This is a genomic window from Bacillus sp. CECT 9360 (assembly GCF_918741275.1).
GTDB lineage: Bacteria > Bacillota > Bacilli > Bacillales > DSM-1321 > Peribacillus.
The window spans coordinates 1-57671 of sequence record NZ_CAKKNA010000016.1 but is presented as its reverse complement, the minus strand read 5'-3'; the positions used below and the strand labels follow the sequence as shown (position 1 = coordinate 57671).

General features: G+C 41.7%; 53 protein-coding genes, 11 tRNA genes, 2 pseudogenes and 1 riboswitch (1 of these 67 running past the window's edge). Of the genes and pseudogenes, 53 read left to right on the top strand and 13 right to left on the bottom strand.

The window, feature by feature from the left end:
- The 5 genes from LQ216_RS17430 to LQ216_RS17410 all read left to right on the top strand — a co-directional run.
- Positions 1-950, top strand: the 3' portion of a protein-coding gene (locus tag LQ216_RS17430; RefSeq protein WP_230130707.1) for an ABC transporter ATP-binding protein. It extends 160 nt beyond the left edge of the window; 950 of the gene's 1110 nt are visible here — the last part of the coding sequence; its start codon lies off the left edge, out of view; it ends in the stop codon at positions 948-950.
- Positions 940-1746 (top strand): ABC transporter permease, encoded by an 807-nt coding sequence (locus tag LQ216_RS17425; protein WP_230130706.1) that lies wholly within the window; start codon positions 940-942, stop codon positions 1744-1746. Before LQ216_RS17430 ends, LQ216_RS17425 begins: the two co-directional genes overlap by 11 nt.
- Before the next feature lies 1 nt (position 1747).
- Positions 1748-2554 (top strand): ABC transporter permease, encoded by an 807-nt coding sequence (locus tag LQ216_RS17420; RefSeq protein WP_230130705.1) that lies wholly within the window; start codon positions 1748-1750, stop codon positions 2552-2554.
- Entirely contained in the window at positions 2551-3624 is a 1074-nt protein-coding gene (locus LQ216_RS17415) for an ABC transporter substrate-binding protein (protein WP_230130704.1), read from the top strand. Before LQ216_RS17420 ends, LQ216_RS17415 begins: the two co-directional genes overlap by 4 nt.
- A gap of 68 nt (positions 3625-3692) precedes the next feature.
- A complete protein-coding gene (locus LQ216_RS17410; RefSeq protein ID WP_230130703.1) occupies positions 3693-4319 on the top strand; it encodes an NUDIX domain-containing protein in 627 nt (208 codons plus the stop codon).
- Between the two features lie 53 nt (positions 4320-4372).
- Here LQ216_RS17410 and LQ216_RS17405 read toward each other — a convergent pair whose 3' ends face one another.
- Positions 4373-4870, bottom strand: a complete 498-nt coding sequence (locus LQ216_RS17405) for a YtxH domain-containing protein (protein ID WP_230130702.1) — start codon at positions 4868-4870, stop codon at positions 4373-4375.
- 163 nt (positions 4871-5033) lie between these two features.
- Between LQ216_RS17405 and LQ216_RS17400 the strand changes: the two genes are divergently transcribed.
- The 3 genes from LQ216_RS17400 to LQ216_RS17390 all read left to right on the top strand — a co-directional run bounded on the left by LQ216_RS17400 (position 5034) and on the right by LQ216_RS17390 (position 9662).
- Positions 5034-5501, top strand: a complete 468-nt coding sequence (locus tag LQ216_RS17400; protein WP_230130701.1) for a MarR family transcriptional regulator — start codon at positions 5034-5036, stop codon at positions 5499-5501.
- Positions 5498-8605, top strand: a complete 3108-nt coding sequence (locus LQ216_RS17395; protein ID WP_230130700.1) for an MMPL family transporter — start codon at positions 5498-5500, stop codon at positions 8603-8605. Before LQ216_RS17400 ends, LQ216_RS17395 begins: the two co-directional genes overlap by 4 nt.
- 289 nt (positions 8606-8894) lie before the next feature.
- Positions 8895-9662 (top strand): GNAT family N-acetyltransferase, encoded by a 768-nt coding sequence (locus LQ216_RS17390; protein ID WP_230130699.1) that lies wholly within the window; start codon positions 8895-8897, stop codon positions 9660-9662.
- Positions 9663-10009: 347 nt separating this feature from the next.
- Here LQ216_RS17390 and LQ216_RS17385 read toward each other — a convergent pair whose 3' ends face one another.
- A complete protein-coding gene (locus LQ216_RS17385) occupies positions 10010-11749 on the bottom strand; it encodes an AAA family ATPase (protein WP_230130698.1) in 1740 nt (579 codons plus the stop codon).
- Positions 11750-12010: 261 nt separating this feature from the next.
- Here LQ216_RS17385 and def point away from each other — a divergent pair.
- Positions 12011-12556, top strand: a pseudogene (gene def, locus LQ216_RS17380) (peptide deformylase).
- A gap of 26 nt (positions 12557-12582) precedes the next feature.
- Here def and LQ216_RS17375 read toward each other — a convergent pair.
- On the bottom strand, positions 12583-13269 hold the full coding sequence (locus tag LQ216_RS17375) for a GDSL-type esterase/lipase family protein (protein WP_230130697.1): 687 nt from the start codon (positions 13267-13269) through the stop codon (positions 12583-12585).
- 22 nt (positions 13270-13291) lie between these two features.
- The gene (locus tag LQ216_RS17370) at positions 13292-13723 is read right to left on the bottom strand and encodes a DUF4395 domain-containing protein (RefSeq protein ID WP_230130696.1); all 432 of its coding nucleotides are present in this window, start codon (positions 13721-13723) and stop codon (positions 13292-13294) included.
- A 696-nt stretch (positions 13724-14419) separates the two neighbouring features.
- On the opposite strand from LQ216_RS17370, the gene LQ216_RS17365 reads away from it, so the two are divergent.
- Positions 14420-15727 (top strand): hemolysin family protein, encoded by a 1308-nt coding sequence (locus LQ216_RS17365; protein ID WP_230130695.1) that lies wholly within the window; start codon positions 14420-14422, stop codon positions 15725-15727.
- Between the two features lie 113 nt (positions 15728-15840).
- Here LQ216_RS17365 and LQ216_RS17360 read toward each other — a convergent pair whose 3' ends face one another.
- From LQ216_RS17360 to LQ216_RS17350, 3 genes are all read right to left on the bottom strand, one after another.
- Positions 15841-16005, bottom strand: a complete 165-nt coding sequence (locus LQ216_RS17360; protein WP_290369288.1) for a CsbD family protein — start codon at positions 16003-16005, stop codon at positions 15841-15843.
- 102 nt (positions 16006-16107) lie between these two features.
- Entirely contained in the window at positions 16108-16863 is a 756-nt protein-coding gene (locus LQ216_RS17355; protein ID WP_230130693.1) for an alpha/beta fold hydrolase, read from the bottom strand.
- A 272-nt stretch (positions 16864-17135) separates the two neighbouring features.
- On the bottom strand, positions 17136-17369 hold the full coding sequence (locus LQ216_RS17350) for a hypothetical protein (protein WP_230130733.1): 234 nt from the start codon (positions 17367-17369) through the stop codon (positions 17136-17138).
- Between the two features lie 204 nt (positions 17370-17573).
- Between LQ216_RS17350 and speD the strand changes: the two genes are divergently transcribed.
- Entirely contained in the window at positions 17574-18392 is an 819-nt protein-coding gene (speD, locus tag LQ216_RS17345) for an adenosylmethionine decarboxylase (protein ID WP_230130692.1), read from the top strand.
- A gap of 55 nt (positions 18393-18447) precedes the next feature.
- On the opposite strand, the gene LQ216_RS17340 is transcribed toward speD, so the two are convergent.
- Positions 18448-21624: an efflux RND transporter permease subunit gene (locus LQ216_RS17340; RefSeq protein ID WP_230130691.1), complete on the bottom strand. Its 3177-nt coding sequence runs from the start codon at positions 21622-21624 to the stop codon at positions 18448-18450.
- Between the two features lie 206 nt (positions 21625-21830).
- On the opposite strand from LQ216_RS17340, the gene LQ216_RS17335 reads away from it, so the two are divergent.
- Positions 21831-22709: a TetR/AcrR family transcriptional regulator gene (locus LQ216_RS17335; RefSeq protein WP_230130690.1), complete on the top strand. Its 879-nt coding sequence runs from the start codon at positions 21831-21833 to the stop codon at positions 22707-22709.
- A 149-nt stretch (positions 22710-22858) separates the two neighbouring features.
- Here the strand turns inward: LQ216_RS17335 and LQ216_RS17330 are convergent.
- A pseudogene (locus tag LQ216_RS17330) lies at positions 22859-23113 on the bottom strand (transposase); the annotation flags it as partial.
- 399 nt (positions 23114-23512) lie between these two features.
- Here LQ216_RS17330 and LQ216_RS17325 point away from each other — a divergent pair.
- The 7 genes from LQ216_RS17325 (at position 23513) to LQ216_RS17295 (ending at position 30258) form a co-directional block, all read left to right on the top strand.
- Entirely contained in the window at positions 23513-23887 is a 375-nt protein-coding gene (locus LQ216_RS17325) for a GntR family transcriptional regulator (RefSeq protein WP_230130689.1), read from the top strand.
- The gene (locus LQ216_RS17320; RefSeq protein ID WP_230130688.1) at positions 23877-24752 is read left to right on the top strand and encodes an ABC transporter ATP-binding protein; all 876 of its coding nucleotides are present in this window, start codon (positions 23877-23879) and stop codon (positions 24750-24752) included. The genes LQ216_RS17325 and LQ216_RS17320 overlap by 11 nt, the downstream gene beginning before the upstream one ends.
- The gene (locus LQ216_RS17315; RefSeq protein ID WP_230130687.1) at positions 24749-25456 is read left to right on the top strand and encodes a hypothetical protein; all 708 of its coding nucleotides are present in this window, start codon (positions 24749-24751) and stop codon (positions 25454-25456) included. The genes LQ216_RS17320 and LQ216_RS17315 overlap by 4 nt, the downstream gene beginning before the upstream one ends.
- 145 nt (positions 25457-25601) lie before the next feature.
- Positions 25602-26513 (top strand): YegS/Rv2252/BmrU family lipid kinase, encoded by a 912-nt coding sequence (locus tag LQ216_RS17310; protein ID WP_230130686.1) that lies wholly within the window; start codon positions 25602-25604, stop codon positions 26511-26513.
- 195 nt (positions 26514-26708) lie between these two features.
- Entirely contained in the window at positions 26709-27371 is a 663-nt protein-coding gene (locus LQ216_RS17305) for a hypothetical protein (protein WP_230130685.1), read from the top strand.
- Positions 27372-27383: 12 nt separating this feature from the next.
- Entirely contained in the window at positions 27384-28595 is a 1212-nt protein-coding gene (locus LQ216_RS17300) for an efflux RND transporter periplasmic adaptor subunit (RefSeq protein ID WP_230130684.1), read from the top strand.
- A 122-nt stretch (positions 28596-28717) separates the two neighbouring features.
- A riboswitch (cyclic di-AMP (ydaO/yuaA leader) is annotated at positions 28718-28867 on the top strand.
- A gap of 128 nt (positions 28868-28995) precedes the next feature.
- Complete coding sequence (locus LQ216_RS17295) at positions 28996-30258, top strand: cation:dicarboxylase symporter family transporter (RefSeq protein WP_230130683.1); 1263 nt, start codon at positions 28996-28998, stop codon at positions 30256-30258.
- Positions 30259-31413: 1155 nt separating this feature from the next.
- On the opposite strand, the gene LQ216_RS17290 is transcribed toward LQ216_RS17295, so the two are convergent.
- Positions 31414-32295, bottom strand: a complete 882-nt coding sequence (locus LQ216_RS17290; protein ID WP_230130682.1) for a LysR family transcriptional regulator — start codon at positions 32293-32295, stop codon at positions 31414-31416.
- Between the two features lie 107 nt (positions 32296-32402).
- On the opposite strand from LQ216_RS17290, the gene LQ216_RS17285 reads away from it, so the two are divergent.
- Complete coding sequence (locus tag LQ216_RS17285) at positions 32403-33494, top strand: citrate synthase/methylcitrate synthase (protein WP_230130681.1); 1092 nt, start codon at positions 32403-32405, stop codon at positions 33492-33494.
- Positions 33495-33665: 171 nt separating this feature from the next.
- Here the strand turns inward: LQ216_RS17285 and LQ216_RS17280 are convergent, their stop codons facing one another.
- Positions 33666-34280 carry a histidine phosphatase family protein gene (locus LQ216_RS17280; RefSeq protein ID WP_230130680.1) on the bottom strand — a complete coding sequence of 205 codons (615 nt, stop codon included), beginning with the start codon at positions 34278-34280 and terminating at the stop codon, positions 33666-33668.
- A 131-nt stretch (positions 34281-34411) separates the two neighbouring features.
- Between LQ216_RS17280 and LQ216_RS17275 the strand changes: the two genes are divergently transcribed.
- From LQ216_RS17275 to LQ216_RS17245, 7 genes are all read left to right on the top strand, one after another.
- The gene (locus LQ216_RS17275; protein ID WP_230130679.1) at positions 34412-34738 is read left to right on the top strand and encodes a four-helix bundle copper-binding protein; all 327 of its coding nucleotides are present in this window, start codon (positions 34412-34414) and stop codon (positions 34736-34738) included.
- 146 nt (positions 34739-34884) lie between these two features.
- A complete protein-coding gene (locus LQ216_RS17270; RefSeq protein ID WP_230130678.1) occupies positions 34885-35646 on the top strand; it encodes a hypothetical protein in 762 nt (253 codons plus the stop codon).
- Positions 35647-36231: 585 nt separating this feature from the next.
- Positions 36232-37314 (top strand): D-alanine--D-alanine ligase, encoded by a 1083-nt coding sequence (locus tag LQ216_RS17265; protein ID WP_230130677.1) that lies wholly within the window; start codon positions 36232-36234, stop codon positions 37312-37314.
- A gap of 99 nt (positions 37315-37413) precedes the next feature.
- The gene (murF, locus tag LQ216_RS17260; protein ID WP_230130676.1) at positions 37414-38796 is read left to right on the top strand and encodes a UDP-N-acetylmuramoyl-tripeptide--D-alanyl-D-alanine ligase; all 1383 of its coding nucleotides are present in this window, start codon (positions 37414-37416) and stop codon (positions 38794-38796) included.
- 668 nt (positions 38797-39464) lie between these two features.
- The gene (locus LQ216_RS17255) at positions 39465-40955 is read left to right on the top strand and encodes a DEAD/DEAH box helicase (protein WP_230130675.1); all 1491 of its coding nucleotides are present in this window, start codon (positions 39465-39467) and stop codon (positions 40953-40955) included.
- 149 nt (positions 40956-41104) lie between these two features.
- A complete protein-coding gene (locus LQ216_RS17250; protein ID WP_230130674.1) occupies positions 41105-41578 on the top strand; it encodes a PH domain-containing protein in 474 nt (157 codons plus the stop codon).
- On the top strand, positions 41571-43046 hold the full coding sequence (locus LQ216_RS17245; protein WP_230130673.1) for a PH domain-containing protein: 1476 nt from the start codon (positions 41571-41573) through the stop codon (positions 43044-43046). Before LQ216_RS17250 ends, LQ216_RS17245 begins: the two co-directional genes overlap by 8 nt.
- A 40-nt stretch (positions 43047-43086) precedes the next feature.
- Here LQ216_RS17245 and LQ216_RS17240 read toward each other — a convergent pair whose 3' ends face one another.
- Positions 43087-43689 carry a rhomboid family intramembrane serine protease gene (locus tag LQ216_RS17240; protein WP_230130672.1) on the bottom strand — a complete coding sequence of 201 codons (603 nt, stop codon included), beginning with the start codon at positions 43687-43689 and terminating at the stop codon, positions 43087-43089.
- Between the two features lie 109 nt (positions 43690-43798).
- Between LQ216_RS17240 and acpS the strand changes: the two genes are divergently transcribed.
- The 14 genes from acpS (at position 43799) to LQ216_RS17170 (ending at position 55406) form a co-directional block, all read left to right on the top strand.
- Positions 43799-44152, top strand: coding sequence for a holo-ACP synthase (gene acpS / locus LQ216_RS17235; RefSeq protein WP_230130671.1), 354 nt, complete (start codon positions 43799-43801; stop codon positions 44150-44152).
- Positions 44153-44504: 352 nt separating this feature from the next.
- A complete protein-coding gene (locus tag LQ216_RS17230; protein WP_230130670.1) occupies positions 44505-45515 on the top strand; it encodes an outer membrane lipoprotein carrier protein LolA in 1011 nt (336 codons plus the stop codon).
- A 223-nt stretch (positions 45516-45738) separates the two neighbouring features.
- Positions 45739-46890 (top strand): alanine racemase, encoded by a 1152-nt coding sequence (gene alr / locus LQ216_RS17225; RefSeq protein WP_230130732.1) that lies wholly within the window; start codon positions 45739-45741, stop codon positions 46888-46890.
- A 157-nt stretch (positions 46891-47047) separates the two neighbouring features.
- Positions 47048-47329: an antitoxin endoai gene (locus LQ216_RS17220; RefSeq protein WP_117306403.1), complete on the top strand. Its 282-nt coding sequence runs from the start codon at positions 47048-47050 to the stop codon at positions 47327-47329.
- A gap of 7 nt (positions 47330-47336) precedes the next feature.
- A complete protein-coding gene (locus tag LQ216_RS17215) occupies positions 47337-47687 on the top strand; it encodes a type II toxin-antitoxin system PemK/MazF family toxin (RefSeq protein ID WP_117306426.1) in 351 nt (116 codons plus the stop codon).
- Positions 47688-48013: 326 nt separating this feature from the next.
- On the top strand, positions 48014-48841 hold the full coding sequence (locus LQ216_RS17210) for an RsbT co-antagonist protein RsbRA (protein WP_230130669.1): 828 nt from the start codon (positions 48014-48016) through the stop codon (positions 48839-48841).
- Between the two features lie 2 nt (positions 48842-48843).
- Positions 48844-49200, top strand: coding sequence for an STAS domain-containing protein (locus LQ216_RS17205; protein WP_117306424.1), 357 nt, complete (start codon positions 48844-48846; stop codon positions 49198-49200).
- A gap of 3 nt (positions 49201-49203) precedes the next feature.
- Positions 49204-49605 (top strand): anti-sigma regulatory factor, encoded by a 402-nt coding sequence (locus LQ216_RS17200; protein ID WP_230130668.1) that lies wholly within the window; start codon positions 49204-49206, stop codon positions 49603-49605.
- A gap of 11 nt (positions 49606-49616) precedes the next feature.
- Positions 49617-50627, top strand: coding sequence for a PP2C family protein-serine/threonine phosphatase (locus LQ216_RS17195; protein WP_230130667.1), 1011 nt, complete (start codon positions 49617-49619; stop codon positions 50625-50627).
- A 57-nt stretch (positions 50628-50684) separates the two neighbouring features.
- A complete protein-coding gene (locus LQ216_RS17190; RefSeq protein WP_230130666.1) occupies positions 50685-51017 on the top strand; it encodes an anti-sigma factor antagonist in 333 nt (110 codons plus the stop codon).
- Positions 51014-51484: an anti-sigma B factor RsbW gene (gene rsbW / locus LQ216_RS17185; RefSeq protein WP_230130665.1), complete on the top strand. Its 471-nt coding sequence runs from the start codon at positions 51014-51016 to the stop codon at positions 51482-51484. Before LQ216_RS17190 ends, rsbW begins: the two co-directional genes overlap by 4 nt.
- On the top strand, positions 51462-52250 hold the full coding sequence (sigB, locus tag LQ216_RS17180) for an RNA polymerase sigma factor SigB (RefSeq protein WP_230130664.1): 789 nt from the start codon (positions 51462-51464) through the stop codon (positions 52248-52250). Before rsbW ends, sigB begins: the two co-directional genes overlap by 23 nt.
- Positions 52250-52858, top strand: coding sequence for a SpoIIE family protein phosphatase (locus tag LQ216_RS17175; RefSeq protein WP_230130663.1), 609 nt, complete (start codon positions 52250-52252; stop codon positions 52856-52858). The genes sigB and LQ216_RS17175 overlap by 1 nt, the downstream gene beginning before the upstream one ends.
- Positions 52859-53249: 391 nt before the next feature.
- Positions 53250-55406, top strand: a complete 2157-nt coding sequence (locus tag LQ216_RS17170) for a Tex family protein (protein WP_230130731.1) — start codon at positions 53250-53252, stop codon at positions 55404-55406.
- 60 nt (positions 55407-55466) lie between these two features.
- Here LQ216_RS17170 and cmpA read toward each other — a convergent pair whose 3' ends face one another.
- Positions 55467-55586 carry a cortex morphogenetic protein CmpA gene (cmpA, locus tag LQ216_RS17165; protein WP_117306387.1) on the bottom strand — a complete coding sequence of 40 codons (120 nt, stop codon included), beginning with the start codon at positions 55584-55586 and terminating at the stop codon, positions 55467-55469.
- Positions 55587-55668: 82 nt separating this feature from the next.
- On the opposite strand from cmpA, the gene LQ216_RS17160 reads away from it, so the two are divergent.
- The 12 genes from LQ216_RS17160 to LQ216_RS17105 all read left to right on the top strand — a co-directional run bounded on the left by LQ216_RS17160 (position 55669) and on the right by LQ216_RS17105 (position 57465).
- The gene (locus LQ216_RS17160) at positions 55669-56139 is read left to right on the top strand and encodes a SprT family protein (RefSeq protein WP_230130662.1); all 471 of its coding nucleotides are present in this window, start codon (positions 55669-55671) and stop codon (positions 56137-56139) included.
- 167 nt (positions 56140-56306) lie between these two features.
- Positions 56307-56381: transfer RNA gene (locus LQ216_RS17155), tRNA-Asn, on the top strand.
- A gap of 8 nt (positions 56382-56389) precedes the next feature.
- Positions 56390-56469: transfer RNA gene (locus tag LQ216_RS17150), tRNA-Ser, on the top strand.
- Positions 56470-56498: 29 nt separating this feature from the next.
- A tRNA-Glu gene (locus LQ216_RS17145) sits at positions 56499-56570 on the top strand.
- Between the two features lie 65 nt (positions 56571-56635).
- Positions 56636-56711, top strand: a tRNA-Asp gene (locus LQ216_RS17140).
- A gap of 76 nt (positions 56712-56787) precedes the next feature.
- Positions 56788-56862 (top strand) — tRNA-Gln (locus tag LQ216_RS17135).
- Positions 56863-56867: 5 nt separating this feature from the next.
- Positions 56868-56943, top strand: a tRNA-Lys gene (locus LQ216_RS17130).
- Positions 56944-56956: 13 nt separating this feature from the next.
- Positions 56957-57041: transfer RNA gene (locus LQ216_RS17125), tRNA-Leu, on the top strand.
- Positions 57042-57097: 56 nt separating this feature from the next.
- A tRNA-Leu gene (locus LQ216_RS17120) sits at positions 57098-57180 on the top strand.
- A 15-nt stretch (positions 57181-57195) separates the two neighbouring features.
- Positions 57196-57272 (top strand) — tRNA-Arg (locus tag LQ216_RS17115).
- Positions 57273-57278: 6 nt separating this feature from the next.
- Positions 57279-57355, top strand: a tRNA-Pro gene (locus tag LQ216_RS17110).
- A gap of 36 nt (positions 57356-57391) precedes the next feature.
- Positions 57392-57465 (top strand) — tRNA-Gly (locus LQ216_RS17105).
- The last annotated feature ends 206 nt before the right edge of the window (positions 57466-57671 follow it).

Sequence of the window (57671 nt, the reverse complement as noted above, 5' to 3'; positions counted from 1 at the left end):
CGGGCTTTACAGAACCATCACAGGGGAAGATTTTCTTTAATGGGAAGATCATTAATAATGTCCCTGCTAACGAACGACAGGTTAATACGGTGTTTCAAGATTATGCGCTATTTCCCCATTTAAATGTTTTCGAAAATGTTGCTTTTGGCCTGCGCATCAAGAAAATGAAAAAATCCGATATTACCGCGAAGGTAAAGGAAGCCTTGCGATTCGTAAACCTGGAGGGGTATGAAAACAGGGAAGTCCGCGAAATGTCCGGAGGCCAGCGCCAACGTGTAGCGATTGCCCGCGCGATTATAAATGAGCATGAAGTCATTCTTCTAGACGAACCGCTATCCGCTTTGGATTTGAAGCTGCGGACAGAAATGCAATACGAGTTGCGCGAGCTGCAACGTCGCCTTGGTATTACTTTTATTTTCGTGACGCATGATCAGGAAGAAGCGCTCGCGATGTCGGATGAGATCTTCGTGTTAAATGAAGGAAAAATCCAGCAGAGCGGGACCCCGACGGATATTTATGATGAACCGATCAACCGTTTTGTGGCCGATTTCATTGGGGAATCGAATATCGTCCCAGGTAAAATGATTCGGGACCATCTTGTCGAGTTCGTTGGCAAGGATTTTGAATGCGTCGACCAGGGGTTCAACCCGCATGAATCGGTTGAAGTAATCATTCGACCGGAAGATTTGGAAATAACGACGCTTGAACGGGGCAAGCTGCAGGTACGGGTCGATTCCCAATTGTTCCGCGGCGTTCATTACGAAATTTCGAGCTATGATCAGGATGGAAATGAGTGGCTTGTCCATTCTACCAAAAAGGCTGTAGTAGGCGATGAAATTGGTCTTTATTTTGATCCCGAGGCAATCCATGTCATGCGTTTTGGCGAAACGGAAGAAGAGTTTGATAAACGTCTGGAAGCATACAGTGACGGGGCAAGCCATGCAAAATAGAACGACACGCAGTATGTACCTGATTCCTTACGCCTTATGGATTATGCTTTTTGTGATGGCACCGCTTCTCCTTGTCCTTTATTATTCCTTTTTCAATATTGAAGGAGATTTTACGTTCAGCAATTACCAAAAGTTTTTTACACCGGTTTATTTACAAATGACACTCAGTTCATTTTGGTATGCTTTTTTAATTACGGCCATATCCCTACTCATCGCTTATCCGACTGCCTTGCTACTCACGAGAACCAGACATAAGCAGCTTTGGCTACTGCTGATTATCTTGCCTTCATGGATTAATCTTTTGCTAAAAGCGTATGCTTTCCTGGGAATTTTCGGGACGTACGGGACGGCAAACAGCTTTTTGGAGGCTATTGGGATTGGTTCGAAGCAGATTTTGTTTACGGATTTTAGTTTTCTGTTTGTTTCGGTCTATATATTCATCCCGTTTATGATACTGCCAATCTTTAATGCGTTGGATGAATTGAACCCTACGCTTTTGGATGCCGCAAACGACTTAGGGGCTTCTTCGTGGACCACATTCAAACGTGTCATTTTTCCGCTGACGCTTGATGGCATAAAATCCGGTTGCCAGGCTGTGTTCATCCCGGCACTGTCGCTGTTCATGCTAACAAGGCTGATCGCTGGCAATCGTGTCATCACCCTCGGGACGGCGATCGAGCAGCACTTTCTTGTTACCCAGGATTGGGGAATGGGTTCAACGATTGCGGTATTTTTGATCATTGTTATGATTATCATTATGTTTCTGACTGGTAATCGAAAGCGAGGCGGTGTATAAAATGAGAAAGAAACTTTCACCATTGTCTTCGGTATTTTTAGTGATGATCTTTTTAATTCTATACACGCCGATTTTCTTTTTAGTGTTTTATTCGTTTAACAGCGGTGGAAATATGAATGATTTTGAAGGATTTACACTGGATTGGTACAAGGAATTATTCAATGACACCCGCTTGCTGATTATTGTATTGAATACGCTGATCATCGCGTTGCTTTCCGCCTCCATTTCAACGATCATCGGAATTTTCGGTGCTCTCGCGATTCGATTTGTAAAAAGAAGACAAACGAAAAATACATTGCTGTCTTTAAACAACGTAATGATTGTCAGTCCTGATGTTATCATCGGTGCGTCATTATTGATTTTATTTACGATGGTAGGGATAAGGCTCGGCTTTTTCTCTGTATTACTATCGCATATCGCTTTTTGTGTACCGATTGTTGTAATAATGATCCTGCCGAAGCTTCAGGAAATGAGCCCGACTTTAATAGATGCTGCGAGGGATCTTGGTGCAAGCAGCTGGGACGTTCTGACCAAGGTGATTTTACCGTATATCACCCCGGGTATCTTTGCCGGATTCTTTATGGCCCTGACCTATTCGCTGGATGATTTTGCGGTTACTTTCTTCGTAACCGGCAATGGATTCACGACACTTTCTGTAGAGATTTATTCGTTAGCACGCCGCGGCGTTTCTCTGAATATCAATGCGTTGTCCACCCTCTTGTTTTTATTCACGATGATATTGGTGGTCGGCTACTACTTTATTGCGCAGCGTAACAACAAGCCGGCCGGATTGGGGGTAAGAAAATGAAGAGGCTTATGCGTATATTTCTTGCCATAATCATTGTTTCTGCCGCTCTCTTGTTTGCGGTTAACCGTTTGAATTCCTCTCAAGGATATACAAGTGGAAATGTACTAACCGTATATAACTGGGGTGATTATATCGATGCTGATTTGATTGATCGTTTCGAAAAGGAAACAGGAATTAAGGTCATTTATGAAACATTTGATTCAAATGAATCCATGATGACCAAGATCCAGCAAGGTGGTACAGCGTATGATATCGCTGTTCCTTCCGAATATATGATCGATAAGATGAAAGAAGAAAAACTGCTGTTGCCGGTTGATCATTCCAAACTGCCGAACCTGAAGCATATCGATTCCCGTTTCATGGACTTGCCATTCGACCCAGGTAATCAATATTCGATTCCTTATTTCTGGGGAACGGTTGGGATCGTTTATAATCCCAAGAAGCTCGACGGAAAAGAGATTACGAGCTGGAATGATTTATGGGACGAAGATTTGAAAAATGAAATCCTTTTAACGGACAGTGCCCGTGAAGTGATCGGGATGGGATTGAATAGTTTAAATTATTCATTGAATGATGTAAACAAGGACCATCTGCAGGAAGCGAAACAGAAGCTTGATACCCTTACGCCAAACGTAAAGGCGATCGTAGGGGACGAAAACCGGATGCTTCTGGAAAATGGCGAAGCATCCATCGGCCTTGTCTGGTCGGGAACAGCGAATGAGATCATGTGGGAAAATGAAGACCTTGAATATGTAGTGCCAGAGGAAGGGTCGAATCTTTGGTTTGATAATATGGTCATCCCAAAAACGGCGAAGAACATCGATGCGGCACATAAATTCATGGATTTCATGCTTGATCCAGAAGTGGCCGCCCAGAATACGGAGTATGTCAGTTATTCAACGCCAAACAAAGAGGCCTTGAAATATATGCCTGAGGAAATTGTGAATGACACCCGTTTTTACCCGCCACCGGAAATGACCGAGAGGCTGGAGGTTTACGAAAACCTTGGCCAGAAAAATCTTGCTTATTACAATGAGCTATTCCTGGAATTTAAGATGCATTCGAAATAAATAAAAAGGTTAGAGCAGTGATCTTAATTGCCTGTTCTAACCTTTTTTCAAAGAAAAGGAGAGCGAGAATGGAAAACGAATTAATCAATATATTTGATGAACAAAGGAAGAAGGCAGGGATAGCAACCCGCGCGGAAGTACATAAACGGGGACATTGGCATGAAACGTTTCATTGCTGGGTCATTAGTAGGCAAAATGGTATAGATTATATCGACCTTCAAATTCGCAGCCATCTCAAAAAGGATTTTCCTAATCTCTTAGACATTACAGCCGCCGGTCATCTATTAGCACATGAAACGGTTCATGAGGGGATCAGGGAAGTTAATGAAGAACTCGGGATCCGCGTCTCTTTTAACGAGTTGTTGTCATTAGGGGTCATCAAGGACCGTATACTAACAGGGGATTTCATTGATAACGAATTTTGCCATGTTTATTTGTATAAAAGTAAATATCAGTTGGCTGACTATCGGCTGCAACAAGAAGAAGTGTCCGGGATAGTAAGAGCTAAGTTTGATGAATTTTTTGAACTATGGACGGGAGCAAGGGCTGAGTTGGAAGCGGAAGGGTTTGAAATCAATGATGCCGGAGAGAAAGTCTCGATTCATATGAGATTAGACAATAGTAAGTTTGTTCCCCATGAGAAGCCCTATTATCAGGCTATTGTAAAATTGATTCGTAACCAAATAGGCAAATAAAAAAAGATAGATGAAGCAGAAGTTGCTTTCCATCTATCTTTTTAGTGTAAGTATTAATGGGTGGATGGTGAATTGACACTAACCGAGCTTATTTTTGAAGAAGAATTCCCACCATTGGAAGTCGTTGGAGAAGAATCGGTAAGCTTGGAGCCAGCTTCCGCTACTTTAGAGCTGATTTCCTTTAGTTCTCCTGTTGCTTCCTTTGCTGTGTTTAAAGCTTCTGTGGAAATGCCTTTTACTTCATTCACTTTTCCAAACACATCTTCGTTCACGGTTTGATAAAGGTTTTGTGCTTCACTGATTGCTTCTTTTAACGTGTCGGATGCATTCTTGAAACGTTGAACCATTTGATCCTTCATTTCGCCTGGATTTTCCTTTACCTGAGAAAACATATCCACTGAGGAATCCTTGAGATCCACCGCCGTCGTTTTTACCTTATTTCTTGTCGAAGAATCCAACAACGTCAGAGCGCCGCCGATGATTCCGCCTAAAATGATTCCTTTTAGAAGCTTGCTATTATTTTCAGTGTTTTCCATCATTTGTGTTTCCATCGATAATTCCTCCTCATTGTTTTTGTTTCTTTTTAGGGTTTTCCCGGTTCCACTGCCTTTTAAACAAAATATGTTAAACAAAGTAATTGACAGCTGTATATTTCCTTTATATAGTTTAACAAGTAAACAGTTAAACAATTAAACTAGTTTTTGAGGTGATCAAATGGCGACTGACAAAGTCCAAGAATTAATCGACCGCTATTTATGGGTGTCTTTTCATGTATGGAAAATGGGTGAATCGCTCATTAAGGAGCAAATCAGTGATGATTTAACAAATGATCAACACTATACGCTCCGATTTATCAGGCAAAAGGAGAAATGCACATCTACCGATTTGGCCAATGCCTTCAATGTCAACAAAAGCGCAATTACGGCAATCATGACGAGGCTGACTGACAAAGGGCTGATTCAAAGGACCCGTGATAAAAATGATCGTAGATTTGTCTATTTAACACTCACGAAAAAAGGAAATGAATTGTTTATTCAAACGGAACAAAAGATCCAGAAACTTGTGGAATCCTTCATTACGAAGTTTGACAATGATGAGATTTCATCCTTCATAGGGACATATGAAAAACTTTCTAACATATTGATAGACATGAACAGAGAAGTGCAGGTGGAAAAAGCATGAGGGGTATCATAAAAGGGAAATGGTTTATTATGTCGGCATGGGTTATTGCTGTCGCGGTATTGCTGTTTACCGCTCCCAACATGTCCGATTTGGTTAGGGAAAAGGGCTCGCTTGACGTGCCGGATGAGTATTCCTCCGCGATGGCGGGAGAGCTTCTAAAAGAGATTCAGGACGAAGATGAATCGTCAGTGGCTTTAGTTTTTCATGAAAAAAGTAAGCTTTCTCGAGCTGATGAAGCGGAAATTGAGCGAGCGGTCAATCAACTGGAAGATCATAAAAAAGAGCTTGGGGTAACGGAAATCACGACTCACTTCAAGGAAGAGTCACTGAAGGACCAGCTTGTGTCAAAGGATGAAACAACAATCCTTGTTTCGATGATGATTCAAAGAGGCGACCGTGAATCGAAAGAAGTGATCGATGCTTTATATAAAGAGCTGGATGATGTAAAGGTTGAGCATTATTATACAAGCGGATGGATGATTGACGAAGATTTAATCGTAAATTCCCAGGAGGGCTTAGAAAAGACGGAAGGTATCACTGTTATTTTCATTCTGGTGGTATTGCTGCTTGTCTTTCGTTCCGTGGTAACGCCGCTGATTCCTTTGCTTACGGTTGGAATCAGTTATCTTGCTTCCCAATCGATCGTTGCGTTCTTAGTGGATAAATGGGACTTCCCGATTTCATCCTATACACAAATTTTCTTAGTCGCGATATTGTTCGGTATCGGAACGGATTACTGTATCCTTTTATTCAGCCGTTTTAAAGAAGAGCTATCAACGCAGGAAAGCGTTCCCGAAGCGATCATACAGACTTACCGCACAGCAGGTAAAACGGTATTTTTCAGCGGACTTGCGGTATTGATCGGATTTGCGGCAATCGGACTTTCCACTTTTAAGCTATATCAGTCAGCCGTTGCTGTAGCGGTTGGGATTGTCGTTTTGATGCTGGCATTAGCAACGATCGTACCATTTTTTATGGCCTTGCTGGGCAAAAAGATGTTCTGGCCCTCCAAGGGGAATCTTGAACATAAGGAAAGTAAATTCTGGGGAGCTGCCGGGAAATTTGCCCTTGCTCGTCCGTTACTAGCGCTATTGTTAGTCGCGGCCATAACGGTACCGTTCCTTGCGACATATGACGGGGAACTGTCCTTTAATTCCCTTGATGAAACAGGTGACGATGTCCCGTCCGTAAAAGCGTTTAACCTTATTGCTGACGCTTTTGGTCCGGGTCAGGCGATGCCTACGCAAATTGTCATCAAGAATGATGAAGCGATGGCTACAACAGAATATATCGGGCTTACCGAAGAAATTAGCAAGGAGATCGAAAAGAATGACGAGGTTGATTTTGTTAGATCTGTGACAAGGCCAATGGGTGAACCAATCGAAGATTTATTTGTTGCTAAACAGGCTGAAGATCTCGGCGAAGGTGTCGGCAAAGGAAACGAAGGAATCGAGGAGATTCGCGACGGCCTTGAGACAGCAGGCGGGGAATTGTCTAAATCAGAGCCTCAGTTAAACGAAGCCACAGATGGCATCGGCGGCCTGATTTCGGGAACGGATGAATTAAAAAATGGGGTAGGTCAGGCTACAACGGCATTATCCCAGATCGAAGATGGAATTCGCGACGGCTCGATGGGTTCCGGTGAAATTAAGAGCGGGCTCGAGGAGGTTAAGAAAAACCTCTTAGAGATGTCTACGGGAAGCAAAAAGCTTTTAGCCGGATATCAGGAAGCTGCCGGTGGATTGGCACAGCTTGAGGGCGGATATAAAGATGTTCAAAGCAATCTCAATAAGCTTTCCCAAGCGTTTACAGGAGCCGATCAATCATTGGCTCGCCTTGCAGGGAAATATCCTGGCATTTCTGGGGATGCTGATTTCCAGAGGATTTCCGGTGCAGCGGGTGCTGCCCAACAAGGCTTGCCGCAGATGGCCAATGGATTGGCGGAGTTAAACGGTAATCTCTCCAAAGTCCAGGGTGGAATGGAAACCGCAAACAAAGAATTCGCACCACTTCCCGGCGGACAAAAGGCTTTAGCAGACGGTCTTGACCAAGCGATTCAGGGAGTTGACGAACTGCAAAAAGGCCTTTCCGCCGCGGCGAACGGCCAGGAACAGATTATCGGCAATATGTCCAAATTCGACAGCGGACTTTCCAGCATAAACAATGGACAACAACAGCTGTTAGACGGTTTTTCAGGTCTTGGCGGCCAAATGAATGACTTGACAGATGGCCTTGATAAAAGTGCAGACGGGCTGAATGAAGTGCATGATGGGTTGAATTCAGCTCAGGAATATTTATCCGGACTTGCTTCATCAAATGAGGAAACGTCAGGATTGTATATCCCGGCAGAAGTGCTTGAGAGCGAAGACTTCGGCCAGTCCATGGATGTGTATATGTCTGACAATCGCAAAGTCATGACAATGGATGTTGTATTCAAAGAAAACCCTTATTCAAATGACACGATTGCACAAGTTGATAAAATCAAAGGAATTGTCGCAGATAGCGTCAAAGATACGAAGCTTGAAAATGCAGAAGTGGCGATTGGCGGTGTAACAAGTACCTACAATGATATGGGGAATATTTCAGATGCTGATTACACGCGGACTGTCGTATTGATGCTTTCCGGTATCGGGCTGATCCTGTTCTTTTTGCTTCGCTCACTCATTATGCCACTCTATTTGATTGCATCCTTGATTTTAACTTACTATACTTCAAGTGCGATCACGGAAGTCATTTTCGTCAATATCCTTGGCTACGATGGCATTAGCTGGGCTGTTCCGTTCTTTGCTTTTGTTATATTGATAGCTTTGGGAATAGATTATAGCATCTTCCTAATGGACCGGTTTAACGAATACAAAGATAAGCCGGTAAAAGAAGCGATGCTCTTATCGATGCGCAAAATGGGTACAGTCATCATTTCTGCAGCGATCATCTTAGGCGGAACCTTTGCGGCGATGATGCCGGCAGGTGTACTATCGCTGCTGCAAATTGCCACGATTATTTTAATTGGCTTGGTATTATATGCACTGGTGATCCTGCCGCTATTTATCCCCGTTATGGCGAAAATATTCGGCAAAGCGAATTGGTGGCCGTTTATTAAATAAGGTGAAAAACATGACCTCCCAAGTTAGGCTGCGCCTATTCTGGGAGGTTACTTTTATGATAGATGCTTGGTTTTGGACCGCTTTTTTGTGATATTACCGAAGTCTGAGATATCTGACCGAAACTTGAGATATGCTCGAAATCTGAGATATCACCGAAATATAAAATATATCACCAAAATTAGAGATATGACTGAAACCTAAGAATTATGCTGCCCGGGATCTGTGGAAATCATCGCTATATAAACATTGTTATAATATAGCAAAACAAGTTAGTTAGGTGGTAATGCGAATGAATTCTATTAACTCAATTCAAAAAATAGCAGGAACTTCCTTCCGGTTGTTAAACGGTGCACCTGATTACCTCGCTTTTGAAGAAATGAAGAAGGTTCCTGAAAATCTGCAAATTGTCAGCCGGAACATCAAGAATTGGATTAGTTTAGGAAAGACAGCAAATCTAAAAAGGATGTCGTTTATCATTCATCAGGATTCCGGCTATTATGAAGAAATGAAAAATATCCTGCTTCATAGGAATTTTGAGTACTTCTCTTCAAAAGTGATGGTATACAGGGATCTACCTGATTGTAAGGCCGAAGAATTAAAATACGAATGGAACAATCTTGAAGAGGAATCATTACTAACGGAAGAAGGGTACAAAGAATTGTGGGGCAATTGTATGTCCGGTTCCGAAAATGCGAGGTCCACCCTTTCGATGGAAGAACATTTACAATCAGTCAAACTTGAGCTCGGCCCTTACTGGAGGAAATCATGCTATGCAATATATGAAAACAATAAGCCGATTGGGATAGCGATTCCCCATATTGAACCAGGAACGTCTGATGAGGGACGTTTATTTTACTTTGGCCTGGTTCCTGAAGAAAGAGGAAAAGGAAAAAGTGCAGGGATACATAGAGATAGCCTGGTGTTGCTAAACAGAATGGGGGCTGCATTTTATGTAGGAAGCACGGATCAAGCGAACCATGGGATGCAAAAGGTATTCATGAAAAATGGCTGTCGGATAACATCCTTAAACGAATCATATTATTATTATTTTAGTTGAGATTTCTTCTATTCTTTCAGGCTCTTTTTACTATTTGTATTTCATAAACCCGTAAGCGCGGAGATTTTATCAAGTCTGTGGAATTATCAACGCTTTGGCATATTTATTATCGAGTTTTAGAATTTATTATCAACTTTTCAAATTTATTATCAACTTTTCAAATTTATTATCGAGTTTTCGATTTTATTATCAACTTTGGCACATTTATTATCAACTTAGTTCATATATCGATTTCTCGACAATATCCACTATATTTCGACACATACACCACATGGTATATAAAGGGCCCGACCTAAATTCACCTGTAGGGATCTTTTGGGTCGGGCCTTTCAAACTATCTATTTAAGTTAAGCCAGGGCAAAGTCGTCAGACTCTATTAGAGATCTAGGATTTACAATCTCTTCTACTTCTGAACCTTCAAGCGTTTCTTTCTTTAAGAGAGCGTCAACTAATGCTTGGTATTGTTCACGGTGTGTATCAATCAATTCTTCTGTTTGCCCAATCGCTTCCTGGAACAATGCTTGCATCTTCAATTCTTTGTCTGTTTTATTGAAGAGCAAAGTGAATCCATCCTGCAGCATGCCTGTTTCAACCATTTGCTCTAACAAGTGTTTGGCTTGCTTGACGTCACCGCCCACTCCAATGCTGTGTTCACCTAAGAACATTCGTTCCGCGACTCCGCCTGCCAGGATCATTTTGACTTGATCCAACAGCTCGCTTGCGGTAGAGAGGTGAAGCTCCTTTTGGATTGGGGCGACATATCCGAGTGCCTCGCCGCGCGGAATGATTGTCGCCTTTCGAACAGATCCCGGCTTTGTCAAAGCGGCTATTAAGGCATGACCGCTTTCGTGAATGGCAACTCTTCGCTTCGTTTCTTCATCATTAAGTGCGCGTGATGTGCTGCCTAAGATAGTCCGGTCAATGGCATGGTCCATATCTTCTTTGTGGATCATGTCCTGTCCGTTACGAAGTGCCCGTCTGCTTGCTGTTTCGAAAAGAGAGCTTATATCCGCGCCTGAAAAACCGGAAGTGCTTTCTGCCAGCTGATCTAAAGAGGCATGTACGTCAGCTGCAAGCTGTTTGTTTTTTGTATGAATCGAGATGATTTCCTTTCTCCCTTTTGTATCTGGAAGTGGGACCTGGAATGAGAAATCAATCCGTCCCGGACGGAGGAAGGCTTCATCCAGCATATCTTTTCTATTCGTAGCGGCAATGAACAGGATTCCATCATTATCATGTCCGCCGTCAAGCTGAACAAGAAGCTCGGTCAGCGTCTTTTCTCCTTCTTCGCCGCCGTTTTGTTTACGTCTCCCGGCAAGGGCGTCCACTTCGTCAATGAAGACGACAGCAGGCTTTTGCTTTCTAGCGGCCTGGAACAGGCTTCGGACCCGGGCAGCACCGACACCAACAAACATTTCATTAAAAGCAGAGCCACTGGTAGAGAAAAAGCTTGCATTTAGTTCTTTAGTAATCGCCTGGGCAAGCAATGTTTTTCCCGTACCCGGCGGGCCATATAATAATATCCCTTTCGGGGGCTTGATTCCTATTTTGGCTGAACGGTCAGGCTCCTTTAAGATGGAGAGAGTTTGAAGAATTTCCTCCTTCATCTCCTCCTGGAGACCTCCGACATCCTTCAATGTAATCGAAGGGAGCGGTCTGGCTGTAGAAAGGCTGTGCTTCATTTTGCTTGCACCGATCCCGCCTCTGGCCTTTCTCTGGACAAAGATTGCCGCAGCGACAACCAAGGCCGCAAGACCGCCCAATATCCAGGGACTATACGGGCTGTTCGGTGAATATGAGTATTGGACGTTGTAATTTTCGATCAGTTTGCTTACTATTTGGCTATTGGGCGGAACGTGAGAAACATACTTTCCTTCCTCAGTCGTCAAGTAGATCACACCGTTCCGTTTCTCTTCTATAGTAACAGGCTTGCCACTTTCGGCTTGTATCGTTTTTTCAATGGAAGAGAAAGGAATAGGTGTTTCTTTGACGTTTCCCCATACATACCAGGAGACACCTGCAGATATCACAATGAACGCCGTTAAAATCGGCAGTAGCTTTGACACTAATTTAGAATGGGCTTTCAATTACTCAGCTCCTTAAAGATAGATACATATAGTATAAAAAATTCTGATTAGTCTTGTACAGGTAAAATGACCTATTTAAACTAGTAATTTATGTCAATGCCAAGCGAACCTAATGAAGGAGAGCGGTAATCCCGGGATAGAGTCCAAAGCTTTTTTTGTCTGTGTTTTGCCCTATAATTGATACAACGTGCTAAAACAAAACCTAAAGACAGTTGAATTTTTTCTCTATGAGTCAAATTTACGAGTGATTATATCATCACAATGAAGGATATTGTAAAAGAAGAGGAACCCATTTTGCGTTAGGTCATTGATGAAATCGAGCTTCCGTCAAGCGAGGAGGACAAAGAAGAACTGGCCAGTATGATGCAACTTTTAAAGAACAGCCAGGATCCTGTCATTTCAAAAAAGTATGGCCTGCGGGCGGGAGTTGGGTTGTCCGCCAATCAAATCGGCCTGGATAAACGGATGGTCGTCACTTACTTTAACGACAAAAAAGGCGAATTTTATGAATATACCTTGATTAATCCGAAAATCACTAGTACTTCCCAGTCCATGATTTATTTGCCTCAGAGCGAAGGCTGTCTTTCAGTTGACCGCGAAATAAAGGGGTATGTTCCAAGATATGAAAGGATAAAAATGAAGGCATATGATGTGGAAGGGAACCCTTTGAACCCTTTGAACTTGCGCTTCAAGTGGTTTCCGGCACAGCACGAGCTCGATCATTTGAACGGAATCCTGTTTTATGACCGAATCAACGGGGAGAATCCATTTAAGCTTCCCGGAAATGTTGAAATTATAAGCATATAAAAAGGCAAAGCCAGCGCTTTGCCTGTTTACTTTCCATTCAAGAACGTGTTCAAATCCTTAAAAATTGCCTGGCTCATGCATCGGTATCCTTCTGAAGTGAGATGGATGCCGTCATCACTGATCAACTCTTCTAAATCTCCTGAGGATTTAATGTAAGTCCTGACATCGATCAACGCCACGTTCAATTCTTTGGCCAGTTTTTTTAGTTTGCGGTTATACATACCGTGCCAATGCTCAATGCCGCCAACGCTAGATACCCAATGGCCAATCGACGGGCCAAACTTGTCAGCGATAAAACTGTAGTATCTGGCGGGATCCAATGGTGGTAGCGTGATCAAGAAAGGTGTTATGTGCTTTTCTTGAAATTCTTTGACCATTGAAGTGACATTTTGCAGATAGCGCTCAAGGGGTACGATCGGTTCATGTGTACCGGTAGGGTGCTCAGCAACCTCGTCCCATTTGAAATTGCAGTCATTACCGCCGACGCTTATTAACACGATATCCGGTTGTTCCGAAATGATGTCTTTGTCAATCCGATCCACGAGCAGGTCGGAATTATCATTAAATACACCTTTATTCAATATTTCGACCGATGAAAAAGGTTCTGCCAATTTAGCCAGAGTGTTAGGGTAATTATCCTTTAAAATCCGGAGCCTTCCTTTTACAAAGGAAATTCCCCGTGTCAGACTGTCTCCAAAACAAATGATTTTCATAGTGATTCACCCCAAACGTTGATTATGACTGCCGGATCGATCTGCGATAGATATATTGTTTCCACTGGAAGCGAATAAAACAACCGATGCAAAATCCGAGGATCGCTACAAAAGCTGCCAGTGCTACCATGATTGTAAAAGTATAGGCAAGAAAGGTCCAGTCCATTACATAACCGACAAGTCCAAGAGCCAGGCAGATAACGGATATGGCCTGATTAAATTGCTGCTGGTCATATTCTTCGGGAATATATTCAGAAGGCTTCTTTTTTAAGAATAACTTGGCGAAACGCATGACGGGATTGTAGTGAAAAAACAAACCGGATATTCCTGCAAGGAGTGGAATAGCAAGAATCCATTCCTGACCGGTAACCCAAGTTAAAACAACACTTAATACAATAAACCATTGATTAGTTCTGACAAGAGGACGTGGAACCGTACGCATTTCATTTTCCATACAATAATTCCTACCTTTCTAATAGGTTTTATAGGTATCTCTTATTTTATAGACTAAAAGATGCTTTGTGAAGATAAATGCTTGTAATAAATAAGTGAAAAGATTGTCACTAATTTTATTTATAATAATTATAAATAAATATTGATTATAATTTTAAAAAGCGTATAATAAATGTATAAGGAAATGAACTAATATAAATCTTAAACTACTAATCTAAAACTATATGAAATGGTTTGGAGGAAATAACATGCAAACAAAGATATGTGATACATGCGGTAAACCTTTGAAGAAATTAAAACATTCGATCCTCTGTGATTGCGGTCCAAAGATTGTAAGAGACCGGCATAACGGGAAATCGAAGAAATAATCCATACGACTAGATTTTTTAGAAGCTCTGCTTATATGTCCTATCTTTCCGCATTCATTCTAAATACTTCTATCCAAGGCACCGATTTTCCGGTTTTTCGGAAGGTCGGTTTTTTCATGTAGATGTATCAAAGACTTCCAATATGTTCAGCCTTTAGCCAAAAAATTCGTGCGTGTCGACAGCATTCGGTATAATATTAAAGGGAGAACTGAAAAAAGATGCTTCTGTATCGTTAGAATATTAATTTCCGCATTGTAGGAGGTGCCTGGGAAGGACCTCAAGGCGAATCAACGTTGAACGAATTTGATTCATAGGTCTTCCCTAATACATTGGACATAGCAATAAAACTAGTAATGGTAGTCATTTTGATCGCTTTGACAGCTTTTTTCGTAGCTTCAGAGTTTGCGATTGTAAAGGTAAGAAGTTCCCGAATTAATCAATTGGTAGAAGAAGGCCACAGAAATGCACTTGCGGCAAAGAAAGTCACTACTCGTTTAGATGAGTACTTGTCAGCTTGTCGATTGGGCATTACAGTGACCGCTTTAGGACTTGGTTGGCTTGGTGAACCGACAGTAGAGCAATTATTCCGTCCCCTTTTTGAAAGAATGGAGCTAAATGATTCTGCTGCTCATCTTTTATCTTTTTTCATTGCGTTTTTCTTCATGACTTACATTCATGTTGTTGTCGGGGAATTGGCACCAAAAACGGCGGCCATTCAAAAAGCTGAACAAATTACATTGTTGTTCGCTAAACCGTTAATCTTGTTTTACCGTATTCTGTTTCCTTTTATTTGGGTATTAAATGGTTCGGCAAGAGTTTTAACTGGTCTATTTGGTTTGAAACCGGCCTCCGAAAAGGAAGTAGCACATTCTGAGGAAGAGCTTCGGATGATTTTGTCGGATAGTTACGAAAGCGGTGAAATCAACCAGTCTGAATTCAAGTATGTAAATAAAATCTTTGAATTCGATGAAAGAATTGCTAAGGAAATCATGGTTCCGCGTACGGCCATGATAACGATTGAAAAGGATATACATCTTCCAGAAATCATTGATATCATCCAAAAAGAAAAGTTTACCCGCTACCCAGTTACGGATGGCGATAAAGACAATGTTATCGGTATGGTAAATATTAAAACTCTTTATATAGCTACCATTACCGAAAAGAACGCAGCTACCTTAAAGGTAGAGGATTTTATGACACCTATTATTCGAGTGCTTGAGAAGAGTCCCATTCATGATTTGCTCTTGAAGATGCAAAAAGAGGGTACGCATATGGCGATCTTATCAGATGAGTACGGTGGGACAGCAGGCCTTGTGACGGTTGAAGATATATTGGAGGAAATTGTCGGGGAAATCCGTGACGAATTTGACCAGGATGAACGGCCGCTCATTCAAAAACTAAAAGAAAACCATTATATTTTTGACGCAAAGATGCTCATCCATGAAGTTAGTGATACACTTGGAATTGAAATGCCTGAACAGGATATTGATACATTGGGAGGTTGGATCCTCACCGAAAAGTCTGATGTCCAAATGGATGATGTCTTAGAGTTTGGCGGATATCTATTTAAAGTGAAAGAATTAGATGGCCATCATATTCTTTATGTAGAAGTGGAAAGTATAGGGTCAGAGATATAAAAAGACTGCAGGGGGTATGAAATGTACTCTTTGTAAAGTCCCGGTTTGGATAATAAAAGTACCCTATAGAGTAGACAATTATAAAAAGTCTACTCTATAGGGTACTTTTTGGATCATTTTTTTAGCTTGCTGATTTCTTCTTGGATATTTCCTTTTAATTTATCCATTTTTCCTTCAGCTTGAAGCCCAGGATCATTCTTCGCATTACCGGTCTGATCCTTTGCTTCACCTTTCACCTTGTTGACCGTGCTTTTTACTTTATCAGATAAATCGTTCATCATGACTCCTCCTTAAAGTTGTTACTATACCAATACCCGTGCCGCTCATAGATAAACGCCATAAGGAAAAGGAAATAGAAACCATTTAAGGATAAGCTTATGTTATGAAACAAGAATGTCCTCGCCCCGGTCTTTCAAAAAAGAAAGGACAGCTTCAGCGATTTTATCTTTGTCATAATCAAGTGATGCGACATGATAAGAATGATTAAGTGAGACCATATGCTTTTCTTTTGAAGAGACAAGATGGTAGATTTCATAAGAACAATGTTCAGGTACAACATGATCCTCGGGAGAATGAAATAAAAGAACCGGACAATATACTTTGTGCAACGCTTTTTTAACTCTGTCCATCAATGAAAGAAGTTCATTAATCGCTTTGATCGGAACCTGTGGGTAAGTGATTTCGAAAGCGTCGCCATCGTTGATATCGGGTTTTTCATCCGGAATGAACCGTGGAGCGGTAAAATTTCTGTAAGGTTCATAATCAGGGACCTGCAAAGCGGCGTTTATGGCTATAACGCCATCGCAATCAACCTCACCAGCCAAGTCCAGAGCCAAAGCCCCACCCATCGATTGACCGATTACATAAATGTTGCTGCATGTTTGTTTTAACCGGGAATATCCTGCTGCAACATTTTCGATCCAATCCTGATAGCTGCATGACTCCATTTCTTCCTCATGTGTACCGTGCCCTTTTAACCTTAACGAGTAGACAGTAAAGCCTTGGTTGGAAAATTTCTTGCCCAGATATTCCATGCTCTGCGGGGTCCCATTAAAGCCATGGATGATCAGGATTCCGGCAGAATTGCCGGAAATAAAGTAAGGTTCAGCACCAGGGATTACTTGTGTTGTAGTCATGTGAAATCTCCTTTCAAACAGTAGAGTGGGAGTAATAATTTAATAGTATGAGCCATATTTTATTTAGATAAATTAATTATTCCTATTGATTTACTTGGTTTTAATAGTAGCATCTGGTTGAACACTATGTCAACGGGTTGAACATCGATAAAATTTCTTTTTAACGAAGACCCGAAATAGTGGACATTTTTTTAGTTCAAGAACAGTAACCAAAGTAAAAACCGTCCGAGTCAACGGACGGTTTTTCTTATTGCCTTAGGAGCCCTTGACAATTAATCATTGTAGTCGTCTCCATATCCACCACCATATCCTCCGTATCCACCGCCATAACCACCGCCATAACCTCCACCATATCCATACCAAGGGTAATAAGGACGTGGACGTGGGTAGTAATAAGGATAGTAAGGGTAGTAAGGGTAGTAAGGGTAGTATGGTCTTGGTCTAGGGCGTGGCCTAGGACGAGGGCGTGGGTAATAATAAGACTGTTGTTGTTGCCTTTCATCTATTTGTCCAGCGTAATTAAAGTCGTTTGGAAATGTGTTCTGTTCTTCAGGATTTACATTATGGTAATTCAAAATAACGCCTCCTCAATTTTTTCCTACACCTTACCGTATTCTGAAACCCAATAAGTCGAGTAAGTCCCAATATCAATGGGTATCATAAAAATATTTAGGTTTGGGACATCAATAATGAATAAGGGGAAGTAAACCATGGGACTAACATCAGAGCAGCGTATCGAATTGCATGGATTTAATAATCTGACAAAATCATTAAGCTTTAATATGTATGACATTTGCTATACAAGGACAAAAGAAGAACGTGAAGCCTATCTCGAATACATAGATGAACAATACAATGCAGACAGATTAACGAAAATTTTAAAAACGGTATCGGATATTATTGGGGCGCATGTATTAAATATTGCTAAACAGGATTATGTGCCACAGGGAGCAAGTGTCACCATTTTGGTTTCGGAGGGTCCGATTGTGGAAGTTCCGACTGAATCATACGATGAATCGCCCGGACCTCTTCCGGATTCGGTTGTTATGCAGTTGGATAAAAGCCATATAACGGTTCATACGTATCCTGAGTATCATCCAGATGAAGGGATCAGTACGTTCAGAGCGGATATTGACGTCTCTACATGTGGGGAGATTTCACCGCTTAAAGCGCTGAATTATCTGATTCATTCGTTTGATACAGATATTATGACGATTGATTACAGGGTCCGGGGCTTTACGAGAGATATTAGCGGTCACAAGCTATTTATTGACCACGATATTACTTCTATCCAAAATTACATCCCAGAGAGTATAAAAAGCATATATGACATGATTGATGTAAACGTCTATCAAGAAAATATTTTTCACACGAAATGTAAGTTGAAAGAGTTTGATCTAAACAACTATCTATTCGGGTACACAAAGGAAAAGCTTCAACCAGAGGAGATAGAAGAGATAACGGAGAGATTGAAAATAGAAATGGATGAAATATTTTATGGGAAGAATATTAATCAAACGTTTGATTAAGAAAAAATGCATACAAAAAAGGGGCCGCTGATGGGGCCCCTTTTGCTGACTTATATTATTCTGCTTCTGTTTCTTTCTTTTTGCGGAATTTAGTGATGAATTCGTATACGACCGGAACAATGACAAGTGTTAAAAGTGTAGAGCTTATTAGCCCGCCAATAACAGTAACGCCAAGTCCTTTCGAAACAAGTCCACCGCCACCCGATCCAATTGCCAGCGGGATTAATGCTCCAACAGTAGCGATTGCCGTCATCAAGATCGGACGGAGACGTGTCTCCCCGGCTTCCAGCAAAGCTTCTCTTGTCGAGCTGCCGGCTTCCTCCTTGTGAATAACTCGGTCAATTAAGACAATCGCATTTGTCACGACGATTCCTATCAGCATTAATGCTCCGATAAGGGCAGAAACACTAATGGTTTCACCAGCGATGAGCAAGCCCAATAGTCCGCCGATAATTGTGAATGGTAGTGAGAAGAGAATGGCTATCGGTGCCAGGCCGCCATGGAACGTGATGACTAACACCAAGTATACGATGGCGATTGCCGCTAACATCGCTAATCCAAGCTGAGTAAACGATTCGTTAATTTGTTCGGTTACTCCGCCGAATGAGATGCTTGCGCTTCCTGGCAGGTCGATATCTTCAATTTCCTTTGTCACATCGGCTGTTACTTTTGAAACATCATCTGTTTTGATTTTAGCGGAAACTGACGCATAGATTTTTCCATCCCGCTTCATTATCGTATCAGATGATTTCCCTTCTTTGATTTCGACTACGTCTTTAAGCTGAATCTCCATACCAAGAGGGGAGGTAATCGTTTTATTTTCTAAATCCTGTTTATCATCATATTGATCAGCTTGCGCGTCAATATATACATTAACTTCTTTATCATCATTATTGATCGTCGTTAATGTCTCGCGTTCACCGGTATTTGATAGTGCCATACCAATCTGAGCGGCCGTAATGCCTAAATCACTTAGCTTTTCCTGATTAGCAACAATCGTGTATTGATCATAGGACTCAGAGATACTGGAATCCACATCTTTCAAGTCATCGTGATCTTCAAGGATGCTCATTGTTTCTTCAACGATTGGCTGAATTTGCTCGATATTATTGCCGTATACATTCAAGCTCAGCTCGTTACTTGCACCGGCACCAGTAAAGTCTTGTGATTTCCATTCACCTTGTGAAGAGAAATCTTGAAGATCTTGGATTACTTTCTCTTTTTCTTTCTCAAAATTCTCTGTATCCGGGTCATACATCACATAGAACAACGCTGAATTATCAGGACCCATAGTCATTGGATTTTCTCCACCGATCGTGTATTGGATCGAATCAACGTTTTTTCTATCCATAAAGTATTTCTCTGATTGTTCAGTTGCTGCTTCAATATCTTCTAACTTTTCTCCTGGAGCAGGCTTATATGTGATAATCATCGTTTTTTCTTCCTCAGCTGGTATAAAGCTTACCCCGATGACTGGAACGAGGAATAAACTTGAAACCAAGAGGACGATTGCTAATCCAAATGTAATCAGTTTATGGTTCAATGACCAAGTTAACACTTTACGGTAAAAGCCAGACAGCCTTCCTGGTTTGTTCTCGTGGGATTTACCTTTTAAGCCCTTTTTAAATAAAGAGTGGGCCATCGCTGGTACAATCGTAACGGCCACCACTAATGAAGCGAGCAGGGCGAAGACGATTGTCAAAGCAAATGGGAGAAATAATTCCCCGACTGGTCCTTGAACAAGTCCTAATGGCAAGAAAACGGCCACTGTTACAATGGTTGAAGAAAGGATTGGGATAAACATTTCTTTCGTTGCCGCCCGAATCAGTTCTTTTCCTTTTAATTGTTCACCGGATAGAGACATTCTCCGATAAATATTCTCAACGACAACAATCGAGTCATCTATAACACGCCCAATTGCAACAGTCATGGCACCCAGTGTCATGATGTTCAGGGTAATGTCCATTTGTTTCAAAACAAGAATGGCCATAAGTAAAGACAATGGAATGGAAACAACAGAGATAATCGTTGATCTGAAGTTCCTTAAGAATAGAAGAATGATCAGCACGGCAAAAACTCCACCGATAATCGCTTTTTCAAGCATTGTTGTTACTGCTTCTTCAATCGGCTTTCCTTGATCCAATGTGGTATGAATCTCTGCACCATCATATTCTTTTTCAAACTGTTTGATTTCATCTTTGACAGCATTTACAACATCAACCGTATTGGCCTCAGGTGACTTTGTTACTTGTATGCCAATGGATTCCTGTCCGTTCGTTCTGGAAACGGATTCTGCTTTACCTACGATCTCGACATCCGCTATCTCAGAAAGCTTTACTTTTTCCATTTGCGGAGCTTGTGACTGCCCCGGACTTGCTGCTGGTCCCGGCGGTGCCTGGTTCATCTGACTTTGCCCGCCTGCATTAGGAGCGGCCGGTCCTTGTGGCGCGCTCTGCCCGGCTGTACCTGGCATGCCTTGTGGTGCGGCAGGGATAACAGGGATTTCAATATTCTTTAAATCATCCAGGGTTGTAATATTTCCATCAACGACAATGGTTTTTTCGCTATCCGCGAAATTAAAGAGTCCAAGAGGGAAGGATACATTTGAGCCTTGAACAATTCCTTTAACGGTTTGTTCATCCAATCCGTATTGAGCCATTTTTTCTTTGTCATATGTTAAAACGGCTTCTTCCACTTGCTGTCCAGAAATGGCAACAGTCGATACTCCGTCTAATCCTTCAAGCTTAGGTACTAAGTTTTCTTCCACTTGTTTCGTTAATTCAGCTAGATCTACATTTTCATTTGTTGCGCTAAGTGCTGCAACAGGAAATGCATCTATGTCTATTCTAGAGACATTTGGTTCTTGTGCTCCTTCAGGGAACTCAATGCTCCCTATTGCCTCCTTAGCTTCATCAACAGCCTCATCCATATCCTTATCAAAGTTGTATTCGATTTGAATAGATGAGAAATTCGCCATTGAAGTAGAGCTCACTACATCAACTCCAGATAGATTACTGACCCTCTTCTCAATAGGATCGGTAATCTTTTCCGAAACCTCATCAGGCACCGCTCCAGGGTATACGGAAGAAATGCTTATCACCGGTGTGGAGATACTCGGCAGCGTTTCTAATTTCATATTCAATCCAGAGTATAAGCCGGCAATGGTAATAATGATCGTTAAAAGCCATATCGCCAGTTTATTCTTTAAAGAAAACTTAATAATTGAATTCAAGCAAAACCCTCCATGTTTAAAATTGTGACTGGTCGGTCATAAATTAAAATATAAGGGAAATTAGTTTGGAATGCAATGATAAGTTGCCAATAATAGTATGTTTATTGTTCTTTATTGAAAATTAATATACAATTAATGAATATAGAGTGACTGCTCAGTCATCCTTCGTCGAGGTTTACTTATCTATTATTGTTAGGATGGATCTTATGAATGAAAAACGTAAATTAATTATCGATGTCGCTGTTAAACTATTTTCAGCGAAAGGATATCACTCCACATCCGTCCAGGAAATTGTGGATGGATGCGACATGGCGAAAGGTTCCTTTTATAACTATTTTAAATCGAAGGAAGAGCTGCTAATATCCATTTTCAAATATTTCCATGAAACAATGTCGTCCAAGCTCGCTGAGGTGGAAAAGGATTCTTCATTAACCGAGAAGGAAAAGTATATCAACCAAATTAATATTCAAATAGAGCAAGTGACCATTAATGAAGACTTTATCCAAATGTTTATCAGGGAACAGATGATACACATTAGTGAGGAACTTGACCAATTTATACACTTTGTCAGGAGAGACTCGCTTGATTTTTTTGGCGGGAAGGTTCGGCGCTTATACCCGGATTTACCTGAAGAATATATTGTTGATAGTGCAATCATTTTGGATAGCATGGTAAAACAGTATATTTCCATTTTGCTTTTTGATAAAAATAGTGAGATCAGGGAAGACATCGCTCCCTTCTTATTAAATCGTTTGGATTCAATTGTTGAAGGTTTCCTAAAACATAAAGACCCGCTTTTGAAAGCCATCCAATTTGGCGTTTGCATGAATCGAGAGCCTGACACTAAGAAGCGACTGCAAAGTATGATTGCCTTGCAGATTGAATTCATCAAAAATCAGCCAGACGAAAATAAGAAAAGAAAGAAACTCGAGGTGCTATCGGAAATCCAAAGGGAACTGGGGAAAGATGCACCGAAGAAAATCGTTTTGGAAAGCCTGTTGCTAATGCTCAACAACAGGGAGAAGGAAAACAGTGCTTATTCTTCAATCATACGTGCATTTCAAGAGTATCTTGCTGAAGATTAATATACGATAAAAATGGCCATTTAGAAAATGGCCATTTCAGATTGTCGACAAAAAGGGGTTCGGAATGGTCTCATTCCGAACCCCTTTTTAGTGATTATTTCTATTTTTGCTTATTTTGAGTGTGAATGGACCTCACTTAGCCTTATTTATTAGGCCATTTCTGGACCTTGCCATGTCCAGTTTGCCATCTTCTTCAAATTCATGGCAGCGAAAGTAAGCATCCCCTGCATCGACAATTTTTTAAGTCCCCTTAACTTTGTCCAACGCATGCCATGCTTTTCTTTTGCATCTGCGAATACGCGTTCTATCGTTTCTTTGCGTTTCGCATAGATTGGTTTTACATCCTTGTGGTGTCGCAAATGATCTGTTTCCTCTACATAATCCTGCCAAATATGCCTCGTCACCCCAATCATTTTATGTATCAATTTTAAAATAGATTTTAGGAACGTTCCATAGTAAACGTTTAAAAGCCTGTTGATTGGAGTGGAAGGCGCGAAGACTCCTGCGGGAGCAGCGGGACAGGTGAGACCCCGCAGGAGCATGCGACGAGGAGGCTCACCGCCCGCCCCTAAGGTGCGCGAAGCGCCTGGAACGGAAATCAACAGACCCCATTAACAGGCCAAATAAAAAAATAACTGCAGGCAAACTCGATTTCATCCAGTTTGTCTACAGTCTGAAATGGCCATTTAGAAAATGGCCATTTTTTTTTTTGACTTCTAAAAAAATGGTTGACGCTGGAAATAAAAACATTTATACTTAGTTACATTAGTAATGAACCATTTAACTAAGTAAGGTGGTGTATTATGAAATTCAATCTTGATAGTGACCGTCCAATCTTCCAGCAAATTGCCGACCAAATTGAGGACGAAATCATACACGGTACGATTCATGAAGGCGACCGTGTTCCATCGACGAATGAGTTTGCGGCTCATTATCAAATTAATCCAGCAACCGCAGCCAAAGGAATAAACCAACTGGTGGATCAGGGGATTTTATATAAAAAGCGGGGGATCGGAATGTTCGTGGCTGAAGAGGCGAAAAGTGTATTAATCAAAAAGAGGAAAACTAAATTCTTTGAAAACTATATCATTCCGTTGAAATTGGAAGCTGAGAAATTGAATATCCATGTCGAAGATTTAATAGACATGTTGAAGGGAGTTGGGAGAAATGAAAATTGAGATGAATAACATCTCCAAACAATTCGGCAAGAAAAAAGCATTGCGGGAGATTAGCTTGAACCTTGAAGAAAAGAAAATATATGGACTGCTTGGGAGGAATGGGGCTGGAAAAACCACGCTTATGCAGCTTATTGCAGGCTATGAGAGGCCCACGGCAGGTACTATTTTAGTAAACGGTGAAGAGCCGTATGAAAACTGTAACGTTACAGAGAAAATTTGCTTCATTAATGAAAGTGGTAATTTTAAAAATACCCTGAAAATAAGTGAAACTTTATATATTTGCTCTCTATTTCATCCTCAGTGGGATCATCAGACCGCCCGGTACCTTCTAAACCAATTCAACTTAGATCCGTCGAGTAAAGTAAAAGCTTTATCAAAAGGGATGGAATCAGCTCTTGGAATTGTCGTTGGCCTTTCTAGTAAGGCGCCCGTGACAATCTTTGATGAACCATATATCGGTCTGGACGCTGCAGCCAGGAAACGGTTCTATGAATTACTTATCGAAGAATATACCAGGCAGCCCAGGACATTTATTTTATCAACGCATTTAATTGATGAAGTGAGCATGTTGTTTGAAGAGGTCATCATGATGGCAGAAGGAAGAATCATGTTGTGGGAAGAGGCTGAAACATTAAGGCAATCTTCTTTAATGATCCATGGCACAAAAGAAAGTATCGACTCTTTTGTTGGAAATAAAAAAGTGCTTCATCGCTCGACATTTGCGGGCCAGGAAAGTGCCGTGCTCTTTGGCGAGAACCTAAGCAGGCAGGAGGCAATTGATGCAGGATTAAGAATTGAGAGTGTGCCTGTGCAGGAATTAATGGTTTATCTGACGGAACATACGAAAGGAGAGAAATCGGCATGAGCGGACAAATTGGGGCGATACTGCGCTTTGCATTCATTGATGCGAGACGCAGCTTATCCATGTTCTGGTCCATTTTAATTACAGTGATGGCTATTATGTTGATCATTCCTCTCTATTTTGGGATAGAAAGTGGCATTTACCTGGGAAGCCAGACAGCGGTCTTTATTTTTTGTGCGATTTTTGGGTTTGTCGGGGTGAAAGAAACATTGCCATATGTAATAAAAATGGGGGGCACAAGAAAAAATTATTGGATGGCCTTATCATTCCTGTTGCTTTTGATTTCTTTATTAATGGCCATTATACACGTTTCACTGGTTAGTGTTTATTCTTTCCTATCAGAACATTTAATGAATGGAGAGGCAAAGGTCTTTCACTTAGCTTCGTTTTTGAATGGAAATGATTACTGGTATGTGCGGTTCTATATTGACAGTGCTGTTTGCTTTATGCTTCTAAGCGGTTCCTTCCTTTTTGGACTGATTTTTTACCGATACGGCATGATTGGGGGAACCATAGCCATTGTTTTGCTGAATCTGCTTGGTTTTATACCGCCAGTTCATGCTTTATTGCTTGAAATAATGGAAAAATATATAGTTATGTTTCAATGGAAGGTTTACGGGTTATTTTTCGGAGTTGCGCTGGTTCTTCTTATCATTTCATGGTTTTTGATTCGAAAGGCCCCGGTCTCTGCTTATAATGGGAAGTAATGGGTAGAATCTGAACTTTATTAATCAACACGGCTTCTTGCGGAACAGCAGGGCCGTGTTTTTTCCTATTCAGGTTTTAAATCTGCCGAAGCAGGTAAAGTAATTTGTAAAGCAATTTACAATAAGAAGAGATGGTGGTCTGAACATGAAGTGGAAAAAAGGGATGCTTATATACCATCAGAATGCCGGCAAAGGTAAAATAGAGAAAGCACTAAGAGATTGCCTGCCGATTCTTTCACCAAATATCGAAGAATTCCTCCTCATCCAAACGAGAGAGCAGGGTGAGGGGGCGAGGTTATGCCAAAAGCACGGGGAAGACATGGATGTCATCTTTATTCTTGGCGGTGATGGTACAGTACATGAATGTATAAATGGACTCGCAGGCTTAGAAAAGCGACCTTTAATCGGGATTTTGCCAGCGGGAACTTGTAATGACATGTCACGTGCTCTCAATATTCCCCAAAATATCCGCAGAGCAGCTGTTGCTTTGGTAGAAGGAGAAACCGTTCAAATTGATGTAGGAAAGACAGGGAGTAATTATTTTTTAAACTTCTGGGGCATTGGGTTGATTACAGAAACCTCGAATAATATCGATCCTCAGGAGAAAAGCAGATTAGGGAAAATCAGTTATTTATTAAGTGCGCTCAGAACGATAAATGAAAGTGATCCTTTTCACTTTAAAATGATTTATGACGGGAATACGATAGAGGACGAGGCCATCATGATTCTTACGGTAAATGGAAATTATATTGGAACGAACATGCTTCCATTTCCGTTAATCAAGCCGGATGATGGCTTATTGGATGTCATTATCGTAAAAAATTCCAGCCTAGGTATTTTTAAAGAAATTATGGAAATGAAAAGAGCGCTAAGTGAAAGTACAGATTCTGATTCAGGGGTTTTGTATTTTCAGGCAAAAGAGCTTCAAATTGTGACGGATGAAGAGTTGGATGCTGATATGGATGGAGAAATCTATCAAAAGACACCGGCAGACATTTCTATTCTTAAAGCTCATCTTTCCATGTTGTGCGGCCCGGCCATAGGGGAACCATTTTAGGCATAAAATATATGCCCGAAACAGGAAAAAAACCGATTAGCCCGCTTTTAAGAAAATGTCAGGTCGGCTTTTTCTAGCCGTTTAGACTGAACTTTATTTTATAGTCCAAAAGTTTTTGTCGTTCGTTGTTCACATTTGGCTAATTTAAGATAAAATAAGAGATAACATAATTTTCTATTCCGCGGGGGAGCGAATATGATTTATCAAGTCCGGTTGTTAAATGGCCTTTTCCATCCTAATGGAAACAGCTATCGGCTGAAACAAGCAGAGGAAGTGGTGCGTTTCGGCCCGAATTTATTAGTCTTATATGTTTTGAGCATCATCATTTTTGGTATCAGTGCGTACTTCGGCATCGGCTCTGAATCGATTTCAGGCGAAGTGACAAAGCTGAATGAGGCTGCCTTTGAAAGTGGCAAGTTACTTGTAATCGCGGGGGAGTTGATTGCTGGGCTTTTATTTCCTTCTATCTTCTTGTTCCTGTCTTCCGTGATTTTTTGGATATTTACGGATACCAACTATTTGCGGATCGTAATTGTCCAAATGATCGTCTTTGTTATTGCTTTGTTTGAAAAAGCCGTATCCATTCCGCTATTTGTGCTGATGGATATCAACCAGAGCTCCAATCCCTTTTCCCTTGGGGTCATAAGTCAGCATCTGATCTCAAATGAGTTTTTTATCCGCTTTTTTGGAGAAATCACACTTTTTCAGCTGGTGATCATTTTGTTTCAATATTATTATTTAAGAAAACTCTCAGAAACGAATAAATATCTTATTATGCTTGCGATTGGGCTATTTTATATAGCTTCCTGGTTTGCGGCAGCATTATTATCCTACATAAAAGTCAGCGTATTTTTCTAAGGGGGTGTGGGCTTGAAAAAGTGGAAGCTATACGCACCCATTTTGGCTGCGATTCTATTTTTCGCTTTGAACGTCTATTTAATTGTCAAGGACGACAGTAAGGTTGAACGGACTGTTTTTGTAAAAGAATGGACAGAGGTTAAAAAGCAAAACATTACAGAAACCTTTCAAACGAAAGGGGTTATTAAACCAAGGGAAGAATACCCTGTGTATTATGGGAGGGAGAAAAAAGAGTTTCAAAAATTCCTTGTCCGGGAAGGTGACACCGTAACCGCAGGAACTCCGCTGCTTGAATATACCACTCCGGAACTTGATGCCGATAGAGCTGATTTGGAAGCTGAAAAGAGTCAAACTGAGGGAGAAATCGCCGGTATTGATGAATATATCCGCAAATTGGAAAGTTACCAGGCAACCATTCCGAAAGCAAGTCCTAAAAATGAAACGGATAAAGAGCTTGAAAGCGAACTCGAGCAAGAAATTTACGAACAGGAATCAGAGAAAAAAAAGTTAGAGGAACAAATTAAAACATATGATGCCAAGATTAACAATATGACGGACGGCGGTACTGGGACAATAGCAAGTGAAACCGACGGCGTTGTAAAGCATGTCGATCAGAACCTCGGTGAGGAACAGGGTCCCATCATTACCATTGCGTCATCACAACCGTGGATTGAAGGAGTCCTAAGTGAAAACCAATTGAAGAAAACGGAACCTGGCATGAAAATACAAATAACTTCTCCCGATCTGAAAAAGCCTATAGATGGGACTCTTGAAAGAGTCAATATCAATCCGACAGAAGAGCCGACTGTGAAAACGAAGAATTACTACTTATATAACGCGGTAATGGAAGAAGAGACTGACAAGTTGGTCAACGGTTCTAAGGTAGGTGTCTCAGTAATTACGGCGGAAGCAAAAGGAGTTCCCGCTGTCCCTGAACATGCAGTACAGCAGCGGAAGGCTAAGCCATTTGTCTATCGATTAACTTCAAAAGGACAGGTGAATAAACAAAATATAGCTAAGGGCCTTAGTTTTGATGGCAAGCAAGAAATAAAGAGTGGTGTTAAATTAGAGGATGTTGTCATCCTTGAACCGGATAACAAACTCCAAAACCATTCTTTGTTTATCACGCCGCTGGATATGAGCGAAATTAAAAAATCCTCGCTGAAGAAGCTGCCGAAAAAAGAGATCGTACGCTACCTTCTGATAGGGTTATTGGAAAAATAATATAATCTCCTCGAACAGCTAAGTTCGCGGAGATTTTTTTTCGAAGAAATAGGTTTTCTAAGATTTACATACGGGTAAATCCATTTACATAATTACTTTTTTAGGATAATATCTTTTTTGTGTTATTTTTTTCGCTTAATCTTAAACAAAAGAACGGGGGAACCAATTTTGTGGAGAGGTTTCCACTAGGGGTGAATTCAGTTTTGAAAGGGCTAAGTGTTTCCTGGTCCTAACCCGACAGCTAACCTCGTCAGCGTCTTTATAGGGAACAGTAGGTAGGAATGGTCACGCACAAAAGGCATGCCTGTGTCTTTACGTGCAAGAAATACATCTAACTTGTTTCCCTTACCGAGACAAAATGCTTTTGCAGCATAGAATTTTACAGAAGGTGAGGATCTAGATGAAGAAAATAGGATTAGCATGGCAGATTTTTATTGGCCTTGTGCTGGGGATTGCTGTGGGGGCGATCTTTTTTGGCAGCCCGCAAGTAGCAAATTATTTACAGCCCATTGGCGATATTTTTCTTAACTTAATTAAAATGATCGTGGTACCGATCGTTATTTCCAGTATCATCGTTGCGGTTGCTGGTGTCGGTGATATTAAGCAATTAGGAAAAATAGGCGGTAAAACGATTTTATATTTTGAAATTATCACGACGATTGCGATTGTCGTCGGTTTGGCAGCTGCCAACCTGTTCCAGCCCGGAGCAGGCATTGAAATGGACAAGCTGAATAAGACGGACATTGGCAGCTATGTGAATACTGCTGAAACCCAGGAGAGCCACTCGATGGTTGATACGTTTGTTAACATTGTTCCAACGAACCCTATTGCAGCTATCGCAGAAGGTGATATGCTTGCGATTATCTTCTTTGCTTTAGTGTTTGGATTAGGTATTTCAGCAATTGGGGAGAAAGGGAGACCGGTGCTTGCCTTCTTCCAGGGAACCGCGGACGCCATGTTTTATGTGACCAATCAGATTATGAAATTCGCACCATTCGGCGTTTTCGCCCTAATCGGTGTTACGGTTTCGAAATTTGGGATTGAATCGTTAATCCCGCTTGGTAAACTGATATTCTCGGTTTATGGGACGATGCTATTCTTTATTATTGTTGTGTTAGGGTCAGTTGCGAAATTAGTCGGATTCAACATTTTCACACTGATTAAGACGTTAAAAGAAGAACTGATTTTAGCTTATTCGACTGCAAGCTCCGAAACGGTGCTTCCAAAGATTATGGAGAAGGTGGAGAAGCTTGGCGTTCCGAAGCATATCGCTTCATTCGTCATCCCGACGGGGTATTCGTTTAACCTGGACGGTTCGACGCTTTACCAGGCATTGGCCGCTGTTTTTATCGCTCAAATGTACGGCATTGAGATGAGCATAGCCGACCAGGTTTCGTTGATGCTTGTATTAATGGTGACGTCTAAAGGAATTGCCGGTGTTCCGGGAGTGTCATTCGTTGTTCTTCTGGCAACGCTTGGAACAGTGGGGATTCCGGTGGAAGGCCTTGCATTTATCGCTGGTATTGACCGTATTCTCGATATGGCACGAACAGCGGTAAACGTAGTTGGAAACTCACTTGCCGCGATTGTCATCGCCAAATGGGAAGGCAAATTCCAACGTGATCCTAAGCCGCAGACCACAGAGATATTAAACGTAAATTAAACCAAAGACCAGAGCGAATAAATCGCTCTGGTTTTTGTTATGCAGAAAGTATAATTGTATAAAATGTCCAAACACTTGGAGTTTATTACCCAGACTCGGGATTTATTATCCAAACTCAGATTTTATTAGAGTTACTCTTGCCAAAGGACTTGGTCGATTTTAGTTGATGTTAGCCGGAAATTCGTTTTTGTAGCCAGGCTGGATTTTTGTAGCTAAAATTTTGATTTTGTAGCCGATTTGCATCATTTTGTAGCTGGAACACAGACTGTTGTAGCCGGAAATTCGTTTTTGTAGCCACGTTGGATTTTTGTAGCTAAAATTTTGATTTTGTAGCCGATTTGCATTGTTTTGTAGCTGGAACACAGACTTATGTAGCCGGAAATTCGTTTTTGTAGCCACGTTGGATTTTTGTAGCTAAAATTTTGATTTTGTAGCCGATTTGCATCATTTTGTAGCTGGAACACAGACTTTTGTAGCCGGAAATCCGTTTTTGTAGCCACGTTGGATTTTTGTAGCTAAAATTTTGATTTTGTAGCCGATTTGCATCATTTTGTAGCTGGAACACAGACTTTTGTAGCCGGAAATCCGTTTTTGTAGCCAGGCTGGAATTTTGTAGTTAAAATTGATTTTGTAATCGATTTGCATCATTTTGTAGCTGGAACACAGACTTTTGTAGCCGGAAATTCGTTTTTGTAGCCAGGCTGGATTTTTGTAGCTAAAATTTTAACTTTGTAGCCGATTTGCATTATTTTGTAGCTGGAACACAGACTTTTGTAGCCGGAAATCCGTTTTTGTAGCCAGGCTGGATTTTTGTAGCTAAAATTTTGATTTTGTAGTCGATTTGCATCATTTTGTAGCTGGAACACAGACTTTTGTAGCCGGAAATTCGTTTTTGTAGCCAGGCTGGATTTTTGTAGCTAAAATTTTTATTTTGTAGCCGATTTGCATCATTTTGTAGCTGGAACACAGACTTTTGTAGCCGGAAATTCGTTTTTGTAGCCAGGTTGGATTTTTGTAGCTAAAATATTGATTTTGTAGCCGATTTGCATTATTTTGTAGCTGGAACATAGACTTTTGTAGCCGGAAATCCGTTTTTGTAGCCAGGCTGGATTTTGTAGCTAAAATTTTGATTCGACGGGTTTTCTTTAGAAAAAATCATGTGAAATTAAAACGTTTTAGGAATTCAAAGAAATCTCTTCCTTCTGAATGCTGATATTTGGTCACAAAATAACTGTGCGATATTGGTAGAGGGATTGAATCTATCCTGACTTCGAGAAGTCTTCCTTCCATAAGCTCCCTTCTGACCGTTGAGATTGGCAGGAACGAGATTCCCAGTCCTTCTTCAATAAACTTTTTAGTTACATGGACCTGGCTAACAACCATTGTGCGAATGGCCGGGTGATTTTTTTTGATCGTCTGCAATAAATCATCCCAATATTCTGGATGGTTATGGGACATGATTCTGTAGGAGGCAAACAGCTCTTCCATTTCAATGGGCGGGCTGTTCTCACTGTCCCAGCCGTCATGAGGCGCCACTAAAATAACAGGATCTTCATATAAAGGCAAGCATGTAAGATCAGTGTGTATGGCGTTCATTCTCGATAGGCCCAAGTCTGCTTCACCGGAAAGAATAGCGGCTGGAATATCTTTTGATTCAAGCACCTGTATGTCAATGGAGATGTCGGGATGAATGCTCATATATTTTCTTAATATGAACGGCATGATGGAAGCGGCGATTAAAGGTGAGATCGCAATGGTAAGCTTTCGTGAAAATCCTTGCCTGAAATTCTCGAAATCTTTCATTCCTTCACTATGTATGGCAAGAAGTTTGCGTGCATGCGGCAAAAAGCGTCTGCCTTCTTCAGTTAAAACCACTTTCCGGCCACTTCTTTCAAAAAGCTTGCTTCCCAGATAGCCTTCGAGTAGCTTGATATGCACCGTAACAGATGGCTGTGAGATAAATAGCTTTTCAGCAGCCTGGCGGAAGTTTTCATAGGTAGCTGCTGTTACAAAGGTTTTCAACCATTTTAGCTCCATAGCGTCTCCTCCTGATTAAATTCATTAATCGATATCATGCTATTTATTTAATATTTATTATTGATTATAACACGTATAATGAGCCTAATAAGATGAGGAGGGAATTTATGGTTATAAAAGGCCTGAAAGGTATTCCGGCAGCTGAAACATCCATCAGTTTCATTGACGGTGATAAAGGAATACTCATCTATCGAGGACATGAAGCAAGCCGGCTTGCATTATCGTACAGCTTTGAAGAAGTAGCGTATCTGTTATGGAAAGAAAAATTCCCGGATAACGCAGAGTTGTTGTCTTTTAAAGAAGAGCTGGCATTGGCTAGGGAGTTGCCCGAGTACTTGGTAGAAATGTTGTATCTTTTACCTGAAAATATGGAGATCATGGACGTATTGCGCACTTGTATTTCTGCGATTGGAACAAAGGAATATAATTGGAAACCTTCCATTGATCAGGCAATTCGTCTGACTGCGATCATGCCGGTATTAATTGCTTCTCGATATAGAATAAACAAGGGCTTGTCTCCGATTGAACCAATGATGGATTTAGGGCATACTGCCAATTATCTCTATATGTTAACCGGAGAAATACCTACTAAATCACAAGAGAAAGCTATGGATGCTTATATGATATTAACAGCTGAGCATGGCATGAACGCCTCCACTTTCGCTGCCAGAGTGACCGCTTCCACCGAATCAGATATGGTCTCTGCTGTAACCGCGGCGATTGGGGCGATGAAGGGACCTCTGCACGGAGGAGCGCCGACCGCTGTCCTAAACATGCTCGATGAAATTCAGAAAGAAGAAAACGCGGAAGTCTGGATTAGGGAGAAGCTTGATAGAAACGAGAAAATCATGGGCTTTGGTCACCGTATTTATAAGACAAGAGATCCGCGGGCAGCTGCTTTGCAGGAAATTACGAGGGGAATAAGTGGAGATGAACACTGGCTAAGTCTTGCTAATTCAGTAGAAGAAAAAGCGATTTCGTTACTAGAGGAATACAAACCGGGAAGAAAGCTCTACACGAACGTAGAATTTTACGCAGCAGCGATTATGAAGGCAATAGATATGGAGGCGGCTCTTTTTACACCGACATTTACTGCCGCACGGACAGCAGGTTGGACGGCCCATGTGTTGGAACAATCATTAGATAACGCGATTTATCGTCCAGAATCGGTATACACTGGTCCATTTTATGTTGAATGATCTGAACAAAGCTCCCTGGCGATACCGGGAGCTTCGTTTTACCGTGATTGATTTAAACGAAAATTTCTATCATTCAAACGAAAAACATAATGATTTAAACGAAACTAGGGTTCATTTAAACGAAACCCCTAAGTCGGGTGCACAATCCTGATGAAATTGCTTGCTATCGCCCTATAAAACTTTATGAGACATATCCCCTTCAAAAATAATCTCCGGATGGCCGTCTTTCACAACGATTTTGGTTAAACTGGTATTGCCTAAGCTAGGTTTTTGCGTGAATAGCTTGTCGAGTGGCAGTTTTTTTATATACGCGTTCAATACTCTTAGGGTGATAGAGTGAGACACGACCATGACCGTGCCCGATGGATGCTTCTCAACAATTTCATTAAATGCCGAAACCACGCGGTCTATCACATGGGAGAATAATTCCCCGCTGTTGCGGTTATAAAGATGGGGCGTTTCCCAGAAGGCCTTATATTCCTGTTCATATTCTTTCTCTATTTCTGTACGAATTCTTCCTTCCCAGTCACCAAAGCCCATCTCCCGTAACGAATCATCCTGGATGATTGGGATGTCGCGGCTGCCTGTAATCAGCTCGGCCGTTTGATAGGCTCTTTTGCTAGAGCTGGAGTATATCAAGTCGATAGGCACATTTATTAGCCTGCGGCCAAGTGCGAGAGCATCGTTGATTCCTTCTTTTGTCAATTCTCCGTTTCCCCACCCCTGCAATCGTCCTTCAAGATTCCACTCGGTTTGCCCATGGCGTACTAAATAAATTGTCAGCATAACACTTCTCCTTACGTTAAATGTTGATTTTAAATATATTATAGTCTTTTTTCCAGGAGACGAGAAATGATGATTAAAAAGGGATATAAAGGGAATTAACTTAAGATGAGAAAAAATAGGAGGCGATTATTATGAGTCAAACGTATGAAGAATGTATACAAGCTTGTTTAGAATGTTTGGAGGCTTGTAACCATTGTTTTGACACTTGTTTAAAAGAAGAAGACGTTAAAATGATGGCCGAGTGTATTAGAATGGACCGGGAATGTGCTGACATTTGTATGCTTGCTGTTCGGGCCATGCAAACCGAAAGTCCTTTTGTTAAACAAATTTGTAAGTTTTGTGCGGATATCTGTGAGGCATGCGGCAATGAGTGTAAAAAGCATGATCACGAGCACTGCCAAAAATGTGCGGAAGCTTGCTTTAGATGTGCGGAGGCATGCAGAAAGATGGCGGCATAAGTAAGGAATGCGATGCAAGGGATATCTGAAAAAGCGTAAGTGAACACAAACTTTCGCTTTTTTTGGTAAGATAATTAATAGATATAGATGGACTATACAAATTCGTAGATGAAATCACCAAACGTAATTCGGAGGGAACGGGTGTAATGAAAAAGGATATTCTTTATATGCATATACAAGACTCTGAACGATTCGTGATTTCGTCCGGAATGAACTTCCGCGAATTTGCCTACTGTCTTCAGGCTCCACTATCGAATCTTTTACTTTTAAAGCATAAGTTCGATGATGGTGAGTTCAATAGAAATACCCTGATGGAATATGTGAACCAGGAAAATGTCAGGGACCTTCTGAAAGAAGATGTCAAGGAGTACGGGGATTTCTGCTGGATTGATTTTGAAGAAGAAAGAGGCCTTGATGATTTAGATAGTACTGAAATCGCTGAATTATTATTTTTAGGGCATTGCAAGAACCATCTCAGGCCGCCTTTTTATCGCAGGCTAAACAATGAATTTGTATATCTGGCGCATGATGACGGCTGGTTTAATAAAGTTTACTACCGATCCCTTGAGACGTATTTCAAGATGCTGGGTCATTTGCTTCCAATTAAAATGGAATCACTGCGCATGAAAAGGACGTGGCTCGGCAGGAGGAAGAGCAGCGAATATCCTCCGGTGCCTGCCGAGGTTTTTCATCAACTCATTCCTTTAATGGCAGAGGGCCTTGTATTTTCCTTTAATCAAGCCCAGCAAGCCAGGAACAGGATCGAAATCCCGGCTTGGGTTGTTGGTGATTATGTAAACATGGATGATATGGCGGATGGCTATGATGAAATCAAACATCAGAGCCCGAATGCCCTAATCGTTCTTCAGCATAAAACAAAAGAATGGTCGGTAACGTTAAAAAGTTAAAAAAGAGCATTTAACCCCGGAATTTTCAGGAGCCGGGGTTTTTCGTAATGTATTCGGGTTTAGTCCTTGCCGTCTTTCACATAAGATAGAAGTAAAAATAGTAAGGCTCTTCACCATAACTGGTGGTTTAATATTGATTAACGTAATATCTCAGTTAATTTTGCAACAAAGTTGATTGGCGAGGATATGCGAGACTCCTCGAAAATGCATACGCATTTTCTAGTGCGGTGCCTATTCATGGATGATGATTCAACGTCCTGAGGGAAAAGCAGGCCAGTTAACGGAACGTCGACTAAGATCTGCCACGTCCTTATGTCTTACGTCGACGCCAACACATCCTGTGTAAGTTCCGGAGGCGTGCCCTTTGCCGAGGAGGCTCCCGGACTGCCCGAGGAAAGCGAGCGCCTGGAGCGGAAATCAACGGATAATCCAAAGCTTAAACCACTTCTTTTGGTGAAGAACCAATAATAAAATAATAAGGATAATCCCGGAAATTCAATTAAAATAAGGCAATAGAAACTTTTCTCGTTTAGCCCGGAAAATGTTACAATAAGAAACGGTTAAGAGTATTGGGAGGGTAATTACATGAAAACGAAACTTGGTTTACTGTATGGCGGAAAATCAGCGGAGCATCATGTTTCCATGCAAACCGCTATGGCAGTCATTAAAGCGCTTGATTTAGAAAAATTTGCTATACATCCGATTTACATAACTGAAGAGGGCGAATGGGTAAAGGGCCTACAGCTAACCGGACCAGTAGAAAGCGTCAAGGAACTTGCTTTTTCCGGAGAATCGTCTATGGCGCCGCTCGTTTTATCAAACGCTTCCGTGTCTGCCGAAAATGGCAACCATAACGGCGGCTTTGATGTCATTTTTCCGCTCCTTCACGGACCAAATGGGGAAGATGGAACGGTGCAGGGCATGCTTGAGCTGCTGAATCTCCCCTATATCGGGAATGGAGTTCTTGCTTCTTCCGCTGGGATGGATAAAGTAATCATGAAAAATATTTTTGCGCAAGCGGGACTTTCCCAGGTGAAATACAATTGGTTTATCCGCTCCGATTGGGAGAAGGATCGTGATGCAGCCTATAAAAGAGTGGAAGATGAACTGGGATATCCTTGTTTTGTAAAACCGGCTAATCTAGGGTCAAGTGTAGGAATCAGCAAATGTACGACCAGGAATGAATTAGAGAAAGCGTTTGAAGAAGCGTTCCAATTCGATCGTAAAATAATTATTGAAGAGGGCATCGTTGCCAGAGAAGTAGAACTTGGGGTTCTTGGAAACGATGAACCGGAATGCTCGGTGGCAGGGGAAATTATTCCAAAAAAAGATTTTTACGATTACAAGGCGAAATATCAAGACGGCAATACAGCCCTTGTGATCCCGGCGGAAATTTCTGAAGCTGAATATCAATTGCTGAAGGAAATGGCTATGCAATCGTTTAAAGCCCTAGATTGTTCCGGTCTTGTCCGTGCGGATTTCTTCTTGACCAAGGATGGAAAGGCATATATTAATGAAGTGAACACCATGCCCGGTTTTACTCCTTTCAGCATGTTCCCGTTGTTGTGGAAGCACACTGGTTTAGAGTATCCTCAGCTGATTGAAAGATTAGTAAACCTAGCAAAAGAACGCCACGAGGAAAAACAAAAAATAAAACATACCTTTTAAAAGAACGGACTGAAGATGAGCAGAAGCAGCAGCCTGACAGCTTCTGCTTCTTTTCATTTATTTCCGGTAACCCAAAATACATATGCAAGGAGGATCAAAATGATCGCAAGAACCTTAAAGCAAATCCATCAAATGGCCGGAGGGTTAAATGATATATCAGAGCATGGGAATATTGATGTCAGGGGCGTATCTATCGACTCAAGAAATATTTCCGCGCAGAATTTGTTTGTGCCGTTAAATGGAGAACAGGTAAATGGACACCAATACGTTGAAAAGGCAATGCAACAAGGTGCTTCTGTCTCTCTTTGGCAGGAAGATGTCCCGAATCGTCCCGCAGGTGTTCCTTTAATTATCGTTAAAGATACATTGCAGGCTTTACAAAATTTAGCCGCCGAATATCGGCAACAATTGACGATAAAGGTAGTCGGAATTACCGGGAGTAACGGAAAAACGACGGTGAAGGATATGACAGCTGCCTTGCTTGGAACTACTTATAAAGTGCATAAAACCAGTGGTAATTATAACAACCATATTGGTTTGCCTTTGACGATTCTTTCAATGAAAGAGGATACGGAAGTTGCTGTCCTGGAGATGGGGATGAGTAGCAGGGGAGAAATCGAATTTTTATCCAAGCTTGCCCGTCCTGATGTCGCTATTATTACTAATATCGGAGAGGCACACCTTTTAGATCTTGGCTCTCGCGAAGAGATTGCGGGTGCCAAGCTTGAAATTATCTCGGGACTCAGAAGTAACGGGACACTTATCTTTCATGGAGATGAACCGTTATTGAAAAGCAGGCTGGAAGGTGATCAATTTAACAGGCGCCTTCTTTCCTTTGGGCGCAGTGATATGAACGATTTATATCCGTTAACGATTCAACAGGGTCAGGACCATACAAGCTTTACCCTCAAGAGTAGTGAGACGGAGTATACCATTCCGGTACTCGGAACCCATAATGTGTTAAATGCGCTTTCTGCCATACTCGCAGCTAAAGAACTGGGTGTCGAGGAAGAATTCATCCGCAAAGGACTCAGCAGTTTCCAGCTTACGAACATGCGAATGGAAATGGTTGAAGGATCGCGGGGAGAAAAGATCATCAATGATGCCTATAATGCGAGCCCGACTTCGATGAAAGCCGCGATAGAATTAATAGAAGGCATAACAGGCTACGATAAAAAGTATCTTGTACTTGGTGATATGCTTGAACTCGGACCGCGGGAAAAAGCTTTTCATGAGGATATCGGCGAGCTGATCAACCCGGATAAAATCAATAAAGTTTTTACATTCGGAGATTTGGGCGCAGCCATTGCGGCAGGCGCAAGCAAAAAGTTTTCTTCTGAAAATATTCTTGTTTTTCAAGATAAAACCGAACTAATTGAGGAATTGAAAAAGTATACAAAGTCAAATGATCTTATTCTGGTAAAGGCATCACGGGGCATGAAGCTGGAAGAAGTCGTACACGCTTTGCAAAAAGAAATATAATCTACTTAAAACCGGGAGGGGCCCAAGGGGACCCCTTCCGGTCTTTCTTTTCTTCTTCCAAATATAATGCGGTTGAATAAATTTATAATTATGGTACCGTGCTTTTATTGCATTAGACACGTTATAGTGGTAACATAATTTATATCTTTTGAAAGAGACCTTTCTTTATATAGTTCCTTTTAATAAAAAGGACTTATATTTTCATATAAATAGGCCACGCGTCTTGAACTTTTATTAAAGGCTGCTGACATGCGGTTTTTATTGCTAAAATAGGAAGTCTAAAATCATTGTGATTTTCTCGCTTCCGAACTCCCTCAACGCTTAAGGGCCTGTTTTGTATAAGAAAAGCTTCAGCTTTTCTTATTGCATATGGAATTATGGCACAGCAGCCCTCACCTGAATAAACCGACTAATTTATCGAATACTACTTTTGACATTTCCGTTTACTTGAGTTCAATTTTGGTTACATATACTATTGAACAGCCTTTTGTGTACGATTTCCATTTTGGGATAATTCCGTGCTATGGCTTGGTTCATTATGTTTTTCTTTCTGGTAAATCATCATTGAGTTCATTAATTTTTAAACTGTAGTCATTCTTTTAGGTGATAATGAGAAAACTTTTTCTTAAGAGAAAAAAATTTCTATAATACAAAGGAGCACGAAAAAATTGACATTGTTTAGCGAATTAGGATTAGACAGAACAACCATGAAATCCATTGAAAAAATGGGATTTGAAGAAGCAACTCCCATACAGGCTCAAACGATTCCGTTAGGACTCAAAGGCAAGGACCTGATCGGTCAGGCTCAAACTGGGACAGGGAAAACAGTCGCTTTCGGTATTCCATTAATGGAAAAAATCGATTTAAAGGACGAAAACGTTCAAGGAATCATTATCGCTCCAACACGTGAACTTGCCATTCAGGTTTCGGAGGAACTTTTCAAGCTTGGTTACGGAAAACGCGCACGTGTTTTAGCGGTCTACGGTGGACAAGACATAGACCGGCAAATCCGGGCATTAAAGAAAAATCCTCATATTATTGTAGGTACTCCCGGTCGTTTATTAGATCATATCAAACGTAAGACGCTCCGTCTTGGAGGGGTTTCTACGGTAATCCTTGATGAAGCGGATGAAATGCTGAATATGGGATTCATTGAGGATATCGAGTCTATCCTTTCTGAAGTTCCGGCAGAAAGACAAACCTTGCTTTTCTCAGCTACCATGCCTGGACCTATCCGCAAAATTGCCGAAAGGTTTATGAAGGACCCGGAAGTTGTACAGGTAAAAGCAAAGGAAATGACGGTATCTAATATTGAGCAATACTACCTTGAATTAAGAGAAGGTGAGAAGTTTGAATCATTGGCACGCCTTTTTGACATTCAGACACCGGAACTTGCGATCGTTTTTGGACGAACAAAACGACGTGTCGATGAACTTTCTTCTGCATTGAATGTCCGCGGTTATATGGCCGAGGGGATTCATGGGGACCTGAGCCAGGCGAAGCGTTTGTCTGTATTGAAGAAATTCAAGGAAGGCAGCATTGATGTCCTTGTAGCTACAGACGTTGCTGCACGCGGACTTGATATCTCTGGAGTAACACACGTCTATAACTTTGATATACCTCAAGATCCTGAAAGCTACGTTCACCGTATTGGCCGTACAGGAAGAGCCGGAAAGCATGGCGTGGCCATTACATTTGTAACACCAAGAGAAAGAGGACAGCTACAAGCTGTTGAACATACAACCAAGAAGCGCATGGAGCGCATGAAGACTCCAACGATAACAGAAGCGTTGGAAGGGCAGCAAAAAGCAGTAACAGAAAAGATTTTGAATACTGTTGAAAATGAAGATCTATCTCTTTATCTGTCTCAAGCTGAAGAGCTTCTTCAAAAGCATAATGCTGCCGATTTAGTAGCTGCAGTTCTAAAATCACTGACAAAAGAGCCTGATACGACTCCTATAAAATTAACAGAAGAATCACCATCGCCGATGAGACGCGACCGCAATAGATCTGGATCCGGATCTAGTTCTAACAGCAGATCGCGCAATGGCAGAGGGCCATCATCCGGCCGCAAGGATTATGGGAATAAACGAAATAACAATCGTAAACCGGGCGGGAATCGCAGTTTCGGTCAAAAACGAGAACAGTTTAATAAATAAGTTGGCTAAAAGAGCTCCCTGGCATCAGGGGGCTCTTTTTTTGATCAAGCAGCTGGTCGCCATTCCTGAAAGAAGCGAGTGTGCAGAAATAGTAAATATAGTATACTTTTTACGGGTTAAAAAAATCGTGAAAGAGAGGATACCGATACATGGCACCTCAAAAAGTAATTTCCGAAAAAGCATTAAAGGTTTGGCGACTTACCGGTTTATTTTATTCAATCGTATGGTGGGTCATTACAATAGCAGCTATCATCCTTACTTTTTTATTTGATTGGCCGGTGTGGGTACCAGCAGTGGTAGTTCTTGTAACCTTGTTACTAACATATCTATCCGTTTATCTTTTCCCGCTTATCAGATGGAAAAGGTGGAGATATGATGTCAGAGAAACAGAAATTGAAATTCAGAGCGGATTGTTTATTATCAAAAGGACGCTCGTTCCGATGGTTCGTGTTCAGCACGTGGATACAAGGCAAGGTCCGCTGTTAAGAAAATACGATTTAGCTTCCATGGAAATTTCCACTGCGGCTACGATTCATGAAATCCCTGCCCTTGATTTAAAGGAAGCGGATGATCTTCGCTTTTACATATCCAGAATGGCGAGCGTGGAGGAAGAAGATGTCTGAACCAAAGAGACTGCATCCTGTAGCTGCGGTGTTGAGTGCCATTAAAATGATCAAGGAGGCGTTGATTCCATTAGTCATCTTCTTTGTATTCGGAGGGAGCGATGAATCGGGCTGGTGGGCCAGCTTTGAGTTGATCGCGATTCCGGTTTTTATTCTTCTTTTCATCGGATATGGGATCCTGGATTGGCTGCGGTTCACCTACCGGGTAGAGGAAGGTGAATTGCGGATAGAATCAGGGATTTTTATAAAAAAGAAAAGATATATTCGCTTTGAACGAATTCATAGTATAGATAAAACAGAAGGCATTCTGCAGCGTTTATTCGGTCTCGTGAAGCTGAAGGTTGAAACGGCAGGGTCGAGCGCCGATCTTGCTGATGCTACTTTATCGGCCATTTCAAAAGACGAGGCAGAAAGAATCAATGACATTTTTCATGAACTGAAGAAGAAAGGCAAGATTTCTTTAAAAGACGAGAGTGAAGCTCAAGATGCGGAGTATCAGGGGTTAGAGGAAAACGTACAGGTACAGGGCGTTTTTCAGCAGTCATTTAAGGAATTGTTTATCATGGCCGCGACATCTGGCGGTGTAGGGGTGGTTTTTTCAGGGGCGATTGCCTTTTTCGGGCAATTCGATGAAATTATCCCCTATTCACGCCTTTTCAACGGCTTTGAACAGGTTGTTAAAGGGAGCATTTCCTTCATCGCTATTCTTGTCTTTTTTGGATTGATGTTTGCTTATGTGATTGCCACGGCAAGGATCGTCCTTAAATATGCTTTCTTTACTGTGAAGAAGCATGAGGATAAAGTCATTATTTCAAGAGGATTACTGGAGAGAAGACAACTGACAATTCCGCTCGAGAAAATTCAGGCGATTCGGATTGCCGAAAATTTAATCCGGCAGCCGCTCGGCTATGCAAGCGTGTATGTTGAGTATGCTGGCGGCTCTATCCTTGATAAGGAAAGTTCCAATGTCATGTTATTTCCATTGATTAAAAAAGAAAAAATCGAGAACTTGATCCAGACATTCATTCCTGAATATCAAATACATGTTCAAATCAACCCTCTTCCAAAACGTTCTTTTAAAAGGTATTTATTCAGGATATCGCTAATCATAATTCCGATTGCGGCTTTATGTTCGATTTTCTTGAGACCATGGGGCTTTTTATCACTTCTTCTTTTGCCGCTTGGTGCTTTCTGGGCTTATTTATGCTATCGGGGCGCTGGCTGGAATATTTCCAGCAATCAGCTGCAGCTGAGATTCCGCATCCTATCTAAGCAAACGTATATTTTTCAAAGAAATAGAATCCAAGCTGTTTATTCTGAGACCAGCCCCTTCCAAAAGAGGGGAAAGCTTGCTTCTATTTCGGCAGTCGTCAAATCAGGGGTAGGACCGCGAGTAGGAAAGGTAGTTGATCTCGAAGCAGCGGATTCAGAAACAATCAAGGAATGGTTTCTAGAGAGAAGAAACTAGCCTGCGGGACCTCACGAAGTAGTATCCCGGCAGACGTCACTTAAAACCAGAAATGGCTGATTTTCTTTTGAAAAAAAGACGCGAATACAATCCCGGCGGCCAATCCGCTGAGGTGTCCGACATGATTTATTTCTGGCTGCATAAATGTCATAATAACCGAAAGAGCGGTCAACGCATAAACGGTAACTGTATTTTGTCTGGACAGCCTTTTTTTATGAAACAACGCCATATATAAATAAAAGCCCAACACACCAAGTATCGCGTTGCTGGCTCCGATATGGCTGAAAGATAAAGGGTTTATGATATAGGTGGCCAGGTTTGCCGCAGTACCTACCGCCATGAAAAAGATGAAGAAGCTTATACGGCCGAGCATTCTCTCTAAAGTGGGAGCTAAAATGACCATTGAAAAGCAGTTGAGTAATAAATGGCTGAATGAACGATGCAAAAATATCGAGGTTATTAATCTCCACCATTCTCCGTCAGCGATAGCGCGGTTATATCCGGACCCTAGCTCGAAAATCATCTTATTAGGAAAAACAGGGAGCAAACTAAGAAGGAACAATATGATATTTAGCATGAGCAGGGTGCTGACTGCCGGATAAAGCTTAACGAATTGTTGAAAGCTTTCCGTTCTTGTAAACATATATGATCATCCTTTTCTTTTTACTGGTAGGGCCCCCCCGGGGCCCCATGATAGAAAGACTTGTACAGTACTTATATGCGAGAAATAAATAAATAGAAGGAAGGTAGCGATGATTAAAGGGATTGGAATAGATATTACTGAATTATCAAGGATACAGGCGATCCTAGGACGGCAGCCGAGGTTTGCGGAAAGAATCTTAACGGAGCGGGAAGCAAAGCTATATAAAGGGCTAAAAGGTCCGCGGAAAGCAGAGTTTCTTGCCGGCCGTTTTGCGGCGAAAGAAGCTTTCTCCAAAGCTTTCGGAACTGGAATTGGAGAAAGTATTTCATTTATGGATATTGAAATTACAACAGATCAAAATGGCAAACCGTTTATTCAAAAGCCGTTTTCAGAAGGGGTACACCTTTCCATTACTCATAGCCGGGAATATGCCGTTGCACAGGTGGTCATTGAAGAAGCTTGAGTAGAAAATTAAATAACTCGAAAGCCTTGTTTAACATCAGTTTTATACTGGTGTTTTTTCTTTGAGGCCAACACGACGTGAGTCAGAACGACGAAGACATAACGATGTGGCGATCTTAGTCGTTCTTCTTTATTTACAGGGCGCTTCTGCTTTTCTATTCATAATCAAAAGGGTTGTCTCATATACTCATATTGCTATAGGGAGACAAGGCCCGGTAAAAGATTCATTGCAGGAAAAGGCTCTCGTGAACGGCGCCGAATAAGCATCTAAGCGAGATTCGTATCAACCTCAATGTCTTGATCCTGCCTTTTCCTCTCCCTTTTACGTTTAAAAACCAAAAGGGGTTGAAAAGATGAAGAAGTTGTTAACGCTTTTTGCGGGGATCATGCTGATACTTGCCCTTTCCGCTTGTGGACAAAAGACGCAGGATGATGTAGTCAGTGACCTGAACGATAAGGTTGAAGAAATGAAAGGCTATAAAGCGAATGCTAAGATGACGTTGAAAATGGGGACGGATCCACAGGTTTATGATGTAGAGATTTGGCATAAAGATCCGGAATTTTACAGAGTGAACCTGAAGAACTCCCAAAAGGACCAGAGTCAGATGATTCTTCGGAATACGGACGGAGTCTATGTGTTGACGCCGGCGTTGAACAAAAGCTTTAAATTCCAGAGCGAGTGGCCGAACAACAGCAGTCAGGCGTATTTATACGAGTCGCTCGTGAAGGATATCATCGAAGATAAAAGCGCGACCTTTATAACAACTGAAAAACATTTCGTTTTTGAGACAAAAACGCGGTATCAAAACAATAAGATGCTCCCTTACCAGGAGATCACTCTCAACAAGAAGAACTTGTCACCTGTCAGTGTGAAGGTAATGGATCCTGACCATAACGCATTGGTCACCGTTGAGTTTTCTAAAGTTAATTTTAATACTTCATTTGACAAGGATGCATTTGATATGAAGAAAAATATGACCGGAGCCCAATTGGAAGTAGATGTTATGGCGGAAGCGAAGGATAAAAGCTTTGGGGTTAAGTATCCTGCCTATAAAATGGATGGTGTGAGCTTAACAGAAGAAAAAGAGCTGGATATAGAGGATGGTACACGTGTAGTCCTCACCTACGAGGGCAAAAAGAGCTTTACGTTAATTCAGGAAAAAGCAGAGGTCGTCGAAACATCGCTTATTTCCAATCAGATTAACGGAGAACCGGTCGACCTTGGGTTCACGGTGGGGGCTCTGACGGACAACTCGGTTACCTGGACCGTAGGGGGAGTAGATTATACGCTTGCTTCTAAAGACTTGGCCCCTAAAGAAATGGTGAATGTTGCCCGATCCGTCGAAGAGGCGGCTGTTAAATAGTTCTAATTAAAAGTCTAAGGCCCGGTTCGAATTTTGTATGACGAATTGCCGGGTCTTGGTCTCTATGATGCTATGAAGGTAACGAGATGAATGGCTCCCATAAAAACTCTCCTTTATATGAAGAAAAAGTTTGTCTATAATCAGAGTGATAAGGTTTAACGGTTAAACTAAACCGATAACGATTACTTTGTGTGGGACAAGAAGGAAGGGTTACAGGTTGGAAATGGGAACTTACCACAGGGAAACATGGGCAGAAATTAATTTAGATCATATATATGAAAATGTTGCGAATATGAGAAAACACCTCCCTGCCGCGGTGAAAATATTCGCGGTTGTGAAAGCCAATGGCTATGGTCATGGGGACATTGAAACAGCCAACACCGCCCTTGAAGCGGGAGCTGATTATTTGGCCGTTGCTTTTCTTGATGAAGCGTTGGCGCTAAGGAAAAAAGGAATTCAGGCGCCCATACTTGTTCTCGGGGCTTCAAGACCTGAAAACGCAGGAATAGCTGCAGAACAGGATATCGCTTTAACAGTATTTCAAAAGGAATGGCTGGAAAGCGCCATCAAAGAAATTCCGCCTCATGCACCGCTTAAGGTTCATGTGAAATGCGACAGCGGCATGGGCAGACTGGGGATACGTACGAAAGAAGAGTTAGAGCACCTAGAAGACATGCTGCTGAATGAAAGCAAATTTTTATTTGAGGGCATCTACACCCATTTTGCTACGGCTGATGAATTAAACATAGAATATTATCAGAAGCAGCTGGCTGCATTTAAAGACATGCTTTCCTGGCTTAAGGTCCGGCCTGCTCTTATTCATGCCGCAAATAGTGCCGCTTCCTTGCGTTTTCATGATCAGAACTTTAATGCGGTCAGAATGGGGATATCCATGTATGGATTAAGCCCATCAATGGAAATGAAAGAAATACTCCCATTTCCACTGAAGCAGGCGATGTCACTTAAAACGCGAATTGTTCAACTGAAACAGCTGTCAGCGGGAGAAAGTGTTAGCTACGGGGCGACTTATACGGCGAGTCGGCCTGAATGGATCGCAACGCTGCCGATCGGTTATGCTGACGGCTGGCTTCGGAAGCTTCAAGGTCAGGAAGTACTCGTAAATGGGGAAAGGCAGCCGATCACCGGAAGAATTTGCATGGACCAGTGCATGATTAAACTTAAAGAAGAACAGCCTCTTGGAACAGAGGTGACATTGATCGGAGAGAGCGCGGGATCTTTTATCTCAGTTGATGAAATAGCAGAAAAGCTAGAAACGATTAACTATGAGGTCGTCTGTCTCATTTCTGCGAGGGTACCGAGGGTTTATCACCAATTGGGCAGGGTTGTTAAAGTAGTCAATCCGCTGCTGCAGTGAAATTCTAAGCGTTTTGTATAAAAAATGAATAAGAATCACACTTTTTTGCTGATAATAATATAGATTTTTGAATATACTCTTTGCATACAGATATTTAAATGGTAATATGAAAAAAGAAATATAATTAGGCGTGTAGTGATGGTGGAGGTGTATGTTTGTGTCTGAATCCAGCACAACGAGAGAGATATTAGTCCGATTACCTCAAAACTTTTTATCCGAGCTAGATGGGTATGTACGAGAAGAAAACGTAAATCGAAGCGAGTTAATTTATCGCGCGACTAAGAAGTACCTTCGCGACCGTAAAAAAAGAGAATTTCGCGAGTCTATGAAAAGTGGCTATATTGAAATGGCAGCTATTAATTTAACAATTGCATCAGAAGCTTTTTTAGCGGAATATGAGGCAGAACATCGCGTTGAACGATTAGTTAGCGGAGGTTGATCCGTTGATTGTTGTTAAGCGTGGTGACGTATACTTCGCAGATCTGTCCCCGGTCGTAGGTTCAGAGCAAGGTGGGACCCGTCCGGTGCTCATCATTCAAAATGATATCGGCAATCGCTTTAGTCCCACTGTGATTGTAGCGGCCATTACAGCGCAAATTCAGAAAGCCAAACTGCCTACACACGTTGAGATTAATGCAAAAAAGTATGGATTTGAACGTGATTCAGTCATCCTTTTAGAACAAATACGTACCATTGACAAGCAGCGGTTAACCGATAAGATTACTCATCTTGATGAGGCCATGATGCAAAAGGTGCATGATGCCTTGCAAATCAGTCTGGGATTAGTAGATTTTTAAAAGAATAAGAAAACAAGCTCCTGATTTGAAATCGTTTTTATTCATTATTGAACAATCGGGTCCATTTAAATGGTTCCGGCATCATGCCGGAGCCATTTTTTTATAATGATAAACGAATCAAGCAGGAAAACTGTTTCATTTGACGAATCAAACAACAAAATATTATAGTGAAGGCGTGGGAAATCAATAAATTTATTTAATCTTTCTTTTTTGTTTTCATTCATGTAGGGAAGGTTTTGAAGCAATATAATACAATATCAGCTTAGAAAATGTACCTGCGTTCGGAATTATTTATATGCACGGATGTGCTGGAATGGGAGGAAATTATGGATCAATTGGTTTACGGCTATATAAAGAAAAGCCAAAATGACATCCTGAATGAGTGGATGGAGAAAATGAAAGAAAAAGCGGATGAGCGGCTTATCAAAGTGGTCTCTGATGAAATGTTTGCACGGACAAGCAATGAGTTCATAGATATGATTGTTGCTAACATTGAAAGCAATAGTGAACAATTCTCATCGAAGCTTTTGGATTTTGCCGAAAAGGTTGTTCGGCTTGGATGGCCTCTTACATTTGTGAACGAGGGGCTGCGCGAATTTAATCGGATTGTGTTTGAAGGCATGCAGGAAAAAGGGATTGTGACGCCTGAAAATCAAATGGATATCGTATTTGCATTCGATCAATGGTCAACACCATTAAATAACGAAATTGTTCACATATACTCCCAAACGTGGGAAAAGACAGTCTCTCTTCAAAAAATCGCTTTACAGGAGCTCTCCGCTCCCCTAATTCCAGTCCTTGAAGGCATCACGGTAATGCCCCTCGTTGGTACAATCGATACGGAAAGAGCCAAACAAATTATGGAAAATTTGCTTACTGGCACTGTGAAACACCGTTCTGAGGTTGTATTGATTGATATCACCGGTGTTCCGGTCGTTGATACAATGGTCGCCCACCATATTATTCAGGCTGCGGAGGCTGTTCGGCTGGTAGGTGCTAAGTGCATGCTGTGCGGAATTCGCCCGGAAATCGCGCAAACTATTGTTAATTTAGGAATTAACCTCAATGAAATCGACACGAAAAACTCACTTAAAAAAGGCATCGAAGCTGCTTTACAATTAACAAGCCGTAAGATAGTGGAGGTGGAAGAATGAATATGAGAATCCCAATCTTAAAGCTTTATGATTGCTTGTTGGTCTCTATACAATGGGAGCTTGACGATGCTACGGCTCTTCAATTCCAAGAAGATTTATTGCATAAAATTCACGAAACAAGCGCAAATGGCGTTGTAATCGATATCACCTCCATTGATTTCATTGATTCTTTCATCGCTAAAGTATTAGGGGACGTGTTTGGCATGTCTAAACTCATGGGGGCAAAAGTTGTAATTACCGGAATCCAGCCAGCTGTTGCGATTACCCTAATCGAACTGGGAATAAGCTTGGATGATGTCATGACAGCATTAGACCTTGAAAAAGGCCTGGAGAAATTGCAACAGGAACTGGGGGATTAATATATGGAGTATCAATCCTTCGTGAAGATTATTAATGAATGGGATATCGTAGCTGCCCGCCAGCTTGGCCGCAACGTTGCCAAAGAACTGGGATTTGGCACCGTGGACCAGGCGAGGATTACGACGGCAATTAGTGAGCTGGCAAGAAACATATATTTATATGCCGGACAGGGAACAGTTGCCATAGAAAAGGTTTTTGAAGGCGGGAAGTCAGGGTTGAAGATTATCGCAACCGATGAAGGTCCCGGCATACAGGACATAAGAAGAGTAATGGAAGACGGATATACAACCTCCGGAGGCTTAGGAGCCGGCCTGCCCGGTGTAAAACGGTTGATGGACGACTTCGATATAGATTCTATGGTTGGGAAAGGTACAAAGATATACGCCACGAAATGGCTCCGTTAGGGGGAGACGGAATGGAGATTAGAGAGGACATGGAAGAAAGGTACCGTGAGGCTCTCTCTACGTATTTGAAAGATCAGACGGAGCAAGCGTTGTACCAGGGACAAAAAATCAGCAGAAAGACAATACAATATAAAATCTCTCCAGAAGAGATTATTAGTTTGCATAAAAGCATCTTGATGGAAATATGTCCGGACACACCTGACAAGGTGTTCCACTCCTTTGATTTTCTTCTTGAAATCATGATGGGATATGGAAATGCCTACAGGGAGCATCAGAGTTTGCGGCATCAGCAGCAAGAGCTTAAGTCAGAAATTGAAATAGCCGCCAATGTTCAGCATACTCTTTTAGAAACCGAGATTCCGGATGTTGAAGGCCTTGAAATTGGTGCAATCAGTGTTCCGGCTAGGCAAATGAACGGCGACTACTATCACTTCGTGCAAGATGAAAGCGAATGTATGGGAGTCGGCATTGCGGACGTTATCGGCAAGGGAATCCCCGCCGCACTCTGCATGTCCATGATCAAATACGCAATGGACAGCCTGCCGGATCATCGCCACCAGCCAAGCATTGTTCTCGAGAGCCTAAACAGGGTTGTTGAGCACAATGTTGATCCAAGCATGTTCATCACGATGTTTTACGGTCTTTATAATCCTCATAACCAGATCTTCTCATATGCGTCGGCCGGACACGAGCCAGGATTTTATTATGAGGCGAAAACGGGTGAATTTAAAGACTTGAATGCAAAAGGCTTGCTTCTTGGAGTCGATAAGAAAACAAAGTACCAAGAATACGAGAAAGCTGTTGAACTTGGGGATATGATCATTCTTTTATCCGACGGAGTGACGGAGTGCAGGACAAGCGAAGGATTCATCGAGCGGGAAACTCTCATTGAATATATACAAAAAAATATCCACTTAAATGCGCAGGAAATAGTAAATAATATTTATAAACAACTTGAAAAGCTTCAGCATTTCCAATTGCGGGATGATTTTACATTAATCATTTTAAAAAGAAACGTTTGATGCTGCGTAATCTGGGTAAATATAATTGGAATTGAAAGAAGAGGGTGGGTCAATTAAATGAATATTACGATTGATGTACAAGATATAAATTCAAAAGTAGAAGTAGAAGTTAAGGGTGAGATTGATGCATTCACGGCACCAAAGCTCCGTGAGACATTATTTCCTTTATCTGAGCAGGAGAACATCTCCATGGTCGTGAACCTTGCGGAAGTTTCATATATGGATAGCACAGGCCTCGGCGTGTTTGTAGGCCTGTTCAAAAGCGTACGTGCGCATAATGGCGAATTTAAGCTCGTAGGTTTGTCAGAACGCTTGCGCCGCTTATTTGATATAACCGGTCTTGCCGATATTATCGATATTAAAAGTGATGCAGAGGGTGGGTTAGAATGAGTGAAGCATACGATTACATCGAAATGAATATACCAGCTAAGCCCGATTTTATTGGAGTGATTCGTTTAACGCTATCCGGTATCGCAAGCCGCATGGGCTTCTCCTATGATGAAATAGAAGATTTGAAAATTGCGACTAGCGAGGCTTGTACAAACGCGGTACAGCACGCTTATAAAGGCAGTGAGGGCGAAGTGAAGATTGGTTTTGGCCTATATCCTGACCGTCTCGAGGTCATGGTGTCAGATAGCGGAAAGAGCTGTAATTTCGATGATGTAAGACAAGGTCTGGGGCCTTATGATAACGGCCAAAATGTCGAATTCCTGAGAGAAGGTGGCTTGGGCCTTTACCTAATCGAAACCCTAATGGATGAAGTGAAAATTCACGAACATGAAGGGGTTACGGTGTTTATGACTAAGTTTCTAGAGGGAGAGCAGGTGGAGATGGATGCAAAAACACTCTCAACCTAACCAAGCAACGAGAGATAAAGTAAACGAATGGATAAAAGCCTATCAGCTTCACGAGGATCAGGAAGCTCAAAGTCAACTAGTCCTTCATTATAAAAGTTTAGTCGAAACCATTTCAAGAAAATACTCTAAAGGCAGATCCTATCAAGAAGACATCGTTCAGGTAGGAATGATTGGTCTTTTGGGTGCTATCCGCAGATATGATGAGTCCTTTGGGAAAAGCTTTGAAGCATTTGCGGTTCCAACCATTATCGGTGAAATCAAAAGATTTTTAAGAGATAAAACTTGGAGTGTCCATGTTCCGAGGAGAATCAAGGAACTGGGCCCCAAAATCAAAGCAACTGTTGAAGAACTCACCACCGTCCTCCATCGTTCCCCAAGAATTGATGAAATCGCTGAGCATCTAGAAGTGGCGGAAGAAGAAATTCTGGAAGCGATGGAAATGGGGAAAAGCTATCAGGCTTTATCTGTCGACCATTCCATTGAAGCGGATTCGGACGGCGGCACGGTCACTTTGCTTGATGTATTCGGCAATGTCGATGATGGCTATGAAAAAGTGAATCAGCGTCTCGTTTTAGAAAAAGTATTGCATGTGTTGAGTGATAGAGAAAAGAAAATTATCCAATATACGTACCTTGAAAATTTAAGCCAGAAGGAAGCCGGCGACCGTCTTGAGATTTCCCAGATGCATGTGTCCCGACTTCAACGCAGGGCAATCAAAAAGCTGCAGGAAGCAATCAATGCGGAAGCCAACTCGGAGTTCGTATAATGATTAAAGAAGTGATAAGAAATGAAGAAATTGAGTTCTTGGCTTCTCAATCTTCAAAAAATGGAATGCCGTATTGCGGAGACGATTATTTCTTTATAAATACAAATGATTATTTTCTTTGTGTACTGGCAGATGGTTTAGGAAGCGGTCAATTCGCTTACGATTCCTCTTCAGCGGTAACGGAAATTGTGAAAAATAATCATAATGAAGCTGTAGAATCTTTAATGACCCTAGCCAATAATGTTCTCATCAATAAAAGAGGAGCAGCGGTATCCGTTTTAAAGCTCTATTATGATACGAAGGAGTTCGTGTACAGCTCAGTAGGGAATATTCGGTTCTTTCTCTATAATCCCGAGTCCGACAAGCTCGTATATCCGTTGCCGGTAACCGGTTATTTATCAGGCAGGAACCAAAAGTATCAAACCCAGAGATTTAAGTACGAGCCAAACGCGAAGTTTATCCTTCATTCAGATGGACTGCAGATTCAAGGCGCAAAATCGATATTAAAAAAGTATGGTTCTCTTGAGCAAAAAGCTAGGGTTATTTTAGAAAATAATACCCTTCACTCTGATGATACTACTTTTATATTAGGAAGCTTACTTTCATAAAACATGGAAAGTGAGCTTTTTTGTTTACAGATAAGAAAATATAAAATTTTCAAGATGTATTGATGTCTAGCTTCGACGTACAAGGATGTGACTTGCGCCGACGAAGACATAAGGACGTGGCGGTCTTAGTCGTTCTTCCTTTTTAAAAGGGGCTGGCATCCGTAAGGCATAATGATGTGGCGGTCTTAGACTATGTTCCTTATACAGGGCGCTTCCGCTTTTCTTATAACTACGCCTAATCTCCCCTCTTAAAAGGTTCACCAATCGGCGCGTTTTCTTTAGATTTTACAACTGCATGTGTTCGCTTCCTTTTGGAGATTTTGGTAGACTGTATACATGAAGAATATTTACTGGGGGAAATAACTTGATAGCTGTCGAAGATAAGGTAAAGATGCTTGTAGATACAGTTTCTGAGGAATTGTCGATTAAGAAAAATCAGGTACAGAATGTAGTTAAGTTGCTTCAGGATGGCAACACCGTTCCTTTTATCGCGCGTTACCGAAAAGAGTTAACGGGTTCGCTGGATGAAGTGCAGATCAGGTCGATCATGGACAGGTGGAATTACCTGGAGAGCCTCGGCAATCGTAAAGAGGAAGTAATTCGCCTGATTGAAGAGCAGGGGAAAATGACGCCCGAATTGAAGGGCCAGATTGAAAAAGCCGAAAAGCTGCAAGAAATAGAAGATCTATATCGTCCCTATAAACAAAAAAGAAGAACAAAGGCCACGGTTGCGAAAGAAAAAGGCCTTGAGGCGCTGGCAGAATGGATGATGCTTTTCCCTTTGCAAGAAAGCTTAGAAAAAAAGGCCAATGAATTTATTTCCGAGGATAAAGAAGTCTTAACAGCGGAGGATGCTCTCGCCGGTGCGAAGGATATCATTGCAGAGCAAATTTCCGACGACGCAGCCCTTCGAAAGTGGATTCGAGCCGAAGTTTTTAAAAAAGGTCAAGTCATTTCAGTCGTCAAGGATAAAGAGAAGGACGAGAAGAACATTTTTGAAATGTATTATGAATATGAAGAGCCTGTCCAAAAAATTGTTCCTCATCGTGTTTTGGCCTTGAACCGTGGAGAAAAAGAAGAAGTGCTGCGCTTAACGATCATGCCAAATGCAGAGATCATTTTGGCCTATCTTGAGAAGAAGATTATTAAAAACTCATCTTCTTCAGTTGCTCAGGCTGTCAATGAAGCAATAGAAGACAGTTTTAAACGTTTGATTATGCCTTCAATTGAGAGGGAAATACGAAAGGAACTGACGGAAAAAGCGGAAGATCAAGCCATACATATCTTTTCCGAGAATTTGCGAAACTTGCTGCTTCAACCTCCGCTAAAAGGGAAAGTAGTCCTTGCGGTGGATCCGGCTTACCGAACGGGCTGCAAGCTTGCGGTTGTTGACGAGACAGGCAAGGTATTGAACATAAGTGTCATCTACCCACACCCTCCTGTCGCTAAAAAGGAAGCTGCCCGCGAGAAGATGATCGCTTTACTTCGGGAGCACGCTGTAGAGGTAGTGGCGATAGGAAACGGTACGGCATCCCGGGAAACCGAACAGTTTGTAGCAGAGACGCTGAAGCAGCTGGATGCTTCGATATTTTATATCATTGTTAATGAAGCAGGTGCGAGCGTTTACTCAGCCTCTGATATTGCCCGTGAAGAGTTCCCGAATTATCAGGTAGAGGAAAGAAGCGCAGTATCAATTGGCAGACGCCTTCAAGATCCACTGGCGGAGCTGGTCAAAATTGATCCTAAATCAGTCGGTGTCGGCCAATATCAGCATGATGTCTCGCAAAAAAAATTATCAGAATCACTTACATTCGTTGTTGAAACAGCTGTGAATAAGGTTGGAGTCAACGTTAATACGGCATCGGTGTCGTTGCTCCAGTATGTGGCTGGTTTATCCAAGGCGGTTGCGCAGAATATCATTAAGAAGCGGGACGAAGAAGGGAAATTCATAAGTCGGAAAAATCTAAAGGGAATTCCGAGATTAGGAGCGAAGACTTATGAGCAATGTATCGGGTTTCTACGGGTTGTTGACGGCGAAGAACCGTTAGACCAAACATCCATACACCCTGAAAATTACGCAGCGGTAACGAAACTGTTAAAAAAGATAGGACATTCGTCACATAATCTTGGCAGTGAAGCGCTCAATAAAGAACTGCAAAATGTAAATATAACAGAACTTTCTAAAGAACTGGACCTGGGTGAAATAACATTAAAAGATATCATTGATGCCTTAATGAAACCAGGCAGGGATCCGCGCGAGGAACTTCCTAAGCCGTTATTAAAGCAAGATGTTCTGAAATTAGAAGACTTGAAAACGGGTATGGAGCTTCAGGGAACAGTAAGAAATGTAGTCGATTTCGGGGCTTTTGTAGACATCGGCGTTAAACAGGATGGGCTTGTGCACATCTCCAAGCTCAGTACTCGTTATGTAAAGCATCCGCTTGATATTGTTTCAGTAGGCGATGTCGTGACGGTCTGGGTAGAACAAATCGATAGTCAAAAACAAAGAGTATCCTTAACCATGCTCCCTCCCGAAAAACAAATCTAACAAATAATTGAAAGAACACCTTCCTATCGCTACGTAAGGAGGGTGTTTTTATGGGGACGCTTATAAATCCAAGCTTCCCTTTTTTATATAAAAAAACCAACATTGATTAAGCATTTTAACCTGATAACGGTCTTTCTCCAAAAAGGCTCTCATCATTTGATTCTGAAACCACTTAGGCATAGCTACCTCCCTAGATTCCCGAAGTTTAGTTATTTATATGTTATAATGGGTTGTCATGTTACAAAAACAGAAGGTGATTAACATGGATGATAGCGAGCTTCAGCTACTAGTGGAAGACACATCATTGAAGTATTTTTCAAAAAAGTTCAATCACAAAGCTACTTTTAACCCGCGTCTTCGAACTACTGGCGGCCGTTACCTGCTTCACTCCCATAACATTGAAATCAATAAAAAATATTATGAAGAACGAGGAATGGATGAGCTTATCGGCATTATTAAGCACGAGCTATGCCATTACCATCTTCATCTGGAAAAGCAGGGTTATCAGCATAGAGATGCAGATTTCAGAAAGCTTTTAAAGATGGTCGGTGCCCCTAGATTCTGTACCCCGCTTTCTGAAAGAGTTAAAAGAAAAAACAATAAGATCTGCCGATATCAATGCATTGAGTGCGGCCAAATGTTTGAGCGGAAAAGAAGAATTAATATAGACCGTTATGTTTGTGGAAAATGCAAAGGTAAGCTTAAGTTAGTAGAGGAAATCAGGGTGAAATAACGGATTATATGTTATGAAAAGAATTTATCAGAAGTACCTTGACTTTACATGGTAAGCTGACTATAATCATAAATGTCGACAAAATAACCGTAGCATTGTTGCAATGCGGTTTTGGGGACAGTTCATTCAGCTAGTTAAGAGTAGTTTTAGGAACCAATAATAATTATTCCGCAGTAGCTCAGTGGTAGAGCATTCGGCTGTTAACCGAACGGTCGTAGGTTCGAGTCCTACCTGCGGAGCCATTTTTTTAGGGAAGTACTGAAGAGGCGCCCCTGCTAAGGGTGTAGGTCGCGTAAGCGGCGCGAGGGTTCAAATCCCTCCTTCTCGCCAGTCAGTTTATCGATTGTTTATTATAATATGGCCCCTTGGTCAAGCGGTTAAGACACCGCCCTTTCACGGCGGTAACACGGGTTCGAATCCCGTAGGGGTCACTTGTTAAGCGGAAGCACCTTGAAAGTTTAAACTATCAAGGTGCTTCACTAGGTATACTTTAAAAGGTCCCGTGGTGTAGCGGTTAACATGCCTGCCTGTCACGCAGGAGATCGCGGGTTCGATTCCCGTCGGGACCGCCATTTAATTAATATGATAAAATGCTTGCGCAGAAGATGTCATCAGTGTTATAATCTATTTCTGTGTTAAGCGAAATGATGGGCTATAGCCAAGCGGTAAGGCAACGGACTTTGACTCCGTCATGCGTTGGTTCGAATCCAGCTAGCCCAGCCATATGTGAGCCATTAGCTCAGTTGGTAGAGCATCTGACTTTTAATCAGAGGGTCGAAGGTTCGAGTCCTTCATGGCTCACCATTTATATTTGTATGCGGGTGTGGCGGAATTGGCAGACGCACCAGACTTAGGATCTGGCGCCGCAAGGCGTGGGGGTTCAAGTCCCTTCACCCGCACCATTTATTCCCTGTTGATTTTAAGAGAGTAAATAGATATAATGGTAATTGTCGCTTTCGCGGTCGTGGCGGAATGGCAGACGCGCTAGGTTGAGGGCCTAGTGGGGGCAACCCCGTGGAGGTTCAAGTCCTCTCGGCCGCACTAAAAAGATGATATGCGCCCGTAGCTCAATTGGATAGAGCGTCTGACTACGGATCAGAAGGTTATGGGTTCGACTCCTTTCGGGCGCGCCAAATATACGGGAAGTAGCTCAGCTTGGTAGAGCACTTGGTTTGGGACCAAGGGGTCGCAGGTTCGAATCCTGTCTTCCCGACCATCTCTTGAAAAGCTTCATATTATTCTTTTTTTTAATGCGGGTGTAGTTTAATGGTAAAACCTCAGCCTTCCAAGCTGATGTCGTGAGTTCGATTCTCATCACCCGCTCCAACATATTGCTCTTTGAAAACTGAACAAAACAAAGCGCCAACGTTAATTTTAAGTGAGCACACACTTTAAAAAAGCAGCTAAGGAACATCGACTAAGTTCGTCACGTCCTGTGACAACGTCGATGCCAGCACATCCATGTGCAAGTGAGCAAGTCAAACATTCTTCGGAGAGTTTGATCCTGGCTCAGGACGAACGCTGGCGGCGTG

Excerpts from the sequence above, each read along its gene's own strand:
- LQ216_RS17425 (WP_230130706.1), top strand. The coding sequence starts at position 940 with ATGCAAAATAGAACGACACGCAGTATGTACCTGATTCCTTACGCCTTA.
- LQ216_RS17420 (WP_230130705.1), top strand. The coding sequence starts at position 1,748 with ATGAGAAAGAAACTTTCACCATTGTCTTCGGTATTTTTAGTGATGATC.
- LQ216_RS17415 (WP_230130704.1), top strand. The coding sequence starts at position 2,551 with ATGAAGAGGCTTATGCGTATATTTCTTGCCATAATCATTGTTTCTGCC.
- LQ216_RS17410 (WP_230130703.1), top strand. The coding sequence starts at position 3,693 with ATGGAAAACGAATTAATCAATATATTTGATGAACAAAGGAAGAAGGCA.
- LQ216_RS17405 (WP_230130702.1), bottom strand. The coding sequence starts at position 4,870 with ATGGAAACACAAATGATGGAAAACACTGAAAATAATAGCAAGCTTCTA.
- LQ216_RS17400 (WP_230130701.1), top strand. The coding sequence starts at position 5,034 with ATGGCGACTGACAAAGTCCAAGAATTAATCGACCGCTATTTATGGGTG.
- LQ216_RS17395 (WP_230130700.1), top strand. The coding sequence starts at position 5,498 with ATGAGGGGTATCATAAAAGGGAAATGGTTTATTATGTCGGCATGGGTT.
- LQ216_RS17390 (WP_230130699.1), top strand. The coding sequence starts at position 8,895 with ATGAATTCTATTAACTCAATTCAAAAAATAGCAGGAACTTCCTTCCGG.
- LQ216_RS17375 (WP_230130697.1), bottom strand. The coding sequence starts at position 13,269 with ATGAAAATCATTTGTTTTGGAGACAGTCTGACACGGGGAATTTCCTTT.
- LQ216_RS17370 (WP_230130696.1), bottom strand. The coding sequence starts at position 13,723 with ATGGAAAATGAAATGCGTACGGTTCCACGTCCTCTTGTCAGAACTAAT.
- LQ216_RS17360 (WP_290369288.1), bottom strand. The coding sequence starts at position 16,005 with ATGAACGATTTATCTGATAAAGTAAAAAGCACGGTCAACAAGGTGAAA.
- LQ216_RS17355 (WP_230130693.1), bottom strand. The coding sequence starts at position 16,863 with ATGACTACAACACAAGTAATCCCTGGTGCTGAACCTTACTTTATTTCC.
- speD (WP_230130692.1), top strand. The coding sequence starts at position 17,574 with ATGGGACTAACATCAGAGCAGCGTATCGAATTGCATGGATTTAATAAT.
- LQ216_RS17335 (WP_230130690.1), top strand. The coding sequence starts at position 21,831 with ATGAATGAAAAACGTAAATTAATTATCGATGTCGCTGTTAAACTATTT.
- LQ216_RS17325 (WP_230130689.1), top strand. The coding sequence starts at position 23,513 with ATGAAATTCAATCTTGATAGTGACCGTCCAATCTTCCAGCAAATTGCC.
- LQ216_RS17320 (WP_230130688.1), top strand. The coding sequence starts at position 23,877 with ATGAAAATTGAGATGAATAACATCTCCAAACAATTCGGCAAGAAAAAA.
- LQ216_RS17315 (WP_230130687.1), top strand. The coding sequence starts at position 24,749 with ATGAGCGGACAAATTGGGGCGATACTGCGCTTTGCATTCATTGATGCG.
- LQ216_RS17310 (WP_230130686.1), top strand. The coding sequence starts at position 25,602 with ATGAAGTGGAAAAAAGGGATGCTTATATACCATCAGAATGCCGGCAAA.
- LQ216_RS17305 (WP_230130685.1), top strand. The coding sequence starts at position 26,709 with ATGATTTATCAAGTCCGGTTGTTAAATGGCCTTTTCCATCCTAATGGA.
- LQ216_RS17295 (WP_230130683.1), top strand. The coding sequence starts at position 28,996 with ATGAAGAAAATAGGATTAGCATGGCAGATTTTTATTGGCCTTGTGCTG.
- LQ216_RS17290 (WP_230130682.1), bottom strand. The coding sequence starts at position 32,295 with ATGGAGCTAAAATGGTTGAAAACCTTTGTAACAGCAGCTACCTATGAA.
- LQ216_RS17285 (WP_230130681.1), top strand. The coding sequence starts at position 32,403 with ATGGTTATAAAAGGCCTGAAAGGTATTCCGGCAGCTGAAACATCCATC.
- LQ216_RS17280 (WP_230130680.1), bottom strand. The coding sequence starts at position 34,280 with ATGCTGACAATTTATTTAGTACGCCATGGGCAAACCGAGTGGAATCTT.
- LQ216_RS17275 (WP_230130679.1), top strand. The coding sequence starts at position 34,412 with ATGAGTCAAACGTATGAAGAATGTATACAAGCTTGTTTAGAATGTTTG.
- LQ216_RS17270 (WP_230130678.1), top strand. The coding sequence starts at position 34,885 with ATGAAAAAGGATATTCTTTATATGCATATACAAGACTCTGAACGATTC.
- LQ216_RS17265 (WP_230130677.1), top strand. The coding sequence starts at position 36,232 with ATGAAAACGAAACTTGGTTTACTGTATGGCGGAAAATCAGCGGAGCAT.
- murF (WP_230130676.1), top strand. The coding sequence starts at position 37,414 with ATGATCGCAAGAACCTTAAAGCAAATCCATCAAATGGCCGGAGGGTTA.
- LQ216_RS17250 (WP_230130674.1), top strand. The coding sequence starts at position 41,105 with ATGGCACCTCAAAAAGTAATTTCCGAAAAAGCATTAAAGGTTTGGCGA.
- LQ216_RS17245 (WP_230130673.1), top strand. The coding sequence starts at position 41,571 with ATGTCTGAACCAAAGAGACTGCATCCTGTAGCTGCGGTGTTGAGTGCC.
- LQ216_RS17240 (WP_230130672.1), bottom strand. The coding sequence starts at position 43,689 with ATGTTTACAAGAACGGAAAGCTTTCAACAATTCGTTAAGCTTTATCCG.
- acpS (WP_230130671.1), top strand. The coding sequence starts at position 43,799 with ATGATTAAAGGGATTGGAATAGATATTACTGAATTATCAAGGATACAG.
- LQ216_RS17230 (WP_230130670.1), top strand. The coding sequence starts at position 44,505 with ATGAAGAAGTTGTTAACGCTTTTTGCGGGGATCATGCTGATACTTGCC.
- alr (WP_230130732.1), top strand. The coding sequence starts at position 45,739 with ATGGGAACTTACCACAGGGAAACATGGGCAGAAATTAATTTAGATCAT.
- LQ216_RS17210 (WP_230130669.1), top strand. The coding sequence starts at position 48,014 with ATGGATCAATTGGTTTACGGCTATATAAAGAAAAGCCAAAATGACATC.
- LQ216_RS17205 (WP_117306424.1), top strand. The coding sequence starts at position 48,844 with ATGAGAATCCCAATCTTAAAGCTTTATGATTGCTTGTTGGTCTCTATA.
- LQ216_RS17200 (WP_230130668.1), top strand. The coding sequence starts at position 49,204 with ATGGAGTATCAATCCTTCGTGAAGATTATTAATGAATGGGATATCGTA.
- LQ216_RS17195 (WP_230130667.1), top strand. The coding sequence starts at position 49,617 with ATGGAGATTAGAGAGGACATGGAAGAAAGGTACCGTGAGGCTCTCTCT.
- LQ216_RS17190 (WP_230130666.1), top strand. The coding sequence starts at position 50,685 with ATGAATATTACGATTGATGTACAAGATATAAATTCAAAAGTAGAAGTA.
- rsbW (WP_230130665.1), top strand. The coding sequence starts at position 51,014 with ATGAGTGAAGCATACGATTACATCGAAATGAATATACCAGCTAAGCCC.
- sigB (WP_230130664.1), top strand. The coding sequence starts at position 51,462 with ATGCAAAAACACTCTCAACCTAACCAAGCAACGAGAGATAAAGTAAAC.
- LQ216_RS17175 (WP_230130663.1), top strand. The coding sequence starts at position 52,250 with ATGATTAAAGAAGTGATAAGAAATGAAGAAATTGAGTTCTTGGCTTCT.
- LQ216_RS17170 (WP_230130731.1), top strand. The coding sequence starts at position 53,250 with ATGCTTGTAGATACAGTTTCTGAGGAATTGTCGATTAAGAAAAATCAG.
- cmpA (WP_117306387.1), bottom strand. The coding sequence starts at position 55,586 with ATGCCTAAGTGGTTTCAGAATCAAATGATGAGAGCCTTTTTGGAGAAA.
- LQ216_RS17160 (WP_230130662.1), top strand. The coding sequence starts at position 55,669 with ATGGATGATAGCGAGCTTCAGCTACTAGTGGAAGACACATCATTGAAG.